Genomic DNA, 56,232 nt, shown 5'->3' on the forward strand with positions numbered 1-56,232 from the left:
GGTCGTCCGGCCGGACGAGCGCCTTCAGGCAGGCGCCGCTCGCCGCGGTGAAGGCGATGTCGGCCGCGGCCACGACGACCGACACGACCAGCAAGTGGGTGAAGCCGAGCCCGCCGAGGACGAACGCGGCGGGCAGGCTCAGCAGCGCCGCGCACCGGACCAGGTCCATCGCGATCATCACGGGCCGCTTGCGGCGGAACTCCACCCAGGGCCCGAGCGGCACCGCCACCACCGCACCCACCAGCAGGCCCGCGGCGGCCAGCGCCGACACCCGGGCCGGTCCGGCGTGCAGCACGGTGATCGCGATCAGGGGGAACGCGTCGAAGGCGAGCCACGTCCCGAACGCGCTGACCGCGTAGGCCGTCCAGAGCCATCCGAACCGCCGCCCGAGCGACCGTCTTGTCCCCATGCGCCCGCCTCCACCCCGCCCTCGTCGGCCAGAGGGCATTGAAGCGGGCGCCGGGACGGCTGATCAAACAACCGGCGGCCGGCCATCACAACCAGGGGTTGTCACCGCAGGCGGCCCGGCCGGCCGGCGGGGCCCCCTCGTCAGCGGCTGAGCCGCCGGTAGGGGCGGACCGCGAGCGGCAGGAACGCCGCCGTGATCACGATCGGCCGGACGACCGCCATCAGGAGGGCGTGCTGCTCGCCCCAGGTGTTCCCGGCGGCGGCCGGATCGCCGAACAGCTCGCGGGACGCGGTCACCGTCGCCGACACCGGGTTCCACCGCGCGACCGCGCCCAGCCAGTCCGGCATGAGGGACGGCGCCACGAACGCGCTGGAGATCGTCGCGAACGGGAACGCCACCGCGAACAGGCTTCCGGCCGCCTCCTCGTTGGGCACCAGCAGCCCCAGCAGCACACCGATCCAGATCAGCGCGAACCGCAGCAGCAGGAACAGGGCGAACGCGGCGAGAGTGCCGAGCACGCCGCCACTGGAGCGCCAGCCGATGATGATCAGCACGCCGGATGACCGAGGCCGCCCGGTCTCCAGCGGGCTAGCGGACCGCGGTCTCGGCGGCGTAGACGATGACGTTGTCGCGGTAGCTCCGCTCGGCCCGGTCGAACGCGCCGCCACAGGTGACCAGGCGGAGCCCGGGATGGTCGAGCGGGCCGTAGACGCGCGCGGTGGGGAACCGTCCCTTCGGGACGCGCTCCACCGACTCCACGGTGAACACGGCCACCCTGCCGTCCGCGCGGCTCACCTCGATGCGGTGCCCGGGCCTCAGCCGGCCCAGGTCGTAGAAGACCGCGGCGCCCTTCGCGGAGTCGACGTGGCCCAGGATGACCGCCGCGCCGCGCTCGCCGGGGGTCGGCCCGCCCTGGTACCAGCCGGCCTCCCCCGGCCGGTCGGCCGGGGGGACCTGCACCTCGCCGCCGGCCCCGAGCCCCAGGCGGGCCAGCGGCGCCCGCACCCCGATGGACGGGATGGACACCCGGACGGGCGGGGAGCGGTCCAGCACCGGCCCGTGCCCGCCGGCCGCCCGGGGGGTCGCGGCCCATGCGGGCGGGCTCGGCGGACCGGCCGGGCCGCGCAGCCCGAGGACCACCAGGGCGAGGCCGGCGACCGTCAGGATCGCCGCCAGCGCCGCCGGGCGCCACCGGCCGCCCATTCCCCTCATCGCCCTTCCCGTCTCATTGGAATCGTCGGAGTCAGCCCTCGCGAGAAAGGCTCGCCATCACGCGGTCGTGCCACTCCTGCGGCGGACGGCAATGGCGCCGGCACCGATCCCGCCCAGCAGCAGGACGCCTCCCCCGGCCAGAAGGGCGGTGTTTCCGCCGCCCGTCCCGCCGCCGAAGCCCGTCTTCGGCCCGCCGGTCGGGGTGGGCTGCGCCATCGGGCGCGCCCTGCCGTCGACGACGTGGACCTCGCCGGTCCCCTTGAACGTGCCGCACCGCACCAGCACCGTGTAGGTGCCGGGGACGGTGTCCTTCTTGATGGTCGCGAGACCGGCCCGGCCGTCGACCTCTTCCGCGCCGTTCAGCGGGACGGCCCCGCCCACGAAGGCCAGCGAGCCCGCCGTCCCGTCCACCTGGCACTTCTTCCCCACGACGGTGATCTGCTCACCGGGGCGGGCCTGCGCGGGCTTCACGATGACGTCGCCGGGGTCGGCCATCGCGGGCGCGGCCATGCCGAGCGTCGCAGCACCGATCACGAGGCCGAGAACGGCCGCCTTACCGAGTCGCATGTTCTCTCCGTATCGACACGGCGGCTTACTCGACTTTCAGCCCGTGAGCCCGTGCCCCCTTATGCCTTGTCTGATGAGGACGGTACCTGTTTGGTTCGGTGATCCTTTTTATTGGCCCGGCGATGAGTCGACCGGCCAATCCCAGAAAGGTTGGTGTGATAGCCGTCACATTGCGACTCCGTTCCAGGACGGCGGCATGGCGGGGCCGGGGCGACCTCCGGCCGACGGCGCGGACGTCCCCGTCCTGGCCGGCAGGGCCCCCGGCCGATGCCTTTGGGGCCCTAGGGCCCTGGGGCAGGAAAATGCGCGTTCGTAGCATTCAGGTCCATTCGGAAATGAGCGCAGCGGAGCTCGGAAGGCAGGGTCAAAATGAAGAAGAAACTCGCGACGATCGCCGTGTTCGGTGTCACGGGGGCCACCGCGGTGGCCGGGTGGTCGGTCGCGGGCGGCGGATCGGACGACCCGGCGCCCCCGAGAACGGTCTCGGCCGTGGCGGGGAAGTCGTCCGAGACGAAGAAGGCGAAGGAGAACCGGCCCTGCTCCTTGGGCCGCTACTCCAAGTACCGGAAGTTCGTCCGGACGGAGAAGGCGTGGCCGAACAGCCCGGGCTGGCGCGTCTCGGGATGGGGTCCGCACTCCACGCTGAATCTGAGCAAGGCCGTTCAGATCAGCAACAGCGTCAGCGGCACGTTCGGGGTTTCCCCCAAGGCCATCAGCGCCACGGTCGGATTCAACGTGACGAAGAGCTACACCACCGCCATCTCCTACACCGCGGAACTGAAGAAGAAGGCCCACTACACCCTTCGCGCGGGCACGGCCCACAAGGTGTACGTCTTCAACGTCTACGAGAAGCGCGGCACGTACCACTTCTTCAGTCCCACCGCCGCCCGCTGCGCCTGGGACGGAAAGCCCGGCCATTACGTCGGTACCGGCACCGCGAAGAAGTTCTGGACCGTCGACTACCGGCTGACCAAGGGCCGCAAGGCCTGAGCGGGCGTCCGGCGGGCCGCCCCTCGGGGACGGCCCCGCCGCCCGTGGGGGCGCGGCGGGGCCGTCGGGCGGGTCATTCCTCGGTGAGGGGGAGGGTCAGGGTGCTGCCGTGCAGGTCGACCTTGACCTTCGTGCCCGCCGGGTAGCGGAGCGTGTAGGCGTGGTCGGTGGCCAGCACCATCAGGCCGATCCGGTGGCCGGGCTTGAAGACGTGGTCGTACGGCTGCATGGGCCAGCTGAACGTGTAGTCCTTGCCGGCCTTCACCGGGGTGCTCCGCCAGATCGACTCGCGGTTGCGGACGTCCGTCCAGCCGCGCGTCACGATCTTGAACGGGGTGACGGCGGTGGTGTACCGGCGGACGGTCCGGCAGCCCTCGTCGCCGGGGATCGAGTCGCCGTAGCACCACCTGTCGGACGTCGGGGCGAAGCCGGAGACGCGCTCGTCGGAGCCGTAGTCGACCAGGAGGGCCGACAGGTACGGCGAGCGGCCGTCGACGGAGGCGCGCAGCCTGATCCGCGCCGTGCCGCTGAGCCTGGCGGCCCTGGTCAGCTTCGGCGTGAGGTAGATCAGGCGGTTCGGGTCCGCCGCGTCCGGGGTCGCCGCCAGTTCCTCGGCCTTGCGGGACGGGTCGTCCACCAGCTGCTGCGTGCCGCGGCCGCGCTCTCCGAGGCCCTTGGCCGACAGGCCGAGCGGCACGGGACGGGCCGAGGTCTCCGGCCAGTCCTTGTGCGTCTCCCACTGGCCGGGGGTGCGCTCCAGGTCGACCTTGGGCCGGCGCATGACGTCGTTGCGGACGTTGTAGAGCTCATGCGCGAACCACAGGTTCAGCGATTCGAGCCACACGCTCTGGCGGACGTCCAGCGGCTCGTCGTGCGCGGCCTGGTGGATCCAGAGCTTGCGGTCGACGCCGGCCTTCTTCAGCCCCTCCCACAGAAGGGACATCTGGATCGGCTTGACGTTCCAGTCGGCGAGACCGCTGGTCATGAACACGCTGGCCTTGAAACGGGGCGCCGACTTGGCGAAGTTCCGTTCGTCCCAGGTCCGGTTGTAGTCGCCGGTGACCCGGTCCATCTTCTTCTCGAGGTCGTGCATGACGGGCGCGCACACCGCGGGGTCGCGGCGGGTGAGCACCGCCTTGGCGTGCAGGTCGAGGTCCTCGCCCTCCCAGCCGTCCGGCGCGACCACGCCGCCGTTGGCGCGGTACTCGTCGTACCAGTTGGAGACGCCGGAGATGGACACGACCGTCTTCAGGCCGGACACCCGGGTCGCGGCGGTCGCCAGGGGCAGCGTCCCGTCGTAGGACTTGCCGGCCATGGCGACGTTCCCGGTCGACCAGCCCGCGCGGATCCTGTTGCCCTGGGCGTCGAACGCGGTGGCCTTGCCGGTGAGCCACTCGACGACCGACTTCATGCCCTGCGCCTCGTTCGGGCCGACGGCGGTCGGGCAGCCGTCGGAGTCGCCCGTGCCGAGGGTGTCGGCCGCGAGGACGGCGTAGCCGCGGGAGACGAAGTAGTTGTCGTAGTAGACGCGGGAGTAGCTCGTCGCACCGGGCGGGCCGGGCGGCGGCGTCCACGGCGCGAGGCGCGGGTGGTCGGTGACGTCGGCCGGGTGGTACGGCGGGTCCTGGAGGCCGGCGTAGTAGGGGCTGCCCTCAAGGATCGAGGCGACCTTGAGGCCGCCGCCCGTCTCCTTGGGGCGGGTGATGTAGACGGACACGCGGTCGCGTTTGCCATCCCGGTCGCTGTCCACGGTCGTCTCGACGAAAACCTTCTCGCGGATGGCGTCCTTGAACGAGAACGCGGGCTGCGTCTTGCCGTCCTTCACCACGATGTGGGGACGGCCCGCGTCGGCGTACGCGGGCACCGTGCCGGCTGCGAGGCCGACCGTGCCCGCGAGCGCCGCGACGGGCAGGAGTGAGAGTCGCAACGTCCGCTCCTTGGCTGCTGAGAGAAACCTGATCAGCTTCCAGAGCGGACACAACGCCCGTCAACGGTGATTCTTAACAAATCATCTGGGTCCCGCGATCCGGTCGATGACCAGCGGGAGCGCGGGCACGGTGCCGCCTGCCCCGATGTCGAAGGCGCCGTCCAGAGCCTCCAGCGCGCGGCCGAACCTGGCCTCGTCGTCGGCGTGCAGCGTCAGCAGCGGCCGGCCCGCCTCGACCGTGTCGCCCGGCTTCGCGTGGCAGATGACGCCCGCGCCGAACGAGACCGGGTCCTCCTTGCGGGCCCGGCCGGCGCCGAGACGCCAGGCCGCGACGCCCACCCCGTAGGCGTCCAGCCTGGTCAGCACGCCCGAGGACGGGGCGGTGACCACGTGGGTCTCGCGGGCGGCCGGCAGCGGCGCGCCGGGGTCGCCGCCCTGCGCGGTGATCATGCGCCGCCAGGCGTCCATGGCGGAGCCGTCCTTCAGCGCGTCGGCCGGGTCCCGGCCGGAGATCCCGGCGGCGTCGAGCATCTCCCGCGCCAGCGTCAGCGTCAGCTCGACCACGTCGGGCGGGCCGCCCCCGGCGAGCACCTCGACCGACTCGGCCACCTCGACGGCGTTGCCGACCGCGCTGCCGAGCGGACGGTCCATCGCGGTCAGCAGGGCGACCGTGCGCAGCCCGTGGTCGGCGCCGATCGCGACCATCGTCTCGGCCAGCTCCCGGGCCTGGTCCACCGTCTTCATGAACGCGCCCGAGCCGACCTTGACGTCCAGCACCAGCGCGCCCGTGCCCTCGGCGATCTTCTTCGACATGATCGAGGAGGCGATCAGCGGGATCGACTCCACCGTGCCGGTCACGTCGCGCAGCGCGTAGAGCTTGCGGTCGGCCGGCGCGAGGCCGCCGCCCGCCGCGCAGATGACCGCGCCGGCCGAGCGCAGCACGCCCAGCATCTCGGTGTTCGACAGCGACGCCCGCCAGCCCGGGATCGACTCCAGCTTGTCGAGCGTCCCGCCGGTGTGCCCGAGGCCGCGCCCCGACAGCTGCGGGACGGCCGCCCCGCACGCCGCCACCAGCGGCGCCAGCGGCAGGGTGATCTTGTCGCCGACGCCCCCGGTGGAGTGCTTGTCGGTGGTCGGACGGTCCAGCCCCGACCAGTCCATCCGCTCGCCGGACCGGATCATCGCCTCGGTCCACCGGGCCACCTCGGCCCGCGACATGCCGTTCAGCAGGATCGCCATCGCCAGGGCCGACATCTGCTCTTCGGCGATCACGCCCCGCGTGTAGGCGTCCACCGCCCAGTCGATCTGGTCGGGGGTCAGCGTCCCGCCGTCCCGCTTGGCGCGGATGACATCGGTGGCGTCCACGAGATCCTCTCAAGGGTCGAGCCGGGCCGGCCAGGGTGTGCCGGCCGGATTGTGCCGGTCAGGCCCGGTCCACGAGGTCGTCGGGACCGAACGCGTCCGGTAGGACGTTCGACATGGGCAGGATGCCGCGCGTCGTCTCCAGCAGCATCGGGGCGCCGCCGTGCTCCCACAGCAGCTGCCGGCAGCGGCCGCACGGCATCAGCGGGTTCCCGTGCCGGTCGACCACCGCCATGGCGACCAGCCGGGGCCGCTCGGACTTGCCTGGCCCGTGCAGCGCCGACACGACGGCGCATTCCGCGCACAGGCCGACGCCGTACGAGGCGTTCTCCACGTTGCATCCGGTGATCACCCGGCCGTCGTCCACCAGCGCGGCGGCACCGACCGGGAACCCGGAGTACGGGCAGTACGCACGCCCCATCGCCTCCCGCGCCGCAGCACGAAGAGCAGGCCAATCAATCTCCATAAGGCCCTACCTTTCTGGGGGGACGACCCCCCAAACCCCCCGGAAAGAGCAGCTGACCGGCGTCCTCCGCTTCGCTCCGGCCGCCGGTCAGCGTGCCTCACCGCGCCGGTAGCTCAGCCCGTTGGCGGCGGGCATGCGGAGGCGCTGGCTGGCCAGGGCCAGGACGAGCAGCGTCGTCAGGTGCGGGGTGAAGGAGACCAGTTCGCCGGGGACGATGTCGCTCAGCAGGAACCACGAGAGCAGCGCGGCGGCCGCGACGAGCGACAGTGCCGAGCCGACGATCGCGGCCCGCATGTCGCGGCGGTGCGCCACGTCCAGCGCCGCCTGCGAGGCCAGCCGGTTCGCGCGGACGCCCTGCCAGACCGCCACGCCGATCAGCAGGATCGCCACGAACAGCAGCAGCGCGTGCACCGCCTGGCCGCCGCCGCGCACGTTCATCGCGTCGGTGTAGCCGAACAGCAGCGAGCCCGCGGCGAGGCCGCCCGGACGCCAGTTGCCGAAGATCATGGCGGCGAGGCCGATGAACCCGCGGCCGTTGGTCTGGCCGTCCTGGTAGAACGGCGCGGCGACGGTGACGAGGAACGCGCCCGCCAGGCCCGCGAAGCCGCCCGAGATCATCACGGCCGCGTACTTCATCCGGTAGACCTGCACGCCGAGCGACTCGGCCGCGTACGGGTCCTCGCCGCACGAGCGGATCCGCAGCCCGAACGCCGTCCGCCACAGCACGAAGAAGCTGGCCGGGACGAGCAGCAGCGCCACCAGCGTCAGCAGCGACATGTCGCTGGTCAGGCCGCGCACGATGCCCGCGATGTCCGACACCAGGAACCAGTGGTGCTTCTCCAGCGAGCCGAGCCAGTCGGGGCTCTGCCAGCCGCCGATCCTGCCGCCGGACAGCACCGGCATGGTCAGCGTCTGGACCGGATCGACGGGGGGCGACTGCCGGGGGCCGCCGCCGAGCGCCTTCGCCTCCCCCTTGTCGAAGATCAGCCCGGCGAGGAACTGGGTGAGCCCCAGCCCGAGGATGTTGATCGCTACGCCGGACACGATGTGGTCGACGCCGAACGACACGGTCGCGACGGCGTGCAGCAGCCCGGCGAGCGCGCCGCCGATGATCCCGGCGAGGACGCCGATCCACGGGCCCCACTGGTAGCCGGCCCAGGCGCCCGTCCAGGTGCCGAGGATCATCATGCCCTCAAGGCCGATGTTGATCACGCCGGACCGCTCGGACCACAGCCCGCCGAGCCCGGCCAGGAAGATCGGCACGGCGAGGCGCAGCGCGGCGCTGACCGTCCCGCTGGAGGTCACCGGGTCGGCGTCGTCGATCACCCGGACCAGCGACAGCAGCACCAGCATGCCGGACGCGATGAGCAGGTGGTGCGGCCAGCGCAGCCGGCGCCTGCCGCCCGCGGCCTTCCTGGCGGGGGCCGTCTCGGTGGCGGTGCTCATGAGGCACTCCCAGCGGCCTCGCGGGCCAGGTCGTGGCCGGTGGCCAGCTCGGCGGCGACGGCCCGCTGCTGCAGCCGGATCTCCCAGCGCCGGACGAGCTCGTACACGATGACGACGGTCAGCACGACCACGCCCTGCATGACGCCGACGATCTCCTTCGGGACGTCGACCTCCTGGAGGACGTCGGAGGTCTGGTCGAGGAACGCGAACAGCAGCGCGGCGAGCGCGATGCCGGCCGGATGGTTGCGGCCGAGCAGCGCGACCGTGATGCCGGTGAAGCCGAGGCCCGCCGGGAAGTTCAGCGAGTACTCGTAGGACGCGCCGAGCAGCTCCGGCATGCCGATCAGGCCCGCCACCACGCCGGACGCGATCATCGTGTAGACGATCATGCGGCGGGCGTTGACGCCGCTGGCCTGCGCCGCCGACGGCGACAGGCCCGACACCTTCAGGTCGAACCCGAACCGCGTGTGGTTGATGACGACCCAGAACACGACGCCGACCAGGATCGCCAGCGGCAGCAGCCCGTACACGTCGCCCGGCAGGTCGATGCCGATCGAGGACAGGAAGCCGTTCAGGCCGCCGACCCGCCCCGACTCGGAGATCTGCGGCGTGGCGACGTTGTTGCTGTCCGGCCGCACCTCGGCGAGCCGCTTGTCGTTCAGCAGGTAGGCGATCAGGCCGGTCGCGATCGCGTTCAGCATGATCGTGGACAGCACCTCGCTGACCCCGCGGGTCACCTTCAGCACGCCCGCGATCGCGGCCCAGAGCCCGCCGACCACCATCGCCGCGATGATCACCAGCATCTGGCCGAAGGGGGCGGGCAGCGCCACCGCCCCGCCGAGCGCGGCGGCGAGGAACGCGGCGAGCCGGTACTGGCCGTCCACGCCGATGTTCAGCAGCGCCATCCGGAAGCCGATCGCCACGGCCACGGCCGACAGGTAGTAGCGGGTGGCGCGGTTGAGGATGTCGACGATCGAGTTCTCGGTCGTGCCGTAGTCGACCATGCTCTGGATCGAGCTGACCGGGTCGGCGCCGGTGATCCGCAGCAGGATCATCGTGATGCCGAGGGAGATCAGCAGCGCCAGCACCGGCGCGCCGATCTTCAGCCCGAGACCCCGCGGGCCGAGGCCGCGCAGCATCGCCTTCCACGAGGGCACCGTCTCCGGCTCCACCGGACCTGACGGCTCCGGACCGGACGCCTTCGCGTCGGACGGCCCGGTGCCGGAGGTCTGGCCCGGTCGCGGGGCGGGGACGTCGGCCGGCCGCTTCGCTGTCCCGGACTCACCGCCCGCGGGCTTCCCGTCCGACGGCGTCGTGCCCGACGGCTCGTCCCCCGGCGGCCTCCCGCCCCCGGGCTCCTCGCCCGCCGGGGTCGGGTCCTTGCGCTCGTCGCTCATGCGGGCGCTCCGGCGCCGGTCATGGCGGAGCCGAGCTCCTCGGGGGTGACGGTCCGCGGATCGACCTCCGCGACCAGCCGTCCCCGCAGGATCACGTGCAGGGTGTCGGACATTCCGATGAGTTCCTCAAGATCGGCGCTGATCAGCAGCACGGCCAGCCCGTCCGCGCGGGCCTGCCGCAGGTACTCCCAGATGGCGGCCTGGGCGCCGACGTCGATACCGCGCGTCGGGTGCGCCGCGATCAGCAGCCGCGGGTCGCCGGACATCTCCCGCCCGACGATGAGCTTCTGCTGGTTGCCGCCCGACAGCGCGGCGGCGGGCACGTCGATCCCCGGCGTCCGCACGTCGTAGGCCTGGACGATCCGGGTGGTGTCGCGGCGGGCGCCGCGCCGGTCGACCCACGGGCCGCGCACGTTCGGGCGCCGGGTCTGGTGGCCCAGCATGCGGTTCTCCCAGAGGGTCCCCTCCAGGACGAGCCCGTGCCGGTGCCGGTCCTCGGGGATGTAGGCGATGCCGGCCTCGCGGCGCCGCCGCGTCGCCCACGAGGTGATGTCCTCGCCGCCGTGGCCGATGGTCCCGGCGTCGGCGCGGCGGATCCCCATGATCGCCTCGATGAGCTCGGTCTGCCCGTTGCCCTCGACGCCGGCCAGCCCGACGATCTCGCCGCGGCGGATGCGCAGCGACACCCCGTCCACCACGGGACGGCCCTCGGGGGTCAGCACGGTGAGCCCGGCCACGTCCAGCTGGACGTCCTCGGTGACGGTCGACTCGCGCAGCTCCGGGGTGGGCAGTTCGGACCCGACCATCAGCTCGGCCAGCCGCCGGGACGTCACCTCCCGCGGATCGAGCCGGGTCGCGACCGTCGTACCGCGCCGGATCACCGAGATCGTGTCGGCGACGGTCAGCACCTCGTCCAGCTTGTGGGAGATGAACAGCACGGTCAGCCCCTCGGCGCGCAGCTCGCGCAGGTTGCCGAACAGCTCCTCGACCTCCTGCGGGACGAGCACCGCGGTCGGCTCGTCCAGGATGAGCACCCGGGCGCCGCGGTAGAGCACCTTGAGGATCTCCACGCGCTGCCGCTCGCCGACGCCGAGCGTCTCGACCAGCACGTCGGGGTCGACGCGCAGCCCGTACGCCTCCGACATCTCCTCGATCTTGGCGCGCGCGGCGGCGAAGTCGACCTGGCCGCGCCGCCGGCCCCTGGCGCGGGGCTCGGCGCCGAGGATCACGTTCTCCAGCACGGTGAGGTTGTCGGCCAGCTTGAAGTGCTGGTGCACCATGCCGATGCCGCGGGCGATCGCGTCGGCGGGCGTCCGGAAGGCCATCTGCTCGCCGTCGACCTCGATGGCGCCCTCGTCCGGCCGCTGCATCCCGTAGAGGATCTTCATCAGCGTGGACTTGCCGGCGCCGTTCTCACCGCAGAGCGCGTGCACCTCGCCGCGCTCGATGGTGAGGTTGATGTCGCGGTTGGCCACCACTCCGGGGAACCGCTTGGTGATCGATGTCAGCCGCACGGCCGGCACCTGGTCAGGCACGAGTGCCCCTCCTCCTGCCTAGAACGTGAGCGAGGACGTGGACCGGGAGAACGCGCCGCCGCACCGGGCGCCGCCTCGCAGCGGTACCCGGTGCGGCGCTCGCGGCCGGCGGAACCGGCCGGCACGTCGCCGCACGGGCGCGGAGTCCCGTGCCCGGCCGCGGCGTCACGCCTTGGTCGGAACCGTGATCTTGCCGCTGACGATGTCGGCCTTCAGCTCGTCCAGCTTGGCCTTGATGTCGTCGACCTTGCCGCCGGAGGTGGCGTAGCCGATGCCGTCGTTGCCCAGGTTGTACTGCGTGGTGCCGGCCTTGAAGGTGCCCTTGGCGACGCTCTCCACGAAGTTGTAGACCGCGACGTCCACGTGCTTCTCCATGGACGTCAGGATCTGCTCCTTCACCCCGGCGACCGCGGGCTGGTTGTACTGGTCGGAGTCGACGCCGATCGCCCACTTCTTGGCCGCGCCGACCGTCTTGATGACGCCGATGCCCGCGCCGCCGGCCGCGTGGTAGATCACGTCGGCGTTCTCGTCGAGCTGGCCCTTGGCCGCCTCGTTTCCGAGGCCGGCGTCCTTGAAGCCGTTGAAGTTCGGGGGCTGCGTGAGGTACTTGGCGGGGAGAACCTTGATGCCCGGCTTGGCCTTCTTCGCGCCCGCCTGGTACCCGGCGAAGAACTTGTTGATCAGCGGGACGTTGACGCCGCCGATGAACCCGATCGTGCCGGTCTTGGACTTCAGCGCGGCCGCGGCGCCCACGAGGTAGGACCCCTGCTCCTCGGAGAAGCAGGCGCCGCTGACGTTCGCGCCCTCGACCTTGCACTGGTCGGCGTCGACGACGAGGAACTTGGTGTTCGGGAAGTCCTTGGCGACCTTGTTGATCGAGGCCGTGTAGGCGAAGCCGACGCCGATGACCGGGTTGTAGCCCTTGTTGGCCAGCAGCCGCAGGCGCGACTCCTTGTCGGAGTCCGGCTCGTCCGGCTTGGCGGAGATCTCCTCGGTCTTGACGTCCAGGTCCTTCTTGGCCTTGTCGAGGCCCGCGGCCGCCGAGTCGTTGAAGGACTGGTCACCGCGGCCGCCGATGTCGAAGGCCAGACCGATCTTGAGGGTCTTCTTGCCGTCGTCGCCGCCGTCACCGCTGTCGGCCTTCTTGCCACCGCACGCGGAAGCGCTGAGCGTCAGCGCCGCACCCGTCACGGTGACGAGCGTTATCTTCAGTCCACGGCGCAAGGTAGCGCTCCTTCCGTTCCCCACCCACGGTCCGGTGACCGATCCGGTCACCGAAATCGTTGGGACGCTACCTCGCTAATGAGGGCAAACTTCCCGCTTGCACGGTTTCGCAACAGGTCCGTTACCAATGCGTAGGCATATCGCCACAGGTCAGCGCCGCCATAGACGGCGCTGACCGGCACGCGAGCCCTCGTGCGCGGGCGTCCGGGAGGACGGAAGGCGGCAGGCCGGGTGATCACCCCTGGTGATCAAGCCCGGTCGGCGAAGGGGGTCTAGGCCAGCGCGGCGCCCTCGATCGACTCGGCGTCGCCGGGACGGCCGCCGTCCCACAGCGCGGTCAGCGCGGTGGCGCTCAGCACCTTCATGCCGACGGCGATGCACCGCTCGTCGACGTCGAAGTCGCCGCGGTGCAGGTCGTACTCGCCGGGCGAGCCCGGGGTGCGGACGCCGAGCCGGGCGAGCGCGCCGGGGATCGACTCCAGGTACCAGCCGAAGTCCTCGCCGCCGAGGCTCTGCGGGGTCGGCACGACACCGTCCTCGTCCATGACCTGGGCGGCGGCGTCGCGGAACATCTGCACGCTGGCCGCCTCGTTCACGGTCGGCGGGACGCCCCGGACGTAGTCCAGCGACGCCTCCACGTCGTAGGCGGCGGCGACCGACTGCAGCAGCGCCTTCATCATCTCCGGCGCCCGGTGCCACGCCTCGTCGTCCAGGCAGCGGACGGTGCCCTCGGCGATCCCGTCGTCGGGGATGGCGTTGGCGACGGACCCGGCCGAGACGCGCCCCCACACCAGCGACAGGCTGGAGCGCGGGTCGACGCGCCGCGACAGCGCGGACGGCAGCTCGGTGACGATCTTGGCGAGCGCGTAGACCAGGTCGGCGGTCAGGTGCGGCCGGGCGGTGTGCCCGCCGGGCCCGGTGACCTTCACGTAGACCTTGTCGCAGGCCGCGGTGATCGGGCCGGTGCGCAGCCCGAGCTGGCCGACCTCGATGCGGGGGTCGCAGTGCAGCGCGAACGCGCGGTCGACGCCCGCGATGCCGCCGGCGGCCATCACGTCCAGCGCGCCGCCGGGCGTCTCCTCGGCGGGCTGGAACAGCAGCCGGACGCGGCCGGGCAGCAGCCCCGCCTCCGCCTGCTGGGCCAGGAACAGGCCCGCGCCCAGCACCATCGCGGTGTGCACGTCGTGGCCGCACGCGTGCGCGACGCCGGGGACGGTCGACCGGTAGGCGACGCCCTCCTTCTCGTCCTGGAGCGGGAGCGCGTCGATGTCGGCCCGCAGCGCCACGGTCGTGCCGTCGGCTGGGCCGATGTCGCAGAACAGCCCGGTGCCCTTCGGCAGGATCACCGGCTCCAGCCCGGCCGCGCGGAGCCGCTCGGCGAGCCTGCGGGTCGTGCGGTGCTCGGCGTAGCCGAGCTCCGGGTGCATGTGCAGATCGCGGCGGAACGCGATCAGCTCGGCCTCGTGGCCGGCGAGGAACGCGTCGAGCTGCGGCTGCAGCACGGCGCCGCCGAGCACCGCCGGGGCGCCGGGCACCACGTGGGCACCGGTCGCCGCGGCGGAGGCGTCCCGCCGCTGCACGGGGCCCTCGGCGTCGCGCGGGGCGGGCCCGCCGGGCGCCGTGCCGTTGGCTCCGGCGGCGCCGGAGACGGCGCCCCGGTCCTCCCGGCCCTCGGGACCTTCCTGTCCCGGGGCGGCGGGTGGTTCAAGGCCGGGCATCACCCCGGGTCCCGAATGTGTCATGTGCGCCCCCTGCGCGATGGCGGAGCCTAGCGGCGCCCGCCGGGTGATGTTCTCGTTGGTGGAAGCGGTGCGGTTCTCGGGTCTGCTCGCGGGATCGGTGCTCGCGGAATCGGTGCTCGCGGAATCGGTGCTCGCGGGATCGGTGTTCGCGGGGTCGCCGGTGCGGTCCGGTTGCTCAGGCTCCGGCATGTGCGACCTCCCCCAGTGTGACGAACCTGTCCTCCGCGAGCTCGGCGATCGCCGCGTCGACGATGTTCTCCAGCGTCCCTCCGCCGGCGCGGATCGCGCGCTGGCGCTCGTACGGGGCGCCGTGCTCCAGCACCTCGCCGGCGACCTTGAGCTCCTCGGCGCAGCCGAGCCGGTCGGCGACCGGCTCCAGCTCCCTGATCAGCTCGTACAGGTCGTCGCGGAGCGGAGCGGTGTTCCCTGTGTCATCGGTGATGACGATGGCGTCGAGCCCGTACCTGGTGGCGCGCCACTTGTTGTCGCGCACCACCCAGGCGGCCGGCCGCGGCAGTGTGTACCCGCGGTCCAGTTGCTGCTCGAACAGCGTGACCAGGCTCTGGCACAGAGCGGCGGCCATCCCCACCTCACGCAGCGTGGGAATCCCGTCGAACATCCTGATCTCGACGGTACCGAAGTCAGGATGCGGCCGGATGTCCCACCAGACCTCCTTGATGCTCCTTATGGTTCCGGAACGCATCAGCGTGTCCATGTAATCCTCGAAGGCCGCCCAGTCGTCTAGCAGGTGGGGCGGCCCGGCCGTGGGCAGTTGGCCGAACACGACCGCCCGGCAGGACGCGAGGCCGGTGTCGCTGCCGCTCCAGAACGGGCTGGACGCGGTGAGCGCGAGGAAGTGCGGAAGGTAGGACGAGAGCGCGTTGACGATCGGGATCGCCTTGGCGCCGTCGGAGATGCCGACGTGGACGTGAACGCCGAACGTCTGGATGCGCCGGGCCAGCCACTGCATCTCCTCGATCAGCTGGGCGTAGCGCCGCATGGGCGCCATCACCGCCTCCCGCCAGTCGCTGATCGGGTGGGTGCCCGTGCAGGCGAGCGCGAGGCCGCGGTCGGCGGCGGCGGTGCGCAGGGCGGTGAGGGTACCGGACAGGTCGGCCTTGGCCTCACCCACGGTGTCGCTGATCCCGGTCACCACCTCGATGGTGGACTCCATCAGTTCGTGCCGGACGCGGGGGTTGTCGCCGTCCTCGCTGAGCGAAGGCAGCGCGGCGAGCACCTCGCGTGCGTCCTGACGCAGGTGCCTGGTCTCCGCATCGACGAGCTGGATCTCCCACTCGACGCCCAGCGTCGCCCCGTGCGATGCGTTGAAGTCAATGGCCACGGCCAACCTCCGTCCACAATCCTTGCAGGTCGTTGCGTGGCACGTGGCGCAATTCAGCCAGCGGGTCCCTAAGCCTGGACGAACGCCGGTCCAGGTCACGTGTTCGTTCCATGATGGCGTCCGTGCCCGCCCCCTGCCGGGCGTCCATGCCCTTTGCGGATCAATTGACTCATGCGAGCCGTCGGAAGGTGGGCGGACGTCCTACTTTTCGGTCATCGATCTTGGCCTGTGCACCACTAGATCGAACTAGTCAGCCCGTCCAAAATACCGTCAGCCGGTCTCAAAATCCCGTCAATGACGGATGGTAACCGATCGGCCCCGCCCCTTACGTACCGTGATAGGACCGCTGCGCCCTCCGTCACGTCCGTCACGTCCGTCGCTTCCGCCCCGCGCTTGCCGGATTCGCGATCGGGTACCTCTTCGCCGGATAGGTCGCCTAGTCTTCGGGGGGAGTCATGGGCATTGGGCGCCTGCGCGCCGGGAGCGATCGCGCTCCCACGGGATTGAGGAGCGTCGGGAGCTTGCCACGACAGCGACGAGGGCCGGCCGGCGTCCGCCGCGCCCTGACGTTGATCACCGTGCCGGTCACGGCCGCCTCGCTGGCGGCGGCCCCGGCGTTCGCCGCCGCCCCGGCCGGCGTCGCCCGCACCGGAGGCCCCCCGGGCGCGGGAGCGCGCGCCGCCGCGTCTCCCGGGGCATCGCCCGCCGCGTCGCCGTCCGCGCAGACCGTGGGCGGGCCGCGGCTCGCGAGCCGCGGCGTCGTCGCGGGCACGGCCCCGGGCGTCCCGGCCCCACCGAAGATCAAGGCGGGGTCGTACATGATCGCGGACGCCGACACCGGCCAGGTCCTGGCCGCCAAGGACCCGCACGGGCACTACCTGCCCGCCAGCACCCTCAAGACCCTCACCGCGCTGGCGCTCGTCCCCAGACTGGAGCCGAACCGGCTCGTCCGGCCGTCCCAGAAGGCGTGCGACACCGAGGGCACCAAGGTCGGTCTGACCCCGAAGATGCAGTACAAGGTCTCCGACCTGTTCCACGCGCTGCTGATGATGTCGGCCAACGACGCGGCGGTGACGCTGGCGGAGGCCGACGGCGGGATGCGCAGGACCCTCGCCGACATGAACGCCGAGGCCAGGCGGATCAACGCGCGCGACACGCTCGCCGGGTCCCCCAACGGGCTGGACAAGGACCTCGGGCTGGACGTCCGGACGCAGCACACCTCGGCCTACGACCTCGCGCTCATCCTGCGCGAGGGCATGAAGAACCCCCAGTACCGCGCCTACATGCAGGCGATCGACTTCCAGTTCCCGGCGCCCCCGACCAAGAAGGAGCGCAAGAAGGGCAAGAAGGTCGGCGGGTACCCGATCCACACGCACAACCACATGCTCCCGGGCGAGCGGCTGGCCTACCCCGGGATGCTCGGCGGCAAGAACGGCTACACGATCGCCGCCCAGCAGACCTTCGTCGCCCAGGCGCGCCGCGGCGGGCACACGATCGTGATCTCGCTGATGCGGGCCGACATGCCGCCGTCGGCGTACGCGGCCAAGCTGCTGAACTGGGGTTTCGCCGCCCGCGGCAAGGTCCAGCCGGTGGGCACGCTCGTTCCGCCCGGCGACATCGAGCAGACCCGCGAGAACGGCGGCTCGGGCGTGCTGCCCGACGCGCCGCTCGCCTCCGACGACGCGTCCCGCATGTGGCTGCTCGTCGGCGGCGGCACGGTGGGGGCCCTGCTCGCGATCGCGGTGCTGTTCGTGGTGCTGCGCCGCAGGCGGCGGCTGGAGGCGGTCCGCCCCCGCGGCGACCGGTAAAGCTTCTCCCACCCCTTCCCACGGGCCTGGCACCCTCGCGTCCGGTCGGCTTACGCTCGCCGTGGCGCCGGTGATCGCGTCACCGCCGGAGAACGGCGCCGCGGGGAGGAATTGCGCCATGTCCGACTTGTATGTCCCCATGCCCGGCGCCCCCGCCCTCGCGACGGAGCCGCCGCCGACGTACGAGCATCCGAACGTGACGCTGCTGAAGGACGGCTACACGGCCTTCGCCAAGGGCGACATGGACCTCATCCGCGGGCTGCTCGCCGACGACGTCGTGCACCGCGTCCCCGGGCGCGGGCCCGTCTGCGGCGAGTACCGGACGCCCGAGGAGGTCCTGGGGTTCTACGTCCGGCTGTTCGAACTGTCCGGCGGGACGTTCCACACCGAGCCCTACTCGGTCATGGCCAACGACGAGCACGGGGCGGCCCTCGTGCAGACCTACGCCGAGCGCCCCGGCCGGATCCTGGACGGCCGCGCCGTCGACCTGTTCCGCATCCGCGACGGAAAGATCACCGAGATCCGGACCCTGGCCGAAGACCAGTACGCCGACGACGCCTTCTGGTCCTGACCCGCCCTCTCGGCCCACCGGCCCGAGCAGCCTTCATGCTTCCGGGCCTGGGCCCAGGTTTCCCGGTCCCGACCCGCTTCCCGCCGTCCATCGGCTTCCCGCCCCGGATCAGCTTCTCGGGTTCGATCGGCTTCCCGGCGTCCACGGGCCTCCCGGCTTCGACGCGGCTTCGGCCCCGATCGGCTTCCTGTCCTAGGCCGGCTTCCCGGTCCCGACTGGCTTTTCGCCTTCCGCCGGCTTGCCGGTCTCGACCGGTTTCTTGTCTTTCAGCGGCTTTCGGGCCTCGATCGGCTTCTCGTGGCGCCCCGGTCTCTTCTGCCGGTCCGGCTGCTCGTCCCGGACCGGGTCCTCGCCCTCCCCCGGCCTCTCGTGGCGGCCCGGCCTCCCGCCGGCGCGTTCCTGGAGCGCCTCGACCTCCGCGCGGTCGGCGCTGTTCTCCGGGTTGGCGGCGTCCGCGGTGAGGACGACGCGGCGCGTCGCCGTCCAGGCGGCGACGAACAGGGCGAACCGGGTCGCGACGTTGATCCACACCATCAGCCCGACAAGGACGGCGAACGTGCCGTAGACGGGGTTCTGCGTCGTCCGCCCGACGAGGAACGCCGCGATCTGCTTGAGGATCTCGAAACCGACCGCGCCGAAGACCGCGCCCCGGATGATCCGGCGCCAGGGCGCCCGGGTGCCCGACAGCCGGGTGAACAGCGCCAGGAAGACCACGGTGTCGAAGAAGATGGCGCAGGCGAGGGACAGCAGCCGCAGCCCGGTTCCGGCGCCGGGGACGTCCTCCAGGCCGAGCCAGCCGAGGACGGTGTGGGTGGCGGACGTCGTGACCGTCGTCACCGCCATGCCGCAGATCAGGATCAGGCCGAGGAACGCCAGCACGCCCCCGTCCCAGAGCCGCTTCAGGAAGAAGTTGCCGCCGCCGCCCGGCTCGTTGCCCCAGATGTCGCGCAGGGACTCGCGCAGCACCTGCACCCAGCCGATCCCGGTGAACAGCAGCGCGACCAGCCCGAGGACGCCGACGGCGGTCTTGGACTGGGCGATCTGCTCGACGTCCAGCTGTCCCGCGAGGCCCGGCAGCTGCGAGTTGATCGCCCGGACGAAGTAGGCGCGGGCCTCGTCGCTGACCCCGACGAGATAGCCGAGCAGCGCGTACGCGAGCGCCATCAACGGGAAGAACGACAGGAACGCGTAGCTGGTGAGGGCGGCCGCCAGCCGGTCGCCGCGGCGTTCCTGGTACCGCTCCAGCGCGCGCACCTGGTGGTCGAACCACCGGGACCTCTGCCGGGAGCGTCGCAGCAGGGCCTTCCCGTCGCCGTACAGGGACTCGCTCCGCCGTCGGACCCCGCCGATCACCTGCCGCATGCACGCAACGTACCCAACGCGGGCCACTCGATGCCGCAGACGGTAATCGAAGGGTCAACGCAGCGTCTCGTGGCGCCGCTCACCGGAACCCGGTTCACCCGGGGGCGGACCCGCCGCGGTCGCCGCCCGGGGACGGTACGACGCCGTCCCCGAAGATGAAGTCGCACTGAGGGCGCCACACGCCGTCCTGCCCGTGCTCGTACAGGGAGAAGCCCCACGCCTCGAAGTCGGCGCTGTAGCCGGCGAGCTCCTTGAACGCCTGGTCCATGACGCTCTCGGGGAGGTGGTGGGCGATGGTCACGTGCGGGTGGTACGGGAACGGCAGCGGCCGGGCGAGCGGGCCCGACAGAACCTTCGCCTGAACCCGCTCGCAACCGCCGATCCCCTCCGCGAGGGCCACGAACACGACCGGCGATACCGGTCGAAACGTTCCGCTGCCTCGCAACCTGATCGGGAACGGGGTCTCGGTGCCCACGACGCCGCGCAGATGATCCTCGACGGCGTCGATCTCGGGCTCGGGGATCTCGGTCGGCGGCAGCAGCGTGATGTGCGTCGGGATCGCGTGGGCGAGCGGGTCGCCGAACGAGGCGCGCCGGGCCTGGAGAAAGGCCCCGTACGGGTCGGGGATGGGGATGGCGACGCCGATCGTGCGCACGCCGCCGCCCCCGCCGGGGGGCACGCCCCCGGTGGCGGAGGGCGCCTTCCCGGGGCCCTCCGCGGCGAGAGCGCGGCCGTCAGCGACCACGTCCCACGAATCCCACCCGTTCGCGCACGGTCTCCATCGTCGCGGTGGCGACCCCGGAGGCGCGCTCGGCGCCGAGGGCGAGCACCCGGTCGAGCCGCTCCTCGTCGTCCAGCAGCTTGAGGGTGCGCTCCCTGATCGGTGTGAACGTGTCCAGGACGACCTGCGCGAGGTCCTTCTTGAACTGCCCGTACCCCGACCCCGCGTAGCGGCCTTCGAGGTCCGGGACGGAGGTGCCCTCCAGCGCGGAGAAGATCCGCAGGAGGTTGGTGACGCCGGCCTTCTTCTCCTCGTCGTAGACGACCTCGGAGCCGGTGTCGGTGACCGCGCGCATGATCTTCTTGCGCATCGGGCCGGGCTCCTCCAGCACGTCGATGATCCCCTGCGGCGAGGACGCCGACTTGCTCATCTTGGCGTCCGGCTCCTGGAGGTCGGTGATCTTCGCGGCGCCCTCGGGGATGTGCGCGTCCGGCAGCACGAACGTCTCGCCGAACCGGTGGTTGAACCGCTGCGCGAGGGTGCGGGTCAGCTCCAGGTGCTGCCGCTGGTCCTCGCCGACGGGGACGCGCAGCGCCCGGCCGCCCTCGACGGTGGGGTCGGGCGAGTAGAGCAGGATGTCGGCGGCCTGCAGGACCGGGTAGGTGAACAGCCCGACGCTCGTCCCGCCGGTGCCCTGCTTGGACGACTTGTCCTTGAACTGCGTCATCCGCTGGGCCTCGCCGAAGCCGGTGAGGCAGCCGAGCACCCAGGCCAGCTCGGCGTGCTCGGGGACGTGGCTCTGCACGAACACCGTGGCGCGCTCGGGATCCAGGCCCATCGCGAGGAGCTGGGCGACGGCGACCTTCGTCCGGCGGCGCAGCAGCGCGGGGTCGTGCTCGACGGTGATCGCGTGCAGGTCCACCACGCAGTAGAAGGCGTCATGGGTGTCCTGCATCGAGACCCACTGCCGGAGCGCCCCCAGGTAGTTGCCGAGGTGGAACGAGTCGGCGGTGGGCTGGATGCCGGACAGCACGCGCGGCGGTGCCGCGGCCGTTCCGGCGGACGCTTCGGGGCTGGGCGCTTCGGGCATGTGCACGGACCGATTCTCTCAGGTGTCACTCGAGGCTTCGCCGCCGGTGGCCTGCCGGGTGCCGGGGCCGGCGGCGGCGTCGCCGATCGCCGCCCGCGGGGTCGCGGACGGCGTGCCGGGCGGCACCGGTGCGGCCTGCGGCGACGCCCCCGGCATGACGCGCACGCGGGCCACCCGCCGGCCCTCCATCCGGGCCACCGCGAGCCGGCGCCCGCCGGCCTCCACCGAGTCGCCCTCGGCGGGCACGCGGCGCAGCACCGCCATGATGTGCCCGGCGACCGTCTCGTACGGGCCGGCCGGCAGCCGGATGCCGGTCTCGGCGGCGAAGTCGTCCAGGTTGAGCAGGCCGTCGACCTCGACCACCCCGCCGTGCAGGCGCCGTGCCTGCGCGTCCTGGACATCATATTCGTCGCGGATGTCACCGATGAGCTCCTCCAGGAGGTCCTCCAGCGTGACGATGCCGGCGACGCCGCCGTACTCGTCCATGACGATCGCCAGGTGGCAGCGCTCGCGGCGCATCTCCGACAGCGCCGGCAGCACCCGCTTCGAGGGCGGCAGGAACTTCACCGGACGCACCAGATCGCCCACCGGGCCGTCCCCCCGGAGATCCCGGGCGGACCCGTCCGGCAGGACGGGCGCCAGCAGGTCGCGGATGTGCACGAAGCCGATCACCTCGTCGTGGGAGTCGCGGCACACGGGGAACCGCGAGTGCGGGCTGCCCGCGGCGACCCGCGCGGCGGCGGCCAGCGGGAGCGAGGCGTCCAGGAACTCCACCTCGGTGCGCGGGACGAGGACCTCGCGCAGCGGCCGCTCCCCCGCCGCGAACACCTCCCCGATCAGTGCCCGCTCGTCCTGGGTGAGCTGCGTGTTCTGCGCGACCAGCGCCCGCATCCGCTCGGCGGTGAGCTCCTCGCGGAGCGCGCCCGGGTCGCCGCCCGACAGCCGCACGACGAGGTGGGTCGAGCTCGACAGCAGCCGCACCAGGGGGCGGGCGAGCGCCCCCGCGGGCCACGCGGGCGGCTGGGACGGCGTCCGGTCCATGGGTTCAGCCTTCCCCGTTCGGCGTTCCGGATAGCCTGGGTGGACGCCCTAGCCTGGACGCGTCCCGCCGTCCCAGACCCTCGTCGTGGAGGTCCGTCAGTGAAGCTGCTCGTCACCGGAGGCGCCGGCTATGTCGGCAGCGTCGTCTCCGCTCTGCTGCTGGAGGCGGGGCACGAGGTCGTCGTGCTGGACGACCTGTCCACCGGGCACGCGGACGCGGTGCCCGAGGGCGCCCGGCTGGTGCGCGGCACGCTGCGCGACACGGCGGCGGAGGTGCTCGGCGGCGGCGGGTTCGGCGCCGTGCTGCACTTCGCGGCCCGCTCGCTCGTCGGGGAGTCCGTCGAGAAGCCCGCCCTGTACTGGGACAAGAACCTCGGCGAGTCCCTCGCCCTGCTGGACGCGATGCGCGTCGCGGGCGTGCCCCGGATCGTGTTCTCCTCGACCGCCGCGACCTACGGCGAGCCGGAGTCCACGCCGATCCTGGAGACCGACCCGACCCGTCCGACCAACCCCTACGGGGCGTCCAAGCTGGCGATCGACACGGCCCTCGCCGAGTACGCGCGGCTGCACGGCATCGGCGGGGTGTCGCTCCGGTACTTCAACGTGGCGGGCGCCTACGGCGGGCTCGGCGAGCGGCACACGGTCGAGACCCACCTGATCCCGAACGTGCTGAGGATCGCTCAGGGCGGCGACGGCGCCGTGAAGATGTTCGGCGACGACTACCCGACGCCCGACGGCACCTGCGTCCGCGACTACATCCACGTGACCGACCTCGGCCGCGCCCACCTGCTCGCGCTGGACGCCTGCGAGCCCGGCCGCCACGAGATCTTCAACCTGGGCAGCGGCACCGGCGCCTCCGTCCGCGAGGTCGTCGAGGTCTGCCGCGAGATCACCGGCCGCGACGTCCCCGCCGAGGTGGCGCCGCGCCGCCCCGGCGATCCGGCGGTGCTGGTCGCCTCCTCGGAGAAGATCCAGGAGCGGCTCGGCTGGAAGCCCGAACGCGATCTGCGCACCATGGTCGGCGACGCGTGGACCTTCCTGCGCTCCCGGTGACCGGCGCGCTCGGCGGGAGCTTCGCCGGGGCGTTCGGGCGGGCCCCGGAGGGCGTGTGGCACGCGCCCGGCCGGGTCAACCTGATCGGCGAGCACACCGACTACAACGACGGGTTCGTCCTGCCGTTCGCGCTCCCGCGCGGCGTCTCGGTCGCCGCCGCCCGCCGCGACGACGGCGTGCTGGAGGTCCGCTCGCTGCAGGCCGCCACCGCCGTCACCGCCCCCGTGGACGGGGGGACGGTCGCCGCCGAGCACTGGCCCGCCGACCGGGAGTGGGCCGCGTACCCGGTCGGCGTCGCGCGCGTGCTGCGCGAGCACGGGACGGGCGGCGCGTCCCTGCTGATCGACTCCGACCTCCCGCAGGGCGCGGGCCTCTCCTCGTCCGCCGCCCTGGAATGCGCGACCGCGCTGGCGCTGTGCGACCTGCACGGCGTGGAGATCGACCGTCCCGCGCTGGCCAGGCTGGCGCAGCGCGCCGAGAACGAGCAGGTCGGCATGCCGTGCGGCCTCATGGACCAGTCGGCGTCCCTGCTGTGCACGCCCGGCCGCGCGCTGATGCTCGACTGCCGCACCGGGCTGTCGTCGCAGGTCCCGTTCGACCCGGCGGCCTCGGGCATGGTCCTCCTGGTGGTCGACACGCGGGCCTCGCACGCGCTGACGGGCGGCGACTACGGCCGCCGCCGCGCGGAGTGCGAGGAGGCGGCGTCCCTCCTCGGCGTCGAGGCCCTGCGCGACGTCAAGGACCTCGCCGCCGCCCTGGCGGCGCTGCGCGATCCCGTCCTGCGCCGCCGCGTCCAGCACGTCGTCACCGAGAACCACCGCGTCGAGGCCGCCGTCGGGCTGCTGCGCGCCGGCGCCCTCCCCGAGCTCGGCGCCATGCTGAACGCCTCGCACCTGTCCCTGCGCGACCAGTTCGAGGTCTCCTGGCCCGAGGCCGACGCCGCCGTCGACGCCGCGGTCCGCGCGGGCGCACGGGGCGGCCGCATGGTGGGCGGCGGCTTCGGCGGCTCCGCCATCGTCCTCACCCCGGCCGAGCGCGCCCGGAAGGTGCGGGACGCGATCACGGCCGCCTACGCCAGGCGCGGCTGGACGCCCCCCGAGTTCCTGGAGGCGCCCCCCTCCGAGGGCGCCCGCCGCGTCAGTTGAGGGCCGACCTCAGGTCGTCGTGGAGGCGGGCGGCCTCCTCGGCGGCGTCGGTCTCGTCCAGGGTGGTGAAGCCGTCGGCGGCGGCCGAGGCGTGCGCGACGGCCTCGGGGAGGCGGCCGACCTGGGCGAGGACGCGGGCCTGGTCGTAGGAGACGAGGGCGGTCTCCCAGACGCGGGCGGGCTCGTTGTCCGGAGGGAGCCCGGCCAGGGCCGCACGGGCCGTGTCCATGACGGAGCCGGCCTCGTCGGCGTCGCCGCTCCACAGCAGGCACATCGCGGCGCGGCGGCGGGTGCGGACCACCCCGTAGGGGTCGCCCGCCTTCTCGTTGGCCTCGGCGGCCTCGGCGAACCGGGCCGCGGCCAGGGCGTCCCTGTCGAGGGCGGTCAGGACGCCGCCGGCCTCCTCCAGGAAGTGCGCGACGGCGTCGTGGCGGCCGTCCCGCGCGGCGTCCTCGGCGAGGGCGGCGAACGTCGCGGCGGCGTCCTCCTCGCCCATCTCCTTCTGCGCGTGCGCGAGGATCAGGCGGCAGCGCCGGGCGGTGTCGCCGTCCAGGCCGGGCAGCGCCTCCTCGGCGGCCTCGGCGGCCTCCAGGTGGCGGCCCACGGCCAGGTACGCGGCGGCGAGGTCCACCCGGAGGTGGACGGCCTGCTCGTGCATGCCCCCGGCCGTCCAGGCCGCGATGGCCTCCGCGAGGTCGGCTATGGCGTCCGCCGGCCGGTCGGCGGCGAAGAGCGCCAGGCCGCGGTCGCCGTGCGCCGCCGCGCGCATCGGCGACGGGGGCAGCACGGCGATCACCTCGTCGAGGAGGGCGAACACCTCCTCGTCCGGGCCGGTGTCCCGGCGCGCCAGGGTGCGGGCGAGCAGCAGCGCGGGCGAGGCGACCGTCTCCGGTTCGCCGGAGGCGCGCGAGGCGTCGGCGGAGCGGCGCAGCGCCGCCGCCGCCGCGTCGGTGTCGCCGGTCCGCAGGAGCGCCTGCCCCCGCAGGAACCACAGCTCACCGGCGCGGTCGGGCGCGTCGCCGGTGTCGACCCGGTCCAGCGCGGCGAGGGCCTCGGCCGGACGGTCCAGCCCGAGCTGCGCGGTGGCGAGGCGCAGCAGCGCGGCCGTGGCGTCGCCGTCCTCCCCCGGATGCGCGGTGAGGTGGTCGGCGGACGCGGCCACCTGCTCCAGGCCGCCCTCGTCGCCGAGGTCGACGCGCATCGCGCCGAGGCGGCCGAGCGCGCGGTGCCGGCGCGTCTCGTCGCCCAGCTCCGCGTACAGCCGGGACGCCTCCTCCCAGCACCGCGCGGCGCCCTGGTCGTCGCCCTCGACGGCGAGTTCGACGCCCCGGCCGTCCAGGCGGCGGGCCTTCTGGAGGGGCGTCGGCCCGGCGGTCTCGGCGACGGCGTCGAACCGCCGGAAGGCCGCCAGCATGCCGGGCAGGTCGCCGGCCCTGCGGCGCCGCTCCACCAGGTCGAGCAGTTCGTCGAGATCGTCCACGGACGCGAGGTCGTCAGCGGAGGCGGAGTCGTCCGCCGAGGGGTTGCGCGGTGCGGGCGCGGGTGCCGGGCGGCGGTGGTGGGGGGCCAGCGGCAGGAAGTCGACGACCGGCTCGGCCTCCAGCGTGGCGCGCACCTGGTCGCCCTGGTGGGACGTGCCGTTGCGGGCGTCGAACCGGGCCGCCAGCGCCGTCGCGCGTCCGGCCAGTTCGGCGCGGAGCTCGGGCAGGGGCACGTCCGCCGCCGGGCGGTCGTCGGCGGCCGGGCGGCGGATGGTCGCCGCGCCGTGGCCGGCCGCCTCGACCACCCGCAGCAGCAGGGCCGCCGCGGCGGAGAACTCCATGTCGGCGTGCGCGCTCGGGGCCCGGTCGAGCCAGCCGAGGTGCCGCTGCAGGATCTCCAGGCCGCGCGCCCCGTTGCCCGTGACCGCGCAGAACACCACGTGCTCGGCGACGTCGCCGAGATCGGCGAGGCGCGCCCGGTGCACCCGGTAGGCGCGGCGGTGCGCGCCGGCGGCCTCCTCGAGGCGGCCCATGCGCAGGTACACCGGCAGCAGCGCCGTCTGGATCGACTGCGGCTGCTCGTTGCAGGACAGCCGCGCGCTCAGCACCGGCGCGGCGATCTCGAACGCCTCCTCGTGCCGTCCGGCCTCGACCAGGTGGCGGGCCATGCCGGTCGGGTCGCAGCCCTCGCAGTCGGACAGCTCGTCCCGCTCCGCCGCGCGCCACTTCACGAACCACTCGTGCGCCGAACCGTCGCCGATGTGCCGCGCCACCACGTTGCGGTAGTGGTACACCGCCTGGAGGCTGTGCCCGCCCGCCTTGTAGCGCCGCTCCATGTCGTCCAGGACGGCGTGGGCCCGGTCCAGCGGGATCTCCGGGAACGAGGTCAGGGAGCTGACCACCGCCTTCATTTGCCACAGCAGGCTGTGCGTCTCGTCGAACCGGGCGGGGTCGCGGTCGTGGTCGGCCAGCGTGCGGCTGAACGTCGCGAACGCCTTCACGGGCTCCCCGCCGTACCGGTAGGCGTCGGTCAGCCTGACCCGCACGTGGAACGCCAGCACCTCGTCGCCGGCCGCCTCGGCGCGGCGCAGCGCGTCCTCGATCAGGACGGTGCGGGCCTCCCCGTAGGGCAGCTCCTGCGACCGCGCCATCAGCGCGTAGACGTCATCCATGCTCATCAGGGCCCTCCGGGGAGTGGACGGCCCACTCCAGCAGGCCGATGAAGGAACGGTTCAGGACCGCCGTGTCGACGGGCCGCAGCGGATGGTGGCCGAGCAGCAGCGCCTGCCCGTACAGGGCCTGGACGGCCGCCTCGACGGGCCCGCCGTCCCCCAGCGAGGTGACGCGCCGGGCCAGCGGGTTGCGGTAGTTCAGCACCAGCTGGGGACGGTCGGCGCCCGTGGTGGCGCCGACCGCGCCGAGCACGTCCGCCCACAGCTCGCCCGCCTCCTCCCGCGCACGCGCGAGCTCGTCGCGGAACTGCGCGTCCCGGCTCGTCAGGTACAGCGCGGGCAGCGACGCGGGGTCGAAGTCGCGGACGACGACCTCGCAGCCGAGCCGCTCCACCGCCCGCTGCGCCGCCGCCAGGAACGGCCGCAGCGCCAGCTCCGCCGCCGGGTCGAGGACGCCGAACGTGGTGGTCAGCTCAGCCGCGTCCAGCCGCGCGAGCCGGATGTCGGGGTCGAGGTCCGGCAGCCGTTCGATGATCTCGGTGTCGTGGACGTAGCCGCCGTTGACCAGGCCCACGCCCTGGGCGCCCGCGACCGCCGCGAGCCGCCGGAACTCGTCCACGTCCGCGGTGAACCGGCCGCCCGGATGGCGGCGGCGGAACTCGTGCAGGGTCATCGGCCCGGATGACGTCTCGTACTCCAGCCACCGGTCGACGATCCGCAGCATGTCGTCGTCGTGCAGGGCCATCGCCTTGACGCCGAGCTGGTGCAGCCGCAGGAAGGCGCGCAGCCGCGCCGGGTCGGTCTCGGCGAGCTTCACCAGCCACTGCCGCAGCACCTCGCCGAGGCCGTGCCGCGTCGATTCGAGGAGCTCGTCCTCGTAGAGGGCCTCGCGGCTCGCGGTCGGCCGCAGCTCCCCCGCGTCCACGACGCAGCGCGCGAAGAACGCCCAGTCGGGGAGGAGCCCCTCGACGTGCTCGGCCAGCAGCATGCGCTTCAGGTAGACGCGGTGCGCGGCGCGCGCGGACGGCGACACCGGCTCGGGCAGGACGAACGCGACGCCGGTCAGCCCCGCCTCCGGCACGTCGAGGTCCACGACGTCGAACGGGGTGAACCCGCAGACCTCCTCGCAGTACCGCTCCAGCGCCCGCCTGCGGTCGGCGGGGTCGCGGTAGGAGGCCCGCCACGGCGGCCCGTCGCCGGTGACGGCGGCACCGTCCACGACCAGCTCGACCGGGAGGAGCGACCCGTACACGGCGGCCAGTTCGGCGACGACCGGCGGGCTCAGCAGCTCCGCCGCGCCCGGCCGCGCCCGCAGCGTCACCGTCGTTCCCGGCTCGTCCCGCTCGCCGGGCTCGACCCGGTAGCTGCCCTCGGAGCGTCCCGTCCACCGGACGGCGCCGCCGCCCCGCGCGGACCGCGTCACGACCTCGATCTCGTCCGCGACGAGGAACGCCGACAGCAGCCCGATCCCGAACTGGCCGAGGAAGTCGTGGCGCGCGAAGCCCAGTTCGTCCCGCTTGGACGACCGCCCGATCGTCGCCAGCAGCGTGTGCACCTCGTCCTCGGTCAGGCCGACGCCGTCGTCGTGGACGCGCAGAACGCCGCCGCCCGTCTCGATCTCGACGCGGCCGCCGGCGCCGCGCGCCGTGATCGCGTCCACCGCGTTCTGCAGCAGTTCCCGCAGGTAGACCCGCGGGCTCGCGTACAGATGGCGGCTCAGCAGGTCCACCACGCCCCGCAGGTCCACCTGGAACGCCTGTTCGACCACCGGCACGCCTCCCCGATCACTTTCCGAGCGATCACACCCTAGCGACCGATACCGACGCCTTCAGATTTTTTGTCCGCAGATCATGCGTCCGCGGGCGCCGCGGGCGCCGGCCGGGACCGGGCGCGGACGAGCCCCGGACCGGGGTGGTCCGGGGCTCGTGGCGCATGCCCGCTCGGGGCTCGCGCAGGGCGCTCAGGCGAGGCTCAGATGAGGCCGAGCTTGCGGACGGCCTCGCGCTCCTCCGACAGCTCCGCGACGGACGCGTCGATCCGGGAGCGGGAGAAGTCGTCGATCTCCAGGCCCTGGACGATCTCCCACTCGCCGCCCGCGGTGGTGACCGGGAAGGAGGAGATCAGGCCCTCGGGGACGCCGTAGGAGCCGTCCGACACGACCGCCATGGACGTCCAGTCGCCGTCGGCGGTGCCGTTCACCCAGGTGTGCACGTGGTCGATCGCGGCCGACGCCGCCGACGCCGCCGACGACGCGCCCCGCGCCTCGATGATCGCGGCGCCGCGCTTGGCGACGGTCGGGATGAAGTCGTTCTCCAGCCAGTTCTGGTCGTTCACCGTCTCGGCGGCGTTCCGGCCGGCGATCTCGGCGTGGAACACGTCCGGGTACTGCGTGGCGGAGTGGTTGCCCCAGATCGTCATCTTGCGGATGTCGGCGACCGAGGCGCCCGTCTTCTTCGAAAGCTGCGCGAGGGCGCGGTTGTGGTCCAGGCGCGTCATCGCGGTGAACCGCTCGGCCGGGACGTCCGGCGCGTGCTGCTGCGCGATCAGCGCGTTGGTGTTCGCCGGGTTGCCGACCACCAGGATCCGGACGTCGTCGGCCGCGCCGGCGTTGATCGCCTCGCCCTGCGGCTTGAAGATGCCGCCGTTGGCCTCCAGCAGGTCGCCGCGCTCCATGCCCTTCGTGCGCGGGCGGGCGCCGACCAGCAGCGCGACGTTCGTCCCCTCGAACGCCCGCACGGCGTCGTCGAAGATGTCGATGCCGGACAGCAGCGGGAACGCGCAGTCGTCCAGTTCCATCGCGGTGCCCTCGGCGGCCTTCACCGCCTGCGGAATCTCCAGCAGGCGCAGGCGTACGGGCACGTCGGCGCCGAGGAGGTGGCCGGACGCGATGCGGAACAGCAGCGCGTAGCCGATCTGGCCTGCGGCGCCGGTAACGGTAACGGTGACTGGGGTGCGAGTCATGCGTCCTTCTCCTGCTGTGACCTGACGGGCTCAGGCGGCCATCCTTGGAACCCCGACCGCCCGAGAGGCCGCCCGCCTGCGCTGCGTGGCGCGGGTTCTCTCGCCGTCGAGATAGTTGCGGTGCCAGGCTATCGCGCACCTCCCGCCCGCCACCGCCCAGGTGCGCCTCCCGGCATGCCACCCCGCCCCGAACAGGCGGAAGGCCGTCCCGGACGGATCCGGAACGGCCTTCACCCCCGCATGCGCGGGGAGCACGGCGGCGGCACCCCCCTGGCTGACCGCGCAGGGAGGATCAGCCCCGCCGCGGCGGGGAGCACTCGCGGGAGTACTAGCCGTTGATCTTCTTCTGGAGGTTGGTGTCGAGGGCCTCCAGGAAGTCCTGCGTCGTCAGCCACGGCGTCTGGGAGCCGACGAGCAGGGCCAGGTCCTTGGTCATCTGGCCGCTCTCGACGGTCTCGATGCAGACCTGCTCCAGCTTGCGCGCGAAGTCGATGACCTCGGGCTGGCCGTCGAGCTTGCCGCGGTGCTCCAGCCCGCGCGTCCAGGCGAAGATCGACGCGATGGGGTTGGTCGACGTCGGCTTGCCCTGCTGGTGCTGCCGGTAGTGCCGGGTCACCGTGCCGTGCGCGGCCTCCGCCTCGACGGTCCTGCCGTCGGGGGTCATGAGGACGGAGGTCATGAGGCCGAGGGAGCCGAAGCCCTGCGCGAGGGTGTCGGACTGGACGTCGCCGTCGTAGTTCTTGGCGGCCCAGACGAACCCGCCCTCCCACTTGAGCGCCGCCGCGACCATGTCGTCGATCAGCCTGTGCTCGTAGGTGAGGCCCTTGGACTCGAAGTCCGACTTGAACTCGGCCTCGTAGATCTCCTGGAAGAGGTCCTTGAACCGGCCGTCGTAGGCCTTGAGGATCGTGTTCTTCGTCGACATGTACAGCGGCATCTCGCGGCTCAGCGCGTACCGCATGCTCGTCCGGGCGAAGTCGCGGATCGAGTCGTCGTAGTTGTACATGCCCATGGCCACGCCGCCACCGGTGAAGTTCGCGACCTCGAACTCCATGGGCTCGTCGCCGTTCTCGGGGGTGTAGGTGATCGTCACCTTGCCCGGGCCCGGCACGACGAAGTCGGTGGCCTTGTACTGGTCGCCGTGGGCGTGGCGGCCGATGATGATCGGCTTCGTCCAGCCGGGGACCAGGCGGGGGATGTTGGACGCGATGATCGGCTCACGGAAGATCACGCCGCCGAGGATGTTGCGGATCGTCCCGTTCGGGGACCGCCACATCTTCTTCAGGCCGAACTCCTCGACGCGCGCCTCGTCGGGGGTGATGGTCGCGCACTTGACGCCGACGCCGTGCTCCAGGATGGCCCTGGCGGCGTCGACGGTGACCTGGTCGTCCGTGGCGTCACGGTGCTCGATCCCGAGGTCGTAGTACTTCAGGTCCACATCGAGGTAGGGCAGGATCAACTGGTCCTTGATGAATTTCCAGATGATCCGCGTCATTTCGTCGCCGTCGAGTTCGACGACCGGGCCCGCTACTTTGATCTTGGGCATGCTGTTGCTGTCCCTTTCCTACACCTGGCCAGCAGTCCTTGTAAGGCTCAACTGGCTAGGCTAGCCGAGGCGGTCATGAGGTCTAGACCTGGCCTTGCCCCGCGGCCCACCGTCTAGGAGTTGACCTGCGCCGACGCGCTAGCCGGGCGGCTCTTCGACCGTCCGGGAGGAGCGCCCGGCGATGAGCAGCCGCGCACCGCGCACCAGCATCGTGAGCGCGATCAGGACGCCGAACGCGCCGGCGAGGACGAGCCCGGTCTTGTTCATCGGCGGGACGCTCAGCGACACGAACGCGACCATCTCGCCGAGGATCACGAGCGTCCAGCAGTCGACCGACCGGCTCCGGACGGCGAGCGGGCCGAGCTGCGACTCGGGCAGCAGCAGCCGGGCCAGCGCGCCGATGAGCAGCGCGGCGGCCATCAGGCCCGAGCCCTTGCGGAAGTAGTTGAAGGCGCACAGCGTGAGCCCCGCGCCGACGCCGCTGAGCACGAGGAGGTACGGCAGCCGCGCGAGCCAGTGCGGGGCGGCGCTCCTCCGACGCGGCGCCTTGCGCCTGCGCCGGTGCACCTGGGTGCTCATGGAAGTCACGGTATAGGCAATCGGGTCCCGGCACGACATCGCGCACCCCCCCGGCGGGAGGGGCCGGGAGGGGACGCGAATGAGTCGGACCGGAGACGCAAGGGAGGCGGCGGGGGAAGAGTCCGGCTTGTCGCCCGCCGCGAAATGCGGATGGGACCTATGTGCGCAAGGTGATGGCCGAGAGCCCGGAATCCCCTGTGCCATCGGTGCTACTCGCCAGTAGGAGGGTGTGACGGCATGGCACCCGGGTAACCCGGCAGACAGGGGTCGCTAACTAGCTGGGAGGACTGCCGTGGAGGGGCCGTTCATGCGGATCGAGGACAGCGGGCTGGTGGTGCCGCTGCGCCCCGACGTGACGACGGTCGGGAGAGGGAGAGGAGTGGACGTCCGCCTCGACGACCCGAGTGTGTCCCGTTTGCACGCAGAGATCATCCGACGTGGCCCGTACGTCTACGTGGTGGACATGGGCCTGTCCCGCAACGGGACGCGCGTCAACGGCCGGCCGATCGCCCGCCGTGTGCTGGAGGACGGTGACGTCGTGAGCTTCGGCACGGCGCGCTGCCGCTTGGGGGGCATCCCCCGTGAGGAGGTCGACCCGGACGTCGAACTGCGGCGCGCCGTCGCGCCCGAGCTCACCCGCCGGGAGGTCGACGTGCTGACCTCGCTGTGCCGGCCCGCCCTGTCCGACGAGGCGTTCGTGGCCCCGGCCACGGCACGCGACATCGCCGGCGAGCTGGTCGTCACGGAGGCCGCGGTCAAGCAGCACCTGCTGCGCCTCTACCAGAAGTTCCGGATCCCCGAGGGCGCCAACCGGCGCACCCGGCTCGCCAACGAGGTCATCGCGATGGGCCTCGTCCGCCCGCTGCCGCCGGTGCACGTGCCCCAGCAGGGCCGTCCGCCGATGGACGGGCGCGTCCCCGGGGTGCGCGGCACCACCGAGACGCGCCGGCCGGGCGCTACGGGTCACGCCCACGGCCCGGGCCGTCCGGCGCCCAGCACGGCCGCGGGACGGAGGGCCAGCTGATGTGAGACCCGCGGTCGCCCTCCCCCGGCAGCGCTACCAGAGGGCGATCGCTCAGCCCCGGTTCGGCCGCGCAAGGGACGGCGCGGCCCAGGGCGACGCGAACGGGGGCCGCCACCTTGGTGCCGGTGGCGGCCCCCGCAGCGCGCCCGTCTCCGGACTGCGCCCGATCAGGCGATCCGCGCGGCGGTCTGCTCGGCGGCCTCGACGACGTTCGAGAGGAGCATGGCGCGGGTCATCGGGCCGACGCCGCCGGGGTTGGGCGCGACCCAACCGGCGACGTCGCGGACGTCGGCGGCGACGTCCCCGGCGAGCTTGCCGTCCACGCGGGACACGCCCACGTCGAGGACGGCGGCGCCGGGCTTGACCATGTCGGCGGTGATGAGGCCGGGCACCCCGGCCGCCGCCACGACGATGTCGGCCTTGCGGGTGTGCTCGGCGAGGTCGCGGGTGGCGGTGTGGCAGAGGGTGACGGTCGCGTTCTCGGTGCGGCGGGTCAGCAGCAGGCCGAGGGAGCGGCCGACGGTGATGCCGCGGCCGACGACGGTCACCTCGGCGCCCCTCAGCGGGACGTCGAAGCGACGCAGCAGCTCGACGATGCCCTTGGGCGTGCACGGCAGCGGGCCCGGCTGCATCAGGACGAGCCGTCCGAGGTTGACCGGGTGCAGGCCGTCGGCGTCCTTGGCCGGGTCGATGCGCTCCAGCACCCGCTGCTCGTCCAGGCCCTTCGGGAGCGGCAGCTGGACGATGTAGCCGGTGCAGGCGGGGTCGGCGTTCAGTTCGGCGACGGCGCGCTCCACCTCGTCCTGCGAGGCGGTGGCGGGCAGGTCGCGGCGGATGCTCTCGATGCCGACCTCGGCGCAGTCGCGGTGCTTCATGTTCACGTACGAGTGGCTGCCCGGGTCGTCGCCGACCAGGACGGTGCCGAGCCCGACGGAGACGCCGCGGTCGCGCAGCGCCTCGACGCGGACCTTGAGGTTCGAGCGGATCTCGGCGGCCGTGGCCTTGCCGTCCAGAAGCTGTGCCGTCATGCGTTCCTCCGCGTGGATCTCGGGCGGGACCGGGCCCCGGGCGCAGAGCCCGGCCGGAATGGGTCCCGTCCACCCAGGCGCGCGGTGTCCGGACTGTCGTTCGCTCCCCGGTGGTGATCCACCTTGACCGCGCCAGTCGCGTAGGCCCCCATGCTAACCGGCCGCCCCGGAGACGGCGGCCTCGCGGCTTCGTGGAAGGAGGCCGCGCGAGTGGCCTGCGGAAAAGGGCGTCAAGTGGCTCTGCCGGATGCCGACCCAGGGCTCCTAGGGTGCTCCGCATGAGCGACGAATGGTTCGAGCGACCCGTCCTGACCGGGCGATACGTGCGGTTGGAGCCGCTGTCCGCCGAGCATGCCGCGGGTCTGTTCGAGGCGTCCAAGGACCCGGAGCTGTGGACGTGGATGAGCCGGCGGCAGCCGGAGAGCGCCGGCGACATGCGCGCGGAGGTCGACCGGGCGCTGGCGGACTGCGGGCGCGGGCGGCGCCTGCCCTGGGTGCAGATCGACGCACTCACCGGCGAGGTCGCCGGGACGACGTCGTACTACGAGATCTCCCCGTCCGACCGCGGCCTGTGCATCGGCCACACCTGGATAGGGTCGCGGTGGCACCGGACGGGCCTCAACACCGAGGCGAAACTGCTGCTCATGGGACGCGCGTTCAGCGATCTCGGGGCGATCCGGGTCGGCTGGCACACGCACGTCCGCAACGAGCGGTCGCGCGCGGCGATCGAGCGGCTAGGGGCGTCGTTCGAGGGCGTCCACCGCAAGCACCGGATCCGCGCGGACGGCTCGATCCGCGACACCGCCGCCTACGCGATGACGGACGACGAGTGGCCCGCCGCCGAACGCGCCCTGCGCGCGAGACTGCGCTGACCGGGACCGGTTTCGGCCGGGAACCGGTAAGGCCGGTTCCCGGGCGCTCAGTCCTCGGAGCGCTGGCGCCAGCCGATGAGGCGGTCGGTGCCGTGCCAGCCGAACTGGGCGGCGAGCACCGCGGCCAGGAACGCGGCGATCAGCCCGATCACCTGCCGGGACTCCATCAGCAGCAAGTCGGCCTGATAGACGACGCCGAGCATGAGGGACATCAGCAGATTCATCCCGCCTCCACCACGGAACGCCCGCGCCGAGGTCAAGGGAGGGTCAGAAGGGGGGCGCGGCAGCCCCGAGGGTACCCGCCCGGCGGCGGTGCGCGGTCCCGCGGCGGGAAACAGGTGGCGAAGGCCCGCCGTCAGTGGATGATCGCGATGAAGATCAGGCAGCAGATGATGTTGATCACCCAGCTGTTGCCGGTCATCCACTCCCGCACCCGGGGCATGGCGCGTTCGGCGCGCCGGTGGAACAGAAGCAGGGCGAGCAGCGGCAGCGCCGCGATCAGGAGGGTGGCCCCGACGAAGACGGCCGCCGCCGCCGCGCCCTCGTGGTGCTGCTCCAGGTTGGCCCCCACCGTGAGCATCACGATGAGGTCGGAGGGCATCAGAATGATCAGCAGCAGCCCGGTCCTGAACGCCCGGCCGGGTCCGGCGTGCATCAGCGACCCGAGCCATTTGGGCGGCTCGATCGTGGCCCGTTTCACGTAATTGCGCAGGATGGCGAGCAGCAGCAGCGCGATCAGCGCGTACTGGACGATCTTTCCGACCGAGCCGTCGTCGGACGCACTACCGATCGACACGTTGCCGCCCACCAGCGCGAAGACGCCCCGCGCGGCGGCGGTCCCCGCGCTCGCCGAGACGGCCACACCGGCCAGGAACGCCAGGGAGGCCCGCACGGGCCGCGGGGTCGTCACGAGGATGATCGCCGACATGATCTGCGGCCCCGCCATCATCGTGATGGCCAGCGGGAGCACCTGAAGACTCATGACCCCTCCCCGCCGTGACTCCCGCGACGGGGGAAGCGCCCTCGTCAGGACTCACGGTAGGGGAGCGATCGAGGCCCGATGCGCGGGTCGACGCGTTCTTGACCGGGGGCCGATCCTTTCCGTACGCGGGCGCGCCGGCGGGATGTCCCCCGCCGGCGCGCCCGGCGGCACGGCGCGCCTCGTGAACCCTCAGTGGAAGAAGTGCCGGACCCCGGTGAAGTAGAGGGTGATGCCGGCCTTCTCCGCCGCGGCGATCACCTTGTCGTCGTTGACGGACCCGCCGGGCTCGACGATCGCGCGGACGCCCGCCTCGGCCAGCACCTCCAGGCCGTCCGGGAACGGGAAGAACGCGTCGGACGCGCCCACCGAGGCCGCGGCCCGCTCCCGCCCTGCCCGCGCGACCGCGAGCTTGGCGGAGTCGACCCGGTTCACCTGGCCCATGCCGACGCCGACGGTGGCGCCGTCCGCGGCCAGCAGGATCGCGTTGGACTTCACCGAGCGGATCGCCCGCCACGCGAACGCCAGGTCGCGCAGGGTCGCCTCGTCCGCGGCGGCGCCGGTCTTGAGCTCCCAGCCGGACGGGTCGTCGCCGCCGGCGTCCACGCGGTCCACGTCCTGCAGCAGCACGCCGCCGTCGACGCGCCGGTACTCCACGCCGCCCGCCGGAGCCTGCGGGCAGACCAGCAGGCGGATGTTCTTGAAGCGGTCCTTCAGGACGGTCACGGCCTCGTCCTCGAAGGACGGGGCGACCAGCACCTCGGCGAAGCTCTCGGTGACCTGGCGGGCCAGGTCCGCGGTGACCGGCCGGTTCGCCGCGATCACGCCGCCGTACGCCGACACCGGGTCGCAGGCGTGCGCTCTGCGGTGCGCCTCGGCGATGTCCGCGCCGACCGCGATGCCGCACGGGTTGGCGTGCTTGATGATCGCGACGCACGGCTCGGTGAAGTCGTAGGCGGCGCGGCGCGCGGCGTCGGTGTCGACGTAGTTGTTGTAGGACATCTCCTTGCCGTAGAGCTGCTCGGCCCCGGCCAGGCCCTTCTCGCCCGGCGAGCGGTACAGGGCGGCCCGCTGGTGCGGGTTCTCGCCGTACCGCAGGGTGTTCGAGCGCTCCCAGGTGGCGCCGAGGAAGTCGGGCCACCGCGTCTCGGCGGCGGTCTCGTCGGGCGCGTAGTCGCCGGCGAACCAGGAGGCCACGGCCACGTCGTAGGACGCGGTGTGCGCGAACGCCCGCGCGGCCAGGCGGCGGCGCTCGTCCAGGGTGAACCCGCCGGCCTTCACGGCGTCCAGGACGGTCCCGTAGGAGGACGGGTCCACCACGACGGAGACGCTCGCGTGGTTCTTCGCGGCGGCGCGGACCATCGTGGGCCCGCCGATGTCGATCTGCTCGACGCACTCGTCCGGCGTCGCGCCCGAGTCCACCGTGTCGGCGAACGGGTACAGGTTCGCGACCACGAGGTCGAACGGCTCGACGGCCAGATCGTCGAGCTGCTGGAGGTGGTCCTCCTTGCGCCGGTCGGCGAGCAGGCCCGCGTGCACCTTCGGGTGCAGGGTCTTGACCCGCCCGTCCAGGCACTCGGGGAACCCGGTGAGCTTCTCCACCTTCATCACCGGGACTCCGGCGGCGGAGATCCGGCCGGCCGTCGACCCGGTCGAGACGATCTCCACTCCCGCCTCGTGCAGGCCGCGGGCCAGCTCCTCCAGCCCGGACTTGTCGTACACACTGATCAGCGCGCGCTTAATCGCCACCCGACTCACCGGCCGAGCTCCCCTCTTGATCGGACGAACCCCTGTCAGACGAACCGCTGTCGGACGAACCGCTGTCGGACGAACCGCTGTCGCGGGGACCGGTCGCGGAGGCCTCGCCGCCGGGCGAGTCCGCGCAGGTCCGGCACTTCATCGAGACCCGCCTGCCGCGCGCGGTCCACCCGTCGCGGGCCAGCCGTCCGACGACGTCGACGAGGAGCCGGCGCTCCACCTGCTTGATCCGCTCGTGCAGGGAGTCTTCGTCGTCATGCCAGCCCACGGTGACGCTCTCCTGGGCGATGACGGGTCCGGTGTCCACGCCTTCGTCGACGAAGTGAACCGTACAGCCCGTGACCTTCACCCCGTACGCCAGGGCGTCCCGTACGGCGTGCGCGCCGGGGAAGGACGGCAGCAGCGCGGGGTGGGTGTTGACCGTCCGGCCGCCGAAGCGCGCCAGGAACCGCGGGCCGAGGATCTTCATGAAGCCGGCGGACACCACGAGGTCGGGCTCGTACTCGGCGACCGTCTCGGCGAGGGTCGCGTCCCAGTCGCCCCGGGACGGGAAATCCGGTATGCAGAGGGTGAAAGTGGGCAATCCCGCTCGTTCGGCACGCTCGGTTCCGCCGATATCGGGGCGGTCCGCCCCCACGGCCACCACTTTCGCCCCGTAGGCTGGATCCGCGCACGCGTCGAGCAGCGCTTGTAGGTTGGTCCCCGCGCCGGAGACGAGGACGACGAGCCGGGCGGACACCATTTCTCCCCGGTGGACGTTGCTGGGACATCACGAAGCCTATCGGGCGACCTCGGCGCCGCCTCACCCCAGACCGCCCGAACCGGAGCCCGAACGAGCCAGACAGTACGAACGCCGGACATACGAACCCACCGCATGGAACCGAGATGCGCACGCCCCAGGAGGAGAAGAACGTGAGCGACCAGCCGGACCGTCCGGCCCAGCCCGAAGACCGCCCGGACGGGCGGCCGGCGGGAGAGCCGCCCGCGGAGCCGCGCCAGGGCGGGCGGGGCACCGGCTGGCGGGCCCTGTGGCTCGGCGGCATCGCCCTGCTGACCGCGTTCTTCTTCTACCCGCTCGGCCTGGTGCTCGGCATCGCCGCGCTCGTCGTCGGCATCAGGGCCCGCCGAAACGCGCGCCGCACGCGCGACGCGGCCCCCGGCGCCGTCCCCGGCATCGTGCTCGGGTCGATCGGGCTGGTGTTCTCGCTGCTGTCGGTCTCCCTGACGGCGTTCCTGTGGACGGAGCTGAGCGGCTACCAGAGCTGCGTCAGCGCGTCCAACACCACCACCGACAAGCAGGCGTGCCGCGCGGAGTACTACCCGAAGATCGAGAAGAAGCTCGACCTGCCCGCCGGCAGTATGGACAAGTACGGCGACCTGCTCTGACCCGCCCCGCCGCAGGTCAGGGCGGGGCGGTCTAGGCGTTCTCGTCTGGGTCGTCGCGCAGGACGTAGATCGCGCCGCCCCGGTTCTCGGTGCGGCCCGAGTCCTCGCGGGGCGGTGGGACGGGGCGCCGCTCCTCCGCGGGCTCCTGCGCGCCGGGCTCCTCGGGCTCCAGGTGGCCCTCGACGACGACCGTGCCGTCGCCCGGCGGCTGGGGTTCGTCCTCGACGGGGTCGGGAGCCGGGTCCGTCCGGCGGCGGGGCCGCCGGGGCGCGAGGACGGGCTCTGCCTCCTCGAACTCCAGCGGGTCCGGAGCGTGGGGGGCCTTCGGCGCCGGCTTGGGCGGGCCCTCCAGGCGCAGGTCGTAGTCCGCGGGAACGGGCGCGGACAGCGGCATGGCGGGCTCCGGGACCGCCCGCACCGGCTTCTTCGGCTTGGCGGGCTTCTTCGCCGCCCCCTTCCTGGAAGGCGCCTTCGCGGCAGGGGCCTTCCCGGCCGCCCGCTTCCTGGAGCCCGGCTTCCTGGACGGGGCGCTCGCCAGACGCCGCAGCACCAGCCAGTTCGCCACCCACGCCGCGATCGCCGCCGAGATCCCCACCTCAAGGGCGGCCAGCAGCCCCACCTGCCACGCGGACGGGCCCACGGTCGCCATCCGCCCGCCGCCCAGCGGCCCTCCCGCCAGCGCGCTCAGCAGCGCCGCGACGGCCCCGGTCAGGGCGCCGGACACGAAGCCCCACAGCGGCGCGCCCTCCGACACCGGGCTCGGCAGCGACCGGATCGTCAGGACGCCGCCCACCGCACCCGCGACGAACGGCGCCGCCAGCGCCAGCAGTGAGACCGCGGGCGCCGGGCCCGGCTGGGGAAGGGCGGCGAGCGGCGGGAACGCGGGCACGGCGTCCAGGAACACCCCGGTCGGGGAGACGCTCGTCCCGGCGCCGACGGAGAAGCCGGGCCCGACCGCGTACGCCATGCCCCAGATCGCCGCGTTCGGCAGGAACGCCAGCTCGACCAGCAGCAGCAGGACGCCGCCCACCGCGCCGGGGGCGAGCATGTCGTAGAGGTCGCCGGCGTCCGACAGGTGCGTGGCGAGGGACCCGCCGACGAGCAGCGCACCCGACGCGAGCAGCACGCTCAGCGACCCCGCGACGCCGATCACCAGGGAGCGCGGCCGTTCGGGCAGCAGCCGCAGCAGCGCGCCCAGCCCGGACCGGACCCGCCGGCCGCGGGCCTCCGCCGCCACGACGGCCCGCGCCGCCCCGAGCCCGCCCGCGACGGCGGCGACGAGGAAGCACCCGACGAGCGCCTGCCACGCCGACGGCCGCACCTCCTCGGACGACGCCGCGAGCGCGAGCAGCCCGGCCAGCGCCGCGTACGGGGCGGCCAGCGCGACGGCCACGTGCAGGACCGCGGTGCGCTGCCGGTACGGCAGCCCGGCCACCCGGATCATCCACCCGCCGCCCCGGTACAGCAGGACCCCGGGCAGGACGAGCACGCCGAGCGGCAGGAGCCCGAAGCGGCCCTGCCCGTAGGAGAACCCCGCGTGGTGCGAGACCAGCCAGAAGTTCACGGCGGTCCGGAACACGCCGGCCAGGCCGTGGCCGAGCGCGGTCTTCGGCGCGGCGATCCAGCCGATCAGCGTGATCGTGGTGAGCACCGCGAGCCCGATGCCGATGCACCACAGCGCCGCGACGAGCCCCGTCACGTACAGCGGCCTGGCGGGCGCGGACGGCGGGCGTCCGCGCCCCGGGTCCGCCCCCGGCGGCGCGGCGGCCCGGCCCGCTCCGCCCGGCGGCGCCGCCTTGGACGCGGCCGTCGACGGTGCGGGCGCACCCTTCGACGGTGCGGCCTTGGACGGCTCCCGCTTCGCACGCTGCCCGGGGGTCTTGTCGCTCACCGGTCCATGCTGGCACCGCGCCCGCCCCCGCAAGGCCCGCCCGCCCGGCGTGTCGCCTTTGTGATCACGCCCCGCGGCTTCGCCGCCGCGGCGGCCGGCACGCGAAAGACGCCCGGGCCGCCGGGCGGCTCGGGCGTCTTTCGGGTGGTTCCGGGGAGATCAGCGGTTCTGCATGAGCTCCCGCATGAGGACGGCGGTCTCGCTCGGGGTCTTGCCGACCCGGACACCGACCTTCTCCAGGGCCTCCTTCTTCGCCTGCGCGGTGCCGGCGGAGCCGGACACGATGGCGCCGGCGTGGCCCATGGTCTTGCCCTCGGGCGCGGTGAACCCGGCGACGTAGCCGACGACCGGCTTGGTCACGTGCTGCTCGATGTAGGCGGCGGCGCGCTCCTCGGCGTCGCCCCCGATCTCACCGATCATCACGATGGCGTCGGTCTCCGGGTCGTCCTGGAACGCCTGGAGCGCGTCGATGTGGGTGGTCCCGATGACGGGGTCGCCGCCGATGCCGACGCAGGTGGAGAAGCCGATGTCGCGCAGCTCGTACATCATCTGGTAGGTCAGCGTGCCCGACTTGGACACCAGGCCGATGCGGCCGGGCGTCGTGATGTCTGCCGGGATGATGCCGGCGTTGGACTTGCCGGGGGACGCGATGCCGGGGCAGTTCGGCCCGATGATGCGGGTCTTGTTGCCCTTCGACTCCGCGTACGCCCAGAAGTAGGCGGTGTCGTGCACCGGGACGCCCTCGGTGATCACGACGCAGAGGGGGATCTCGGCGTCGATCGCCTCGACCACGGCGTCCCTGGTGAACTTCGGCGGGACGAACACGACGGAGACGTCCGCGCCGGTCTCCTGCATGGCCTCCTCGACGGTGCCGAACACCGGGAGGGTCGTGCCGTCGAAGTCGACCGTCTGCCCGGCCTTGCGGGCGTTCACGCCGCCGACGACCTGGGCGCCGGAGGCGAGCATCCGGCGGCCGTGCTTGGTGCCCTCGGAGCCCGTGATGCCCTGGACGATGATCTTGCTGTTCTCGGTGAGCCAGATGGCCATTGTCATGCACCTGCCGCTGCGAGTTCGGCGGCGCGCCTGGCCGCGTCGTCCATGGTGTCGACCTGCTGGACGCCGGGCAGCGCCGCATCGTTGAGGATCTTGCGCCCGAGCTCGGCGTTGTTGCCGTCCAGCCGGACGACGAGCGGGCGGTTGACGGCCTCGCCGCGGTCGGCCAGCAGCTTGTAGGCCGACACGATGCCGTTGGCGACGGCGTCGCAGGCGGTGATGCCGCCGAAGACGTTGACGAAGACGGACCTGACGTCGGCGTCGGACAGGACGATCTCCAGCCCGTTCGCCATCACCTCGGCGGACGCGCCGCCGCCGATGTCGAGGAAGTTCGCGGGCTTCTGGCCGTCGAACTGCTCGCCCGCGTAGGCGACCACGTCGAGGGTGGACATGACGAGCCCGGCACCGTTGCCGATGATGCCGACGCTGCCGTCCAGCTTGACGTAGTTGAGGTCCTTGGCCTTCGCCGCCGCCTCCAGGGGGTCGGCCGCGGCCTTGTCCTCCAGCTTCTCGTGGTCGTCCTGGCGGAACGAGGCGTTCTCGTCCAGGGAGACCTTGCCGTCGAGGGCCTTCACCTGGCCGTCGGCGGTGAGGATCATCGGGTTCACCTCGACGAGGGAGGCGTCCTCGTCGGTGAACACGGCCCACAGCCGCTCGATCAGCTCGGCGGCGCCGTCGAGGGCCTCCTGCGGGAGGCGGCCCTTCTCGGCGATCTCGCGGGCCCGGGCGCGGTCGACGCCCTCCAGCGGCGAGACCGGCACCATCGCCAGCCGGTCGTGCGGCACCTCCTCGATCTCCACGCCGCCCTCGACGGAGCAGATGGACAGGAAGGTCCGGTTGGCGCGGTCGAGCAGGAAGGAGAAGTAGTACTCCTGCGCGATCGCGCTGCCCTCCTCGACCAGGACCTTGTGGACCGTGTGGCCCTTGATGTCCATGCCGAGGATCTGGCCGGCGAGCTGCTCGGCCTCGTCGGCGGAGTCGGCCAGCTTCACGCCGCCGGCCTTGCCGCGGCCCCCGGTCTTCACCTGGGCCTTGACGACGACCTTCGAGCTTCCCGCGGCGAACAGCTCCGCCGCGATGGCCCGGGCTTCCTGGGGAGTATGGGCGACCTTGCCGGTGGGCACCGGTACCCCGTACTCGGCGAAGAGTTCCTTCGCCTGATGTTCGAACAGGTCCACGAGGGCGTCCTTTTACGGATCGACAGCCGAATGTGCGACCACACGAGTGGGGGTTACACGGGTGTCCGTGCGGCCGGCACTCTGCGGTCCGCTCCGTCGATGCAGCCTAGTCAACCCGCCTCCATGGTGACGCCGCCGGGTCCGTATGTCACGCGGACTTCCCTTGAACGGGAGCGCGCCGGGCGGCGGGTGTGCTCATCCTCAGGGGGGGGCACGAGTGGCTCGTGAGGATGATGAACCGATTGACATAGTTTGATGTACTAATTCGGCGAGACGGCCAGGCGGACAGGGGGCGGATGCATGGCGATGGCGGAGAGACGGGACGCATCCGTCGCGAGACCTCTCACCGTCGCGCCCGTCATATCCGTCCCGCCGCCCGCAGGCGGGCCCACCGATCCGCGCAGGCGTGCCGCGCCGCGCGGCCGCGCGGGCGCCCGCAAGGTGCGGCGCACCGCGGCCCTGCTCATCGTGGCGGCGCTCGTCGCGACCGGCGGCGCCACCGTCCCCGAGCCGCCCGCCCCCGGCTGGGCGAGCCCCGGACTCGTCGGCGGCGGCGGATGGCCGTTCGCGGGCGTCCCGCTGGCCCCCGACCAGGCCGAGGGGGCCTCCTACCTGGCGGGCAGCTCGGTCGTCAGGCTCGCGGACGGGCGGGTCAGGCTCGTCCCCTCCGGCGGCGAGGCGCCGATCACCGTGGACGCCTCCGACCCGCGGGTGGGCCGGGCGGTCCGGTCCGACGGCGCGTGGCTGGCGCAGGGCACCGTCCCGGGGGGCGGGACGGACGACGCCTACCGCGACATGGCGACGCGCGCCCTGCTCGACCTGCGTCTCCTCACCCGCCCGAACGGCGCGTCCCTCGCGTCCTGGTACTCGAAGTGGCGGTACTGCTGGCCCCGCGACTCCGCGTTCGCCGTGGCCGCGTTCACCGTGACCGGGCATCCGGCCGAGGCGCGCCGCATCCTGTACTTCCTCGCCCGGGCGCAGCACGACGACGGCATGTGGGCCGCGCGGTACAACGCCGACGGGACGGCCGTCGCCGACGGCCGGGCCCCGCAGCTCGACTCGCTCGGCTGGGTGCTGTGGTCGGCCTGGTTCTACCGCGTCCAGGCCGCCGGCCAGGACGAACCGCCCACGCTGTGGCCGATGGTGCAGCGCGCCGCCGACCATCTGGCGCGTTCCCTGGACGCCGAGGGGCTGCCGCCCGCCTCGTCCGACTACTGGGAGCGCGACCACCGGCGCGAGCAGGACCCGCGGCGCCCGACGCTCGGCGTGGCCGGCCCCGCGCTGGCGGGCCTGCGCGCGGCGGCCGACCTCGCGCGGATGCGCGGCGAAGGCGCGAAGGCGGCGGAGTGGCGGCACGCGGCGCAGCGGGTCTCGGACGCGGTGGCCAGGCAGTTCGCCCCCTACGGCTACCCGCGCTCCCCCATCCCCGGCGGGCTGATGGACACCTCGGTGACGTTCCTCGCGCCGCCGTTCGCACCGGCCGATCCGGGCGTGACCACCGCGATCGCGGACGCCGCGCGCAAGCAGGCGCTGCCGAACGGGGGCGTCCTGCCCGGCGAGCGCTGGTCGGGCGACCCCGACGTCGCCTGGACGCCGGAGACCGCGCTGTTCGGGCTGAACTCGGCCGCGTCGGGCCGGAAGGACGAGGCACTGGATCGGCTCGACTGGCTCTCCGCGCACCGCACGTCCCTGGGCGTCCTGCCGGAGAAGGTCGGCGTGACGGGCAGGCCCGCGGGCCCGGCGCCGCTGGGCTGGACGGCGTCGCTGGTCCTGCTGAGCCTCTCCGCGCTGGACCGGCCGCTCCCCGTTCCGTGAACGGGGGGCTCTAGCCGAACTGCTCGTAGCCGAGCTTCAGCACGAGGGCGCTGACGACGCAGAGCAGGACGGCCCGGACGAAACCGGCACCGCGGTTGATCGCCATGTGGGCGCCCACCTGCGCGCCGACGATGTTGCAGACCGCCATGGCCAGCCCGATGGCCCACAGCACGTGGCCCTGCGCCGCGAACACGGCGAGCGCGCCCAGGTTGGTGCCCGCGTTGATGATCTTCGAGGTGGCGGAGGCGTTGACGAAGTCCATGCCGAGCAGCGCGGTGAACGCGATCACCAGGAACGTCCCGGTGCCCGGACCGAGGAGCCCGTCGTAGAAGGCGATCGCGACGCCCGGGACGAGGACGGCCGCGGCGACCCTGCGGCGCGTGCGCAGCACCGGCCGCGGGAGCCGGCCGAGGTCCGGCCTGAGCACCACGATCGCGGCCACCGCCAGCAGGACGACCATGATGACGGGCTTCAGCACGTCCGAGGAGATCGCCGCCGCGCAGAGGGCGCCGCCGGCGGCGCAGCACACCGCGAGCAGGCCCGCCGGGACGGCCACCCGCACGTCCGGCTTGGCCTTGCGCGCGTAGGCGATGGCGGCCGAGGTGGTGCCCGCGATCGAGCCCAGCTTGTTGGTGGCGAGCGCGGTCGCGACCGGCTGCCCCGGGTTGAGCAGCAGCAGCGCGGGCAGCTGGATCAGCCCGCCGCCTCCCACCACGGCATCGACCCAGCCCGCCGCGACGGCGGCGGCCAGCAGCAAGACGACCTGCTCGGCGTGCACGGGGACTCCCGGAGGTAAGGAGTGAAAGTCAACTGACCGATTACCCTAGCGGGCCTCCCCGACCGGCCGCCCGCCGCCTCCGGTCCGGCCTCCATGCCTCCTGGAACCAGGACCCCCTCGCCGTCAACGAAACCGTCCACCCGAGTTCCCGACCCCGCTCGGAAGCCGCTCGCTCCTCGGCACACCGTCCACTCCCCCTCAGGGGCGCTCGCTCCCTCCGGAGGCCCGCCACTCGCCGGCGAGGACGGCCCATACCTGGACGTCGCGGCGGTCGCCGTCGAGCACGAACGCCTGCCGCAGGACGCCCTCGCACGTCATCCCGAGCCGTCCGGCCACGGCCGCGCTCGCGGTGTTGCGCGGGTCGCACAGCCACTCCACCCGGTGCATCCCCCGCGTGCCGATCGCCCAGTCGATCATGATGCGGACGGCCTCGGTGATCAGCCCGCGCCCCCGGGCCCCGGCCGCGAGCCAGACGCCCGCCTCGCAGACGCCCTGCGCGGCGTCGAACGTCCGGAACACCGTGCCGCCCTGGAGGACGCCGTCCACCCAGATGCCGTAGAGGCGGCCCTCGTCCCTGGCCTGCTTGTGGGCGTACGCCTGGAGCAGTTCGCGGGCCGTCTCCTCGTCCACCACGGTCCGGGCCCAGGGGATGTACCGGTCGATGTCCGCGCGGACCCGGTCGGCGTGCTCGGCGAACTCGGCCGCCTGCCAGGGCTCGAGCGGGCGCAGCTCAGCGCCCTCGGCGAGCGTGCGAGCGAACATGGGGCCTCCCCGGGGAGTACGTACCGAACGTTTGTTATGTATCCTACGGGAATGCCCGCCCGAGGTGATCACGACGCCCGGCGCCGGGACGTGTCCGAGGCCGTGTGGCGCGTCCTGGCCGGCCGCGGCTTCGGCGGCCTGACCCTGCGCGCGGTCGCGGCGGAGATGGACGCGTCCACCGGGCTGCTCACCCACTACTTCCCGAACAAGAGGGCCCTCGTCGCGTACGCCCTGGACCTCGCCGACGAGCGCACCGCGAGCCGCGCCCTCCGCAAGGCCCCGCCCGGCCTGGCGTCCCTGCGGGCCGCGCTCCTGGACGTCCTGCCGCTGACCCCCGCCGCGTCGGACATGAACCGCATCTGGGTGAGCTCGTGGGACGTCGCGCTCGCCGATCCCGAGCTCGGCGAGCACCAACGGCGCCGCTACGAGAACTGGCGCGCCCGGCTCCGCCCTCACGCCGCCGCCGCCGTCGAGCGCGGCGAACTGCCCGCCGGGCCCGGCGGGGACGACACCGTCGCGGACGACACCGTCGCGGCCGCCGCCGCGTTCACGCACGGCCTGGTCGTGCACGCCCTGTTCGACCCGGACGCCTACCCGCCCGCCCGCCAGACCGCGATGCTGGACGCCTTCCTGGCCGCCCTGGCCACGGGCTCCGGCCCCCCCGCGGCGCCCGGCGCGGGCGGGATGATGCCCCGATGACCAAGTCGCGCACGCTGCGCTGCCCGCGCCACCTCGGCATGATCCTCGCCGGAGGCGCCCTCGCCGCCCTCTTCGGCGTCGTGGCGATCCAGAAGGCGGGCGACGGCGCGGGCGCCCCCGCGCTCGCCGCCGGTACCGCATGCTTCGTCCTCGCACTCGGAGCCGTCCCCAAGCTGCGGACACGCATGGTCCTCGACGCGGAGGGCCTCACCCTCGTATCGGGGTACGGCCGCCGCCGGTTCGCCTGGACGGAGATCATCGAGATCACCGCGGACGCGCTCCGGCTCGCCCCGGGCGCACGGCCACGGCGACGGGCCGGACGCCGCTGAGCCATCCTGGTCCCATGACGATCAGGACGCGCCCCCTCGGTGACGACTTCACCGCCCCCATCGACGCCCGCTACTTCGAGGACTACACCGCCGGCACGACCTACGAGTACGGCCACGTCACCGTGGAGGAGGCGGAGATCATCGAGTTCGCCCGCCGCTTCGACCCGCAGCCCATCCACGTGGACCCGGACTTCGCCGCTTCAGGCCCGTTCAAGGGCATCATCGCCAGTGGCTGGCACACCGGCTCGATCATGATGCGGCTGTTCGCCGACCACTTCCTGTCCCGGGTCGCCAGCCTCGCCTCCCCCGCGTCGACGAGCTGCGCTGGCCCGCCCCCGTCCGTCCCGGCGATACCCTGCGCCTGCGCGTCGCCGTTCTGGACGCCCGCCCGTCGCGTTCCAAGCCGGACCGCGGCATCGTCAGCACCCGCGCCGAACTCCTCAACCAGGACGACCAGGTCGTCCTGCACACGCTGCCGGCGAACCTCCTGCGCCGCCGCACGGCCTGATCAACGCACGGCCTGATCACCGCACGGCCTCCCGCGCCGGCCCCGGCTCGGCGGCCGGAACCGGGACGGCGGGCTCGGGCAGCGTCCGGAACAGCAGCCAGGCCAGCGCGGGCAGCGCGACCAGCGGGGCGAGGGCGACGCGCAGCGACGCGGCGTCGGCCACGGCACCGAGGACGGGGCTCGCGAGGCCGCCGGCGCTGACCGCCAGGCCGAGGGTGACGCCGCCCGCGGTGCCGACGCGCGTGGGCAGGTAGTCCTGCCCGAGGGTGACCTGCAGCGAGAACGGGACGTAGAGGCCGGCGGAGGTCAGAGCGACGAACAGGTACAGCGCCGGGCCGGGCGCGAACACGATGCCCGCGACGGCGGCCACGGTCAGCAGGTACGACCAGCGCACGACGGTGACCCGGTCCCACCGGGCGGCCAGGGAGCCGCCCGCCACGGTCCCCACCGCGCCGCCGGCGTACAGGACGAACAGGGCCGCCGTGCCCGCCGCCACTCCCCCTCCGGTGCGCTGCCGCGCGTAGAACGAGATGAACGTGCTCAGCCCCACGAACACGATCGACCGGCAGATCACGGCAAGCGACAGCTTGACGAAGGAGCGTGCGTCGTCCACCCCGGTCGTCGTGCGGGCGCGCCCGCCGGCGGCCGTCCCCCCGAGGGCGCGCAGGACGGGCAGGCAGACGACGCTGCCCGCGAGCGCAGGCACCACGAGGAACGGCGTGCACCGCAGGCCGCCGCCGGTCGCGACGGCCGCCGCCACCAGGAGCGGCGCGAGCGCGAACCCGATGTTGCCGCCGACGGAGAACCAGCTCATCGCCGTGTGGCTTCCCTTGCTCGCCTTCCGGGCGACCCGGGCCGACTCGGGGTGGTAGGCCGCGACCCCGATACCGGAGACCGCCACGAACGCCAGGGTGAGGGCGTAGTCGCCGCTGAGGCCGCTGAGGGCGATCCCCACCCCCGCCAGAAGCGTGCTCAGCGGGAGCAACCAGGGCATCGCCCACCGGTCGGTGAGCGCCCCGAACAGCGGCTGCGCCACCGAGGACAGCAGCGACGCGGCGAGCACGATGCCCGAGGCGGCGGCGTAGGTGTAGGCGCGCTCGGCCACGAAGAACGGGACGAGCGCCGTCACGGACCCCTGGTAGACGTCCACGCACGCATGCCCGGCGGACAGCAGGAAGACCGACCCCGCTCCTGGTGAACTCGTCGCTTCTCGTGAACTGGTCGACACGTCCCTCATGCTCGCGTCGCGGACCCGTGTCGGACTTCCGATAATCTGCCAACCAATGCAGGAAACCCGCCATCAGTCGACCGCACCGACCCGAGCGCGCTCGCTCGCGCCGGGCGCCGCCATCGACGCCCACCGCCACGACGACCACCAGATCACCTACGCCGGACGGGGCGTGGTGGCCGTCACCACCGGCGCGGGCTCCTGGGTGGCGCCCGCCGACCGCGCCATCTGGATACCGGCCGGGGCCGTCCACGCCCACCAGGCCCACGGCGAACTCGAACTGCACCTGGTCGGCCTGCCCTCGACCGAGAACCCGCTCGGGCTGGACGAGCCCGCGGTGCTCGGCGTCAGCCCCCTGCTGCGCGAACTGATCCTCGCCTACACCCGCGACCCGGACGACGGAACCCCCGCCAGGGCCCGGCTGCGCGCCGTCCTGCTGGACCAGCTGCGCGTCTCGTCCCAGCAGCCGCTGCATCTCCCCGCCCCGACCGTCCCGCACCTCAGGGCGCTGTGCGACATCCTGCACGCCGATCCCGCCGACGACCGGACGCTCGCCGAACTGGGCAGGGAGATCGGCGCGAGCGACCGCACCCTGTCGCGGCTCTTCAGGAGCGACCTCGGGATGACGTTCCCGCAATGGCGCACCCAACTGCGCCTCTACCACGCCCTGATCCTCCTGGCCGAGAACACACCGGTGACCACCGTCGCCCACCGGTGCGGCTGGTCGTCCGCCAGCAGCTTCATCGACGTCTTCCGCCGAGCCTTCGGCCACACCCCGGGCGCCCACCACCCCGCATGAGCGGGCCGGCCGGAGGGCTCAGTTCTTCAGGAAGTCCAGAAGGTCGGCGTTGAACCTCTCCTTGTCGCCCGGAACGAGGGCGATGCCGTGCGAGGACCCCTCGTAGACCTTCAGGACGGCATTTGGAATGATCTTGGCGCCCTTGCGGGCGGTCGCGTCGATCGGCACGATCTGGTCGTCGTCGCCGTGCACGATCAGCGTCGGGATGTCGAACTTGCGCAGATCCTCGTGGAAGTCGGTGCGGGCGAAGGCGTCCACGCACTTCACGCCGGCCTGGATGGTCTCCTGCATGCCCATGAACCAGAACGCGTCGCGGTTGCCCTGGGTGGCCTTGGCGCCCGGACGGTTCGCGGAGAAGAACGCCTCCGAGGCGTCCTTCCAGTACTGCGAGCGTTCGCGCAGGATGCCGTTCTTGATCTCCTCGAACGCCTGCTGGGGCACGCCCTCGGGGTTGTCCTCGGTCTGGAGCATGAGCGGCGTGATCGCAGACAGCAGGACGGCCTTGCGGACCCGCCCGGTGCCGTGGCGCCCGATGTAGCGGGCCAGCTCGCCGCCGCCCATCGAGTGCGCGACCAGCGTGACGTCCCGCAGGTCGAGCCGGTTGATCAGGTCGTTCAGGTCATCGGCGAAGGTGTCGAAGTCGTAGCCGTTGAAGGGCTGGCTGGAGCGTCCGTGCCCCCGGCGGTCGTGGGCGATGCCGCGGTAGCCGTTGTCGGCCACCATCTTCAGCTGGTCCTCCCACGCGTCGGCGTTGAGCGGCCAGCCGTGGATGAAGACCACGGTGTGCCCGCTGCCCCAGTCCTTGTAGAAGATCTCGTTGCCGTCGCGAGTGGTGACGAATCCCATGCTCGAACCCCCGTAGCGCTCCTGTGGACACGATGGCCGGGACGACCGCGCCGCCCGGCGACATAAGGACCGTCCAGCAACCAGCCGCACCGATACCCCGACTACCGCCCGAAACGCCCAACAGCCAGTCGAAAGGTCTTTACCTCACCTCCTCCGGCAAGGGCCGGAGCGGGCCCACTGGTGATCACGGCCGGCGGTTCTCCACCCAAGCTCAACCTTGGATAGAGCGAAGCCAACCCCTGGATTGACGAGGGTCTGTTCCAGCGCGCAGCCTGTCCACGGAGCCCCGGGGACGGAGCCTGGCGACGAAGGAGCGGCCGTGACGGCAGAACAGGACGACCGCTTGGACGGCGAGGCCGACGCCACCGAACTGCTGCGCGCCGAACGCGCCGACGTGATTCGGCATCCCGGTGGCACTCTCATGGAGCACCTTCACCGGGTGCACGCTCTGCTGGACTCCTGGGGCGCGCGGCGCGCACTTCGCCTTGCGGGACTGTGCCACGCCTTCTACGGAACCGACGGTTTCCCCGTCGCGCTCGGCTCCATTCACCGGCGCGAGGAACTGAGCGTGGTCATCGGGACCGAAGCCGAGGACCTCGTCTACCTGTACGCCAGTTGCGACCGCGCCCGCACCTACCCTTCCCTGCACCGGCCCGACGGCGCCGTGGCCGACCGCTTCACCGGCCTGTCGTCTCCCGCCTCACCAGGTCAGCGCCGGGACCTCGCCGAACTCACGGTCGCCAACGAACTGGACGTCGTGCGCACGGCCGCCCTGGAGAGATCCCAGATCACGGGTCTTCTGGACCTGTTCGTCACCTGGAGATCCCTGCTGAGCGACCCCGCCTTCCACGCCGTCGAAGACGCCCGCCGAAGCATGCACCTCGCCTGATGTGCCGGAGACGTTCGGCCGGCACGCCTCGGGTGAAGTCAGCCTTCCGGGTAGAAGAGGAACAGCGTGCAGCCGGTCGACGTCTGCGGGACGTGGGATGAGCCCGCGGGGGCGTGGATGAACGATCCGGCCGGGTAGTCCCGGTCGCCGTCGTTGAAGGTTCCGGAGACCACGAAGACCTCCTCAGGGCCCGGTTCGTGGACGTCGACTCCCTCCCAGCACGTGTTCGGGTCCATCTGCAGGACGAAGGCCTTCGCGCCGGCGTCCCCGCTCCACAGCGGCCGCAGGCGGATGCCCGGGAAGAGTTCACGGACGGGGGCGTCCTGAACGTTGGACCACGCATAGCCGGGCGCGCTCTGTTCTGTCGTCATGAGACCAGCCTGACGGCCGGCGCCCCAGCCGGCCGAGTGTCAGGAAAGACATGATCCGGTACTTTCATGCCATGCATCGCGTCGCGGCTCTCGTGCGTCCACCGCAATCGACCTTCGAGCTCGGCTGTGCGGCCCAGATGTTCGGGGTCGAGCGAGCCGGGCTCCCGGTCCGGTACACCTTCGGCGTGTGCACGGAGCGGCCCGGCCCCGTCGCGACGCTGGCCGGGTACGACATGCTCGTCACCGCCGGGCTGGACGCGCTCGACGAGGCCGACACCGTGGTCGTCCCGGGTTGGCTGCCCGCTGAGAGGCCACCGTCCCCCGCGGTCGTCCAGGCCCTCCGCCGCGCGCACTCCCGCGGCACCCGAGTGGTCAGCATCTGCTCCGGCGCCTTCGCCCTGGCGCACGCCGGTCTGCTGGACGGACGGAAGGCGACCACCCACTGGGCCCTGGCGGACGAGCTCGCCGCGCACTTCCCGCACGTCCAGGTCGACCCGGACGTGCTGTACGTGGACCACGGTGACGTGGCCACCAGCGCCGGCGCCGGAGCCGGCATCGACCTGTGCATGCACCTGATCCGCACCGACCTGGGCGCCCGGTACGCCGCCCAGGTCGCAAGGACCATGGTCATGCCGCCCCACCGCGAGGGAGGCCAACTGCAGTACTCGGCGCCGCCGCACCCCGCCCAGATCGACGGCACGCTGGCGCCGTTGCTGGACTGGATCACCGAGCGGCTCGGCGAGCCGGTGACCATCGAGACCATGGCCGCACACGAGCGCGTCTCCACGCGCACCCTCGCCCGCCGGTTCTCCGAGCAACTCGGCACCAGCCCGGGACAGTGGCTGCTCACCCGACGAATCGCCGCGGCTCAAGACCTACTGGAGTCCTCCGACCTGCCCCTGGACACCATCGCCCGTCGCGTCGGACTCTCCTCGGCCACCAACCTGCGCAGGCGCTTCCTCACCATCCTGGGCACGACACCGGGCGCCTACCGCCGCACCTTCCGCGCAGAGCAACGCTGACAGGACTCGCAGCACCGGCTGTGACCTGGAGAATCAGCGCCTTCGGCCACCTCGTCCCCGCCATCCGCCCAGCACGGATCGACAGGGCGGCATTCGGGCGCGGAACACTAGTCGTCGCCGGATTGGGAAAGGCTCGCCTTGGCCTTCTCGTAGTCGCCGTCCGGCGCCTCGTCATCAAGGCGGTAGACGAGGTGGACGACACCGGTTGCGAAGGTCTTGGAGGAGATGAGCTTCAGCGGCAGCGGCGCATCGGCGTCCTCGAACAGCCGCATGCCCTTGCGCACGGCGATCGGGTGGACCAGCAGGTGCAACTCGTCGAGGAGACCTGCCGCCAGAAGCCGGCGGACGACCGAGACCGAACCGCTCATCGCGATGTCGGACGTGGACGGTTCGCTCTTCAGCGCGGTCACGGCCTCGATGAGGTCGCCCTGGAGCCGTTCGGAGTTGCGCCAGGTGAAGTCGAGGTCCTGGCCGGACACCACGATCTTGCGGGCGTCTCCGAGCTTCTTGGCGAAGCCGGCGTCCTCGCCGCCGGCCTTCTCGCGGTCCGGCCACGCCCCCGCGAAGCTGTCGTAGGTCCTGCGACCGAGCAGGAGTGTGTCGGCCGACCCCATCTGGGCCTCGACGGCCTGACCCATCTCCTCGTTGAAGTACGGGAAATGCCAGTCCTGCGGGTCTTCGACGACTCCGTCGAGCGAGATGAACAACCCTGCAGTGATGTTCCGCATTCTGGGACTCCTTCGACGGCCTGACGGACATGGCGCTCACCAGGTTCGACCAGTGCCACCGCCAGAACTCATCGGTTCCGGTCGTGCCCGAGGGCCGCGGGCCGGGCACCGGCGGTGTGCGGTCAGAGCTTTTCGATGGTGGCGAAGCGGAGGACCAGGGTGCGGACGCCGTAGTCGCCGCCGAAATCCACGCTGGCCTTCTCGCCATTGTCGTAGACGGAGACGACGGTGCCCAGTCCGAAGGCGTCGTGGGTGACCTTGTCGCCTGGGGACAAGGACGGGACGGGACGGTTGCCCGGTGAGCGGGTTCCCGGGCGTCCCGCCATCCGCGACATGGCGGAGCCGGACGTGGAGGAAGCCTCGCGTTCCCATTCGACGAGGGTCGTCGGGACCTCACCGAGGAAGCGGGACGGCGGGTTGACCTGCGGCGCTCCCCACGAGCTGCGCATCGTGGCCCGGGAGACGTAGAGGCGTTGCCGGGCGCGCGTGATGCCGACGTAGGCGAGGCGGCGTTCCTCTTCGAGTTCCTTGGGGTTGCTCATGGCGCGCAGGTGCGGGAAGACGCCGTCCTCCATGCCGGTGAGGAAGACGACCGGAAATTCGAGGCCCTTCGCGGTGTGCAGCGTCATCAGGGTGACGACGCCGTGCTCGCTTTCCTCGGGCTGCTCGCCCGGCGGGACGGGCCCGCCCTTCGCGCCCCCGGGAATGGAGTCGGCGTCGGCGACCAGGGCGACCTGTTCCAGGAATTCGGGGAGGCGGCCCTCGGCGGACTCGCCGTCGAGGCGCTCTTCGAATTCGCGGGCGACGGCTTCGAGTTCCTGGAGGTTCTCGATGCGGGTCTCGTCCTGCGGGTCCTTGGACGCCTGGAGCTCGGCGAGGTAACCGCTGGCCTTCAGCACCTCGGCGACCAGGTCGGCGGGGGTGAGCGACTCGGCGGCGGCGCGCAGCTCGTCCAGCAGGGCGACGAAGTCGCGGACGGCGTTGAGCGAGCGGGTCGCCATGCCGGGGACGTCCTCGGGCGTCCGGAGGGCCTGCCAGAACGAGATGCGCTCGCGGGACGCGTACGCCTCGACGCAGGCCTCGGCGCGGTCGCCGATGCCCCGCTTGGGGACGTTCAGGATGCGGCGCAGGGAGACGGCGTCCTCGGGGTTGGCGAGGCAGCGCAGGTAGGCGAGCGCGTCGCGGATCTCCTTGCGCTCGTAGAACCGGACGCCGCCGACGACCTTGTACGGCAGCCCGACCCGGATGAAGACCTCTTCGAAGACACGGGACTGCGCGTTGGTGCGGTAGAAGATGGCGACCTCGCCGGGGCGGGCGTCGCCGTCGTCGGTGAGCCGGTCGACCTCGCGGGCGACGAACGCGGCCTCGTCGTGCTCGTTGTCGGCCACATAGCCGATGATCTTGTGGCCCTCGCCCTGGTCGGACCAGAGCTTCTTGGGCTTGCGGTCGGCGTTGCGCTCGATGACGGCGTTGGCGGCGGACAGGATCGTCTGGGTGGAGCGGTAGTTCTGCTCCAGCAGGATCGTGGTGGCGTCGCTGTAGTCGCGCTCGAACTCGAGGATGTTGCGGATGGTCGCCCCGCGGAACGCGTAGATCGACTGGTCGGCGTCGCCGACGACGCACAGCTCGGCGGGCCCGACGCCCTCCACGGGCGCGGTCAGCTCGCGGACGAGCTCGTACTGCGCGTGGTTGGTGTCCTGGTACTCGTCCACCAGGACGTGCCGGAAGCGGCGCCGGTAGTGCTCGGCGGCCTCCGGGAACACCTGCAGCAGGTTGACCGTCATCATGATCAGGTCGTCGAAGTCCATGGCGCCGGACTGCTGGAGCCGCGCCTGGTACATCTCGTAGGCCTCGGCGAGCGTCTGCTCCATGTGCGTGGACGCCCGCGCCTTGAACGTCTCGTAGTCGATCAGCTCGTTCTTCAGGTTGGAGACCTGGGCGCCGAACGACTTCGGCGGGTAGCGCTTGGGGTCGAGGTCGAGCTCGCGGCACACGAGCGCCATCAGCCGGTTGGCGTCGGCCTGGTCGTAGATCGAGAAGCTCGTGGGGAAGCCGAGGCGCTTGGCCTCGCGGCGCAGGATCCGGACGCACGCGGAGTGGAACGTCATCACCCACATGGCCCGCGAGCGCGGCCCGACGA

52 protein-coding genes and 1 riboswitch (2 of these 53 running past the window's edge) are annotated in these 56,232 nt (G+C 72.6%); of the genes, 15 read left to right on the forward strand and 37 right to left on the reverse strand.

Annotated features, from left to right (window positions below; translation table 11 throughout):
* The 4 genes from CHC11_RS27905 to CHC11_RS27920 all read right to left on the reverse strand — a co-directional run.
* Positions 1 to 409, reverse strand: the 5' portion of a protein-coding gene (locus CHC11_RS27905; protein ID WP_089314818.1) for an MFS transporter. Its footprint begins 1,229 nt before the window's first position; 409 of the gene's 1,638 nt are visible here — the first part of the coding sequence; it begins with the start codon at positions 407 to 409; the stop codon falls past the left edge of the window.
* A 140-nt stretch (positions 410 to 549) separates the two neighbouring features.
* Complete coding sequence (locus CHC11_RS27910) at positions 550 to 963, reverse strand: ABC transporter permease (RefSeq protein ID WP_218826279.1); 414 nt, start codon at positions 961 to 963, stop codon at positions 550 to 552.
* Positions 964 to 997: 34 nt separating this feature from the next.
* Positions 998 to 1,621, reverse strand: a complete 624-nt coding sequence (locus CHC11_RS27915; protein WP_089314820.1) for a class F sortase — start codon at positions 1,619 to 1,621, stop codon at positions 998 to 1,000.
* Positions 1,622 to 1,678: 57 nt separating this feature from the next.
* A complete protein-coding gene (locus CHC11_RS27920; protein ID WP_089314821.1) occupies positions 1,679 to 2,188 on the reverse strand; it encodes a hypothetical protein in 510 nt (169 codons plus the stop codon).
* A 369-nt stretch (positions 2,189 to 2,557) separates the two neighbouring features.
* Here CHC11_RS27920 and CHC11_RS27925 point away from each other — a divergent pair, with 369 nt between their 5' ends.
* Positions 2,558 to 3,178: a hypothetical protein gene (locus tag CHC11_RS27925; protein ID WP_089314822.1), complete on the forward strand. Its 621-nt coding sequence runs from the start codon at positions 2,558 to 2,560 to the stop codon at positions 3,176 to 3,178.
* A gap of 73 nt (positions 3,179 to 3,251) precedes the next feature.
* On the opposite strand, the gene CHC11_RS27930 is transcribed toward CHC11_RS27925, so the two are convergent.
* The 9 genes from CHC11_RS27930 to CHC11_RS27970 all read right to left on the reverse strand — a co-directional run bounded on the left by CHC11_RS27930 (position 3,252) and on the right by CHC11_RS27970 (position 15,619).
* Positions 3,252 to 5,105 carry a Xaa-Pro dipeptidyl-peptidase gene (locus tag CHC11_RS27930; RefSeq protein WP_179279043.1) on the reverse strand — a complete coding sequence of 618 codons (1,854 nt, stop codon included), beginning with the start codon at positions 5,103 to 5,105 and terminating at the stop codon, positions 3,252 to 3,254.
* A gap of 81 nt (positions 5,106 to 5,186) precedes the next feature.
* Positions 5,187 to 6,470, reverse strand: coding sequence for a thymidine phosphorylase (locus CHC11_RS27935; protein ID WP_089314824.1), 1,284 nt, complete (start codon positions 6,468 to 6,470; stop codon positions 5,187 to 5,189).
* 58 nt (positions 6,471 to 6,528) lie between these two features.
* The gene (locus CHC11_RS27940; RefSeq protein WP_089314825.1) at positions 6,529 to 6,933 is read right to left on the reverse strand and encodes a cytidine deaminase; all 405 of its coding nucleotides are present in this window, start codon (positions 6,931 to 6,933) and stop codon (positions 6,529 to 6,531) included.
* An 87-nt stretch (positions 6,934 to 7,020) separates the two neighbouring features.
* A complete protein-coding gene (locus CHC11_RS27945; RefSeq protein ID WP_089314826.1) occupies positions 7,021 to 8,379 on the reverse strand; it encodes an ABC transporter permease in 1,359 nt (452 codons plus the stop codon).
* Positions 8,376 to 9,776, reverse strand: coding sequence for an ABC transporter permease (locus CHC11_RS27950; protein ID WP_245919870.1), 1,401 nt, complete (start codon positions 9,774 to 9,776; stop codon positions 8,376 to 8,378). Before CHC11_RS27950 ends, CHC11_RS27945 begins: the two co-directional genes overlap by 4 nt.
* The gene (locus CHC11_RS27955) at positions 9,773 to 11,311 is read right to left on the reverse strand and encodes an ABC transporter ATP-binding protein (RefSeq protein ID WP_089314827.1); all 1,539 of its coding nucleotides are present in this window, start codon (positions 11,309 to 11,311) and stop codon (positions 9,773 to 9,775) included. The genes CHC11_RS27950 and CHC11_RS27955 overlap by 4 nt, the downstream gene beginning before the upstream one ends.
* A gap of 165 nt (positions 11,312 to 11,476) precedes the next feature.
* Positions 11,477 to 12,535: a BMP family lipoprotein gene (locus tag CHC11_RS27960; protein ID WP_089314828.1), complete on the reverse strand. Its 1,059-nt coding sequence runs from the start codon at positions 12,533 to 12,535 to the stop codon at positions 11,477 to 11,479.
* Positions 12,536 to 12,807: 272 nt separating this feature from the next.
* Positions 12,808 to 14,073, reverse strand: a complete 1,266-nt coding sequence (locus tag CHC11_RS27965; RefSeq protein ID WP_425427357.1) for an amidohydrolase — start codon at positions 14,071 to 14,073, stop codon at positions 12,808 to 12,810.
* Positions 14,074 to 14,452: 379 nt separating this feature from the next.
* Positions 14,453 to 15,619 carry a glutamate--cysteine ligase gene (locus CHC11_RS27970; RefSeq protein WP_089314829.1) on the reverse strand — a complete coding sequence of 389 codons (1,167 nt, stop codon included), beginning with the start codon at positions 15,617 to 15,619 and terminating at the stop codon, positions 14,453 to 14,455.
* A 521-nt stretch (positions 15,620 to 16,140) separates the two neighbouring features.
* Here CHC11_RS27970 and CHC11_RS27975 point away from each other — a divergent pair.
* On the forward strand, positions 16,141 to 17,427 hold the full coding sequence (locus CHC11_RS27975; protein WP_245919872.1) for a D-alanyl-D-alanine carboxypeptidase family protein: 1,287 nt from the start codon (positions 16,141 to 16,143) through the stop codon (positions 17,425 to 17,427).
* A 118-nt stretch (positions 17,428 to 17,545) separates the two neighbouring features.
* A complete protein-coding gene (locus tag CHC11_RS27980) occupies positions 17,546 to 17,998 on the forward strand; it encodes a nuclear transport factor 2 family protein (RefSeq protein WP_089314830.1) in 453 nt (150 codons plus the stop codon).
* A 192-nt stretch (positions 17,999 to 18,190) separates the two neighbouring features.
* Here the strand turns inward: CHC11_RS27980 and CHC11_RS27985 are convergent, their stop codons facing one another.
* The 4 genes from CHC11_RS27985 to CHC11_RS28000 form a co-directional block, all read right to left on the reverse strand.
* Positions 18,191 to 19,360 carry a YihY/virulence factor BrkB family protein gene (locus CHC11_RS27985; RefSeq protein ID WP_089314831.1) on the reverse strand — a complete coding sequence of 390 codons (1,170 nt, stop codon included), beginning with the start codon at positions 19,358 to 19,360 and terminating at the stop codon, positions 18,191 to 18,193.
* 94 nt (positions 19,361 to 19,454) lie between these two features.
* Entirely contained in the window at positions 19,455 to 20,105 is a 651-nt protein-coding gene (locus CHC11_RS27990) for a 2'-5' RNA ligase family protein (RefSeq protein WP_245919874.1), read from the reverse strand.
* Positions 20,095 to 21,171, reverse strand: coding sequence for a tryptophan--tRNA ligase (gene trpS / locus CHC11_RS27995; RefSeq protein WP_089314985.1), 1,077 nt, complete (start codon positions 21,169 to 21,171; stop codon positions 20,095 to 20,097). Before trpS ends, CHC11_RS27990 begins: the two co-directional genes overlap by 11 nt.
* Positions 21,172 to 21,189: 18 nt before the next feature.
* On the reverse strand, positions 21,190 to 22,212 hold the full coding sequence (locus CHC11_RS28000; protein ID WP_089314832.1) for a hemolysin family protein: 1,023 nt from the start codon (positions 22,210 to 22,212) through the stop codon (positions 21,190 to 21,192).
* 99 nt (positions 22,213 to 22,311) lie between these two features.
* Here CHC11_RS28000 and galE point away from each other — a divergent pair, with 99 nt between their 5' ends.
* Together galE and galK are read left to right on the forward strand one after the other, a co-directional pair.
* Entirely contained in the window at positions 22,312 to 23,265 is a 954-nt protein-coding gene (gene galE, locus CHC11_RS28005) for a UDP-glucose 4-epimerase GalE (RefSeq protein ID WP_089314833.1), read from the forward strand.
* On the forward strand, positions 23,241 to 24,410 hold the full coding sequence (gene galK, locus CHC11_RS28010) for a galactokinase (RefSeq protein ID WP_245919876.1): 1,170 nt from the start codon (positions 23,241 to 23,243) through the stop codon (positions 24,408 to 24,410). Before galE ends, galK begins: the two co-directional genes overlap by 25 nt.
* Here galK and CHC11_RS28015 read toward each other — a convergent pair.
* The 5 genes from CHC11_RS28015 to CHC11_RS28035 form a co-directional block, all read right to left on the reverse strand.
* Complete coding sequence (locus CHC11_RS28015) at positions 24,403 to 27,069, reverse strand: hypothetical protein (protein ID WP_143227349.1); 2,667 nt, start codon at positions 27,067 to 27,069, stop codon at positions 24,403 to 24,405. The genes galK and CHC11_RS28015 overlap by 8 nt on opposite strands.
* Positions 27,056 to 28,837, reverse strand: coding sequence for an HSP90 family protein (locus CHC11_RS28020; protein ID WP_425427350.1), 1,782 nt, complete (start codon positions 28,835 to 28,837; stop codon positions 27,056 to 27,058). Before CHC11_RS28020 ends, CHC11_RS28015 begins: the two co-directional genes overlap by 14 nt.
* 197 nt (positions 28,838 to 29,034) lie before the next feature.
* Positions 29,035 to 30,024 (reverse strand): malate dehydrogenase, encoded by a 990-nt coding sequence (locus CHC11_RS28025; RefSeq protein WP_089314836.1) that lies wholly within the window; start codon positions 30,022 to 30,024, stop codon positions 29,035 to 29,037.
* Positions 30,025 to 30,352: 328 nt separating this feature from the next.
* A complete protein-coding gene (locus CHC11_RS28030) occupies positions 30,353 to 31,570 on the reverse strand; it encodes an NADP-dependent isocitrate dehydrogenase (protein ID WP_089314837.1) in 1,218 nt (405 codons plus the stop codon).
* Between the two features lie 138 nt (positions 31,571 to 31,708).
* Positions 31,709 to 32,149, reverse strand: coding sequence for a DUF3017 domain-containing protein (locus CHC11_RS28035; protein WP_089314838.1), 441 nt, complete (start codon positions 32,147 to 32,149; stop codon positions 31,709 to 31,711).
* A 292-nt stretch (positions 32,150 to 32,441) separates the two neighbouring features.
* On the opposite strand from CHC11_RS28035, the gene CHC11_RS28040 reads away from it, so the two are divergent.
* The gene (locus tag CHC11_RS28040) at positions 32,442 to 33,173 is read left to right on the forward strand and encodes an FHA domain-containing protein (RefSeq protein ID WP_089314839.1); all 732 of its coding nucleotides are present in this window, start codon (positions 32,442 to 32,444) and stop codon (positions 33,171 to 33,173) included.
* Between the two features lie 167 nt (positions 33,174 to 33,340).
* Here the strand turns inward: CHC11_RS28040 and CHC11_RS28045 are convergent, their stop codons facing one another.
* Positions 33,341 to 34,201 carry a bifunctional methylenetetrahydrofolate dehydrogenase/methenyltetrahydrofolate cyclohydrolase gene (locus CHC11_RS28045; protein ID WP_089314840.1) on the reverse strand — a complete coding sequence of 287 codons (861 nt, stop codon included), beginning with the start codon at positions 34,199 to 34,201 and terminating at the stop codon, positions 33,341 to 33,343.
* A gap of 64 nt (positions 34,202 to 34,265) precedes the next feature.
* Positions 34,266 to 34,351: riboswitch (ZMP/ZTP riboswitch) on the reverse strand.
* A gap of 128 nt (positions 34,352 to 34,479) precedes the next feature.
* Between CHC11_RS28045 and CHC11_RS28050 the strand changes: the two genes are divergently transcribed.
* On the forward strand, positions 34,480 to 35,073 hold the full coding sequence (locus CHC11_RS28050; protein WP_089314841.1) for a GNAT family N-acetyltransferase: 594 nt from the start codon (positions 34,480 to 34,482) through the stop codon (positions 35,071 to 35,073).
* Between the two features lie 47 nt (positions 35,074 to 35,120).
* Here the strand turns inward: CHC11_RS28050 and CHC11_RS41650 are convergent, their stop codons facing one another.
* From CHC11_RS41650 to purN, 4 genes are all read right to left on the reverse strand, one after another.
* Positions 35,121 to 35,297 carry a hypothetical protein gene (locus CHC11_RS41650; RefSeq protein WP_179279044.1) on the reverse strand — a complete coding sequence of 59 codons (177 nt, stop codon included), beginning with the start codon at positions 35,295 to 35,297 and terminating at the stop codon, positions 35,121 to 35,123.
* 131 nt (positions 35,298 to 35,428) lie between these two features.
* Positions 35,429 to 36,055, reverse strand: coding sequence for a GAP family protein (locus CHC11_RS28055; RefSeq protein WP_089314842.1), 627 nt, complete (start codon positions 36,053 to 36,055; stop codon positions 35,429 to 35,431).
* A 189-nt stretch (positions 36,056 to 36,244) separates the two neighbouring features.
* A complete protein-coding gene (gene purH / locus CHC11_RS28060; RefSeq protein WP_089314843.1) occupies positions 36,245 to 37,810 on the reverse strand; it encodes a bifunctional phosphoribosylaminoimidazolecarboxamide formyltransferase/IMP cyclohydrolase in 1,566 nt (521 codons plus the stop codon).
* Positions 37,791 to 38,552, reverse strand: coding sequence for a phosphoribosylglycinamide formyltransferase (purN, locus tag CHC11_RS28065; RefSeq protein ID WP_089314844.1), 762 nt, complete (start codon positions 38,550 to 38,552; stop codon positions 37,791 to 37,793). The genes purH and purN overlap by 20 nt, the downstream gene beginning before the upstream one ends.
* A 143-nt stretch (positions 38,553 to 38,695) precedes the next feature.
* On the opposite strand from purN, the gene CHC11_RS28070 reads away from it, so the two are divergent.
* Complete coding sequence (locus CHC11_RS28070) at positions 38,696 to 39,196, forward strand: hypothetical protein (protein ID WP_089314845.1); 501 nt, start codon at positions 38,696 to 38,698, stop codon at positions 39,194 to 39,196.
* 31 nt (positions 39,197 to 39,227) lie between these two features.
* On the opposite strand, the gene CHC11_RS28075 is transcribed toward CHC11_RS28070, so the two are convergent.
* The 3 genes from CHC11_RS28075 to sucC all read right to left on the reverse strand — a co-directional run bounded on the left by CHC11_RS28075 (position 39,228) and on the right by sucC (position 43,318).
* Positions 39,228 to 41,087, reverse strand: coding sequence for a cell division protein PerM (locus CHC11_RS28075; protein ID WP_245919878.1), 1,860 nt, complete (start codon positions 41,085 to 41,087; stop codon positions 39,228 to 39,230).
* Positions 41,088 to 41,246: 159 nt separating this feature from the next.
* Positions 41,247 to 42,134 carry a succinate--CoA ligase subunit alpha gene (sucD, locus tag CHC11_RS28080; protein WP_089314846.1) on the reverse strand — a complete coding sequence of 296 codons (888 nt, stop codon included), beginning with the start codon at positions 42,132 to 42,134 and terminating at the stop codon, positions 41,247 to 41,249.
* 2 nt (positions 42,135 to 42,136) lie between these two features.
* Positions 42,137 to 43,318: an ADP-forming succinate--CoA ligase subunit beta gene (gene sucC, locus CHC11_RS28085; RefSeq protein ID WP_089314847.1), complete on the reverse strand. Its 1,182-nt coding sequence runs from the start codon at positions 43,316 to 43,318 to the stop codon at positions 42,137 to 42,139.
* A gap of 306 nt (positions 43,319 to 43,624) precedes the next feature.
* On the opposite strand from sucC, the gene CHC11_RS28090 reads away from it, so the two are divergent.
* Entirely contained in the window at positions 43,625 to 45,133 is a 1,509-nt protein-coding gene (locus tag CHC11_RS28090; protein ID WP_143227350.1) for a glycoside hydrolase family 15 protein, read from the forward strand.
* Positions 45,134 to 45,143: 10 nt separating this feature from the next.
* Here the strand turns inward: CHC11_RS28090 and CHC11_RS28095 are convergent, their stop codons facing one another.
* Together CHC11_RS28095 and CHC11_RS28100 are read right to left on the reverse strand one after the other, a co-directional pair.
* Positions 45,144 to 45,911, reverse strand: coding sequence for a sulfite exporter TauE/SafE family protein (locus CHC11_RS28095; RefSeq protein ID WP_089314848.1), 768 nt, complete (start codon positions 45,909 to 45,911; stop codon positions 45,144 to 45,146).
* A gap of 198 nt (positions 45,912 to 46,109) precedes the next feature.
* Positions 46,110 to 46,673, reverse strand: a complete 564-nt coding sequence (locus CHC11_RS28100; RefSeq protein ID WP_089314849.1) for a GNAT family N-acetyltransferase — start codon at positions 46,671 to 46,673, stop codon at positions 46,110 to 46,112.
* A gap of 51 nt (positions 46,674 to 46,724) precedes the next feature.
* On the opposite strand from CHC11_RS28100, the gene CHC11_RS28105 reads away from it, so the two are divergent.
* Genes CHC11_RS28105 through CHC11_RS28115 form a run of 3 tightly spaced genes read left to right on the forward strand, consistent with a single transcriptional unit; the run spans position 46,725 to position 48,225 of the window.
* Positions 46,725 to 47,372 (forward strand): TetR/AcrR family transcriptional regulator, encoded by a 648-nt coding sequence (locus CHC11_RS28105; protein WP_089314850.1) that lies wholly within the window; start codon positions 46,725 to 46,727, stop codon positions 47,370 to 47,372.
* Complete coding sequence (locus CHC11_RS28110) at positions 47,369 to 47,701, forward strand: PH domain-containing protein (RefSeq protein ID WP_089314851.1); 333 nt, start codon at positions 47,369 to 47,371, stop codon at positions 47,699 to 47,701. Before CHC11_RS28105 ends, CHC11_RS28110 begins: the two co-directional genes overlap by 4 nt.
* Before the next feature lie 14 nt (positions 47,702 to 47,715).
* On the forward strand, positions 47,716 to 48,225 hold the full coding sequence (locus CHC11_RS28115) for a MaoC/PaaZ C-terminal domain-containing protein (protein WP_245919880.1): 510 nt from the start codon (positions 47,716 to 47,718) through the stop codon (positions 48,223 to 48,225).
* Here CHC11_RS28115 and CHC11_RS28120 read toward each other — a convergent pair whose 3' ends face one another.
* Entirely contained in the window at positions 48,226 to 49,437 is a 1,212-nt protein-coding gene (locus tag CHC11_RS28120) for an MFS transporter (protein WP_245919882.1), read from the reverse strand. It lies immediately after the preceding gene.
* Between the two features lie 55 nt (positions 49,438 to 49,492).
* Here CHC11_RS28120 and CHC11_RS28125 point away from each other — a divergent pair, with 55 nt between their 5' ends.
* Positions 49,493 to 50,236, forward strand: coding sequence for an AraC family transcriptional regulator (locus tag CHC11_RS28125; RefSeq protein ID WP_089314853.1), 744 nt, complete (start codon positions 49,493 to 49,495; stop codon positions 50,234 to 50,236).
* Positions 50,237 to 50,254: 18 nt separating this feature from the next.
* Here the strand turns inward: CHC11_RS28125 and CHC11_RS28130 are convergent, their stop codons facing one another.
* Positions 50,255 to 51,082: an alpha/beta fold hydrolase gene (locus tag CHC11_RS28130; RefSeq protein WP_089314854.1), complete on the reverse strand. Its 828-nt coding sequence runs from the start codon at positions 51,080 to 51,082 to the stop codon at positions 50,255 to 50,257.
* A 319-nt stretch (positions 51,083 to 51,401) separates the two neighbouring features.
* On the opposite strand from CHC11_RS28130, the gene CHC11_RS28135 reads away from it, so the two are divergent.
* The gene (locus CHC11_RS28135; protein ID WP_218826280.1) at positions 51,402 to 51,971 is read left to right on the forward strand and encodes a DUF6817 domain-containing protein; all 570 of its coding nucleotides are present in this window, start codon (positions 51,402 to 51,404) and stop codon (positions 51,969 to 51,971) included.
* A gap of 38 nt (positions 51,972 to 52,009) precedes the next feature.
* Here CHC11_RS28135 and CHC11_RS28140 read toward each other — a convergent pair whose 3' ends face one another.
* Entirely contained in the window at positions 52,010 to 52,342 is a 333-nt protein-coding gene (locus CHC11_RS28140; protein WP_089314855.1) for a cupin domain-containing protein, read from the reverse strand.
* Positions 52,343 to 52,413: 71 nt separating this feature from the next.
* Here CHC11_RS28140 and CHC11_RS28145 point away from each other — a divergent pair, with 71 nt between their 5' ends.
* Positions 52,414 to 53,364: a GlxA family transcriptional regulator gene (locus CHC11_RS28145; RefSeq protein ID WP_089314856.1), complete on the forward strand. Its 951-nt coding sequence runs from the start codon at positions 52,414 to 52,416 to the stop codon at positions 53,362 to 53,364.
* Positions 53,365 to 53,471: 107 nt separating this feature from the next.
* Here the strand turns inward: CHC11_RS28145 and CHC11_RS28150 are convergent, their stop codons facing one another.
* Both CHC11_RS28150 and pcrA read right to left on the reverse strand, forming a co-directional pair.
* On the reverse strand, positions 53,472 to 54,092 hold the full coding sequence (locus CHC11_RS28150; RefSeq protein ID WP_089314857.1) for a dihydrofolate reductase family protein: 621 nt from the start codon (positions 54,090 to 54,092) through the stop codon (positions 53,472 to 53,474).
* 122 nt (positions 54,093 to 54,214) lie between these two features.
* Positions 54,215 to 56,232, reverse strand: partial view of a DNA helicase PcrA gene (pcrA, locus tag CHC11_RS28155; protein WP_218826282.1) — the 3' portion only. It continues 238 nt past the right edge of the window; only the last 2,018 of its 2,256 coding nucleotides appear in the window; its start codon lies off the right edge, out of view — the gene reads right to left on this strand; its stop codon occupies positions 54,215 to 54,217.

Source organism: Actinomadura mexicana, assembly GCF_900188105.1.
GTDB classification, from domain to species: Bacteria; Actinomycetota; Actinomycetes; order Streptosporangiales; family Streptosporangiaceae; genus Spirillospora; species Spirillospora mexicana.

What these genes read in the sequence shown, in the direction of transcription:
- CHC11_RS27915 (WP_089314820.1), bottom strand. Translation starts at nt 1,621, where the DNA reads ATGAGGGGAATGGGCGGCCGGTGGCGCCCGGCGGCGCTGGCGGCGATC.
- CHC11_RS27920 (WP_089314821.1), bottom strand. Translation starts at nt 2,188, where the DNA reads ATGCGACTCGGTAAGGCGGCCGTTCTCGGCCTCGTGATCGGTGCTGCG.
- CHC11_RS27925 (WP_089314822.1), top strand. Translation starts at nt 2,558, where the DNA reads ATGAAGAAGAAACTCGCGACGATCGCCGTGTTCGGTGTCACGGGGGCC.
- CHC11_RS27940 (WP_089314825.1), bottom strand. Translation starts at nt 6,933, where the DNA reads ATGGAGATTGATTGGCCTGCTCTTCGTGCTGCGGCGCGGGAGGCGATG.
- CHC11_RS27945 (WP_089314826.1), bottom strand. Translation starts at nt 8,379, where the DNA reads ATGAGCACCGCCACCGAGACGGCCCCCGCCAGGAAGGCCGCGGGCGGC.
- CHC11_RS27950 (WP_245919870.1), bottom strand. Translation starts at nt 9,776, where the DNA reads ATGAGCGACGAGCGCAAGGACCCGACCCCGGCGGGCGAGGAGCCCGGG.
- CHC11_RS27980 (WP_089314830.1), top strand. Translation starts at nt 17,546, where the DNA reads ATGTCCGACTTGTATGTCCCCATGCCCGGCGCCCCCGCCCTCGCGACG.
- CHC11_RS27985 (WP_089314831.1), bottom strand. Translation starts at nt 19,360, where the DNA reads ATGCGGCAGGTGATCGGCGGGGTCCGACGGCGGAGCGAGTCCCTGTAC.
- trpS (WP_089314985.1), bottom strand. Translation starts at nt 21,171, where the DNA reads ATGCCCGAAGCGCCCAGCCCCGAAGCGTCCGCCGGAACGGCCGCGGCA.
- CHC11_RS28000 (WP_089314832.1), bottom strand. Translation starts at nt 22,212, where the DNA reads ATGGACCGGACGCCGTCCCAGCCGCCCGCGTGGCCCGCGGGGGCGCTC.
- CHC11_RS28015 (WP_143227349.1), bottom strand. Translation starts at nt 27,069, where the DNA reads ATGAGCATGGATGACGTCTACGCGCTGATGGCGCGGTCGCAGGAGCTG.
- CHC11_RS28025 (WP_089314836.1), bottom strand. Translation starts at nt 30,024, where the DNA reads ATGACTCGCACCCCAGTCACCGTTACCGTTACCGGCGCCGCAGGCCAG.
- CHC11_RS28030 (WP_089314837.1), bottom strand. Translation starts at nt 31,570, where the DNA reads ATGCCCAAGATCAAAGTAGCGGGCCCGGTCGTCGAACTCGACGGCGAC.
- CHC11_RS28035 (WP_089314838.1), bottom strand. Translation starts at nt 32,149, where the DNA reads ATGAGCACCCAGGTGCACCGGCGCAGGCGCAAGGCGCCGCGTCGGAGG.
- CHC11_RS28045 (WP_089314840.1), bottom strand. Translation starts at nt 34,201, where the DNA reads ATGACGGCACAGCTTCTGGACGGCAAGGCCACGGCCGCCGAGATCCGC.
- CHC11_RS28050 (WP_089314841.1), top strand. Translation starts at nt 34,480, where the DNA reads ATGAGCGACGAATGGTTCGAGCGACCCGTCCTGACCGGGCGATACGTG.
- CHC11_RS41650 (WP_179279044.1), bottom strand. Translation starts at nt 35,297, where the DNA reads ATGAATCTGCTGATGTCCCTCATGCTCGGCGTCGTCTATCAGGCCGAC.
- CHC11_RS28055 (WP_089314842.1), bottom strand. Translation starts at nt 36,055, where the DNA reads ATGAGTCTTCAGGTGCTCCCGCTGGCCATCACGATGATGGCGGGGCCG.
- purN (WP_089314844.1), bottom strand. Translation starts at nt 38,552, where the DNA reads ATGGTGTCCGCCCGGCTCGTCGTCCTCGTCTCCGGCGCGGGGACCAAC.
- CHC11_RS28070 (WP_089314845.1), top strand. Translation starts at nt 38,696, where the DNA reads ATGCGCACGCCCCAGGAGGAGAAGAACGTGAGCGACCAGCCGGACCGT.
- sucD (WP_089314846.1), bottom strand. Translation starts at nt 42,134, where the DNA reads ATGGCCATCTGGCTCACCGAGAACAGCAAGATCATCGTCCAGGGCATC.
- CHC11_RS28090 (WP_143227350.1), top strand. Translation starts at nt 43,625, where the DNA reads ATGGCGGAGAGACGGGACGCATCCGTCGCGAGACCTCTCACCGTCGCG.
- CHC11_RS28100 (WP_089314849.1), bottom strand. Translation starts at nt 46,673, where the DNA reads ATGTTCGCTCGCACGCTCGCCGAGGGCGCTGAGCTGCGCCCGCTCGAG.
- CHC11_RS28105 (WP_089314850.1), top strand. Translation starts at nt 46,725, where the DNA reads ATGCCCGCCCGAGGTGATCACGACGCCCGGCGCCGGGACGTGTCCGAG.
- CHC11_RS28110 (WP_089314851.1), top strand. Translation starts at nt 47,369, where the DNA reads ATGACCAAGTCGCGCACGCTGCGCTGCCCGCGCCACCTCGGCATGATC.
- CHC11_RS28115 (WP_245919880.1), top strand. Translation starts at nt 47,716, where the DNA reads ATGACGATCAGGACGCGCCCCCTCGGTGACGACTTCACCGCCCCCATC.
- CHC11_RS28125 (WP_089314853.1), top strand. Translation starts at nt 49,493, where the DNA reads ATGCAGGAAACCCGCCATCAGTCGACCGCACCGACCCGAGCGCGCTCG.
- CHC11_RS28130 (WP_089314854.1), bottom strand. Translation starts at nt 51,082, where the DNA reads ATGGGATTCGTCACCACTCGCGACGGCAACGAGATCTTCTACAAGGAC.
- CHC11_RS28140 (WP_089314855.1), bottom strand. Translation starts at nt 52,342, where the DNA reads ATGACGACAGAACAGAGCGCGCCCGGCTATGCGTGGTCCAACGTTCAG.
- CHC11_RS28145 (WP_089314856.1), top strand. Translation starts at nt 52,414, where the DNA reads ATGCATCGCGTCGCGGCTCTCGTGCGTCCACCGCAATCGACCTTCGAG.
- CHC11_RS28150 (WP_089314857.1), bottom strand. Translation starts at nt 54,092, where the DNA reads ATGCGGAACATCACTGCAGGGTTGTTCATCTCGCTCGACGGAGTCGTC.